This is a genomic window from Frateuria flava, from assembly GCF_017837635.1.
GTDB lineage: Bacteria > Pseudomonadota > Gammaproteobacteria > Xanthomonadales > Rhodanobacteraceae > Frateuria_A > Frateuria_A flava.
The window spans coordinates 287,147-336,763 of sequence record NZ_JAGJRS010000013.1 but is presented as its reverse complement, the minus strand read 5'-3'; the positions used below and the strand labels follow the sequence as shown (position 1 = coordinate 336,763).

Here is a 49,617-nt window from a genome sequence, read left to right as displayed (position 1 = left end):
CTCCACCAACTGGCGTCGGCGGGCCAACTGGTCGGCCAGGGCCTGGGTATCGGGCTCAGGCAGCGCCGGGCGAATGCGCTCGCCGAAGAGCGCCAGGATCCGCGCGTCGAGCGCGTCGGTCTTGGCTAACCGGCCCAGGCTCTTGGCAAACGCGCGCACCTGCCGTGGATTGACCACCACGACCGGCAGTTGTGCCGCCATCAACTGGGCCACCAGCTCCCGCTCCAGGCCGCCGGTGGCTTCCAGCACCACCAGCGAGGGAGCCAGCGGCTCCAGCCTACCGGCCAGCTCGGCCACGCCCGTCTCATCATTGCTGAGGGCCCATACCTGCTCGCCCTCGGTAACAAAGACATCCAATCGGGCCTTGGACACATCCACGCCCACAAAAACGTTCTTGGTCACGCTTGCGTCTCCCATGCACCCAACCTTGCGGAAGCGGGCTTTGAGCCCTGGCAACTGTTCGGGTTCTTGAAGGAAAAACTCACGCCGACCCAAGCTTCCCCACGGTCTGGTGACCTAAGGTGTAACGGTCTGGCGTGAGGGGATTAACTTACAAGGTGCCCGCAGGGCGGATGGGGGAGACCTTGCGAAAGGCTGGACGGTGCATCCGGGCAAGCGTCCCTGTCCGCCTGTCGGCACCTTCCCCCGCGTTTCGCGGGGGAAGGACTTGATAGCGGGCGCTGCGACTTCGGTCGCGCACAGGCAGGTGGTGCTTACTGCTCGGCGTCATCCAGCGCTTTCTTTTGCGCCGCGGCCTGATCGTCGAGTACCTTCTGCACGTCCTTTGCCTTCTGCTCGTCCTTCTTCAGGTCGTCCCATGGGGTGGCCACGCGCTCGGCCGCGGCGGTGGCCTGCGGTTCGGGTGCCTTGTTCGAGCAGCCGGCCAGCGCGAGCAGGCAGGCGAGTGGCAGCAACAGTTTCATGGCGGTTCCCCTGATCGACCCGGTGGGCAGTGTCCCGCCGCCGCGCGATCGCGGCAAGCGCATCGGCTAAGCTCTGCGCCCATGAACCCGCGCACCGACGCCTGGCAGCTCTCCGGCCACACCGCCCTGATCACTGGCGCCAGCAAGGGCATCGGCCTGGCCGTGGCGCGCGAACTTGGCGGGCTGGGTGCGGACCTGTTGCTGGTGGCGCGCGACGACGTCCATCTGGAGCAGGTCCGCGCCGAGCTGGCCGAGGACCTGCCCGGGCGCGAGGTGCTCGCCTTCGCCGCCGACCTGGCCGAGGACGAGGAGCGGCTGGCGGTGTTCGACTGGATCGCCGACATCGACGCGCCGGTCTCGCTGCTGGTCAACAACGCCGGCGGCAACGCGCCCGATGCCACGCTGGCCTACGACAGCGCTGACTACCGCGCGATCTTCGAGCAGAACCTGTTCAGTGCGTTCGAGATGTGCCGGCTGGCGCACCCGCACCTGGCCGAGCACGGCAACGCGGCGATCGTGAACGTCGGCTCGGTCTCCGGCATGGTGCACGTGCGCACCGGCTCGCCCTACGGCATGAGCAAGGCCGCACTGCACCAGCTCACCCGCAACCTGGCCGTGGAATGGGCGGTGGACGGCATCCGCGTCAACGCGGTGGCGCCCTGGTACATCCGCACGCAGCGCTCGGAAGCGGCGCTGGCCGACGTCGATTACCTGGAAGAGGTGCTCGAGCGCACACCACTCAAACGCATCGGCGAACCGGAGGAAGTGGCCGCCGCGGTGGCCTTCCTGTGCCTGCCGGCCGCCGGCTACATCACCGGGCAGGTGCTGGCGGTGGATGGCGGCTTCCTGAGCTTCGGCTTCTAGCCAGACGCCACGGCAGGAGCCCGCTTGCGGGTGATGCTCCTGCTCCGCTGGATCACCCTCAGAGCATCGCCCGCAAGCGGGCTCCTGCAGGAAGGCGGCGCTCCCGCGAGCTAGTCGCCGCAGTTGGCCAGTTGCGTCTGCAACTGCGCCTCGCGCTTCTCCAGCGGCGGACGCTGGCTTTTGAAGGCGTTGCCGAGCTTGTGCTCGTTCTCGTCGTAGGCGTCCTGCAGGGCCTGGCAGGTTTCCTCCACGTCCAGCTCGCGGCACTGGTCCTGCACCCAGACGTAGTTGTTCGCCACCAGGCCGGAGCTGACGCGCCCGCGGTTGGCCTCGGGGGCGGCGATACCGGCGCCGCCGCGATCGGGCCCGTAGACCTCCGACAGCGGCAGCTGCCCGGCGCCCAGCACGCCGTAGGGCGCCTGGTAGGGCGGTGGGTTGCCGTTGTCGCTGAGGTAGCTCTTGCCGTCGGTGGCGCGCACACAGGTGTACATCAGCGGCAGCGGTGCGGAAGGTACGGAAGGGGCGCGAGTAGGCGGTGGGGCGGCAGGTCGGGGTGCTGAGGCGGGGGCGGGCGGGCTGGGCGGTCGCGGCGCCGCGGGAGCATCGGCGACCTGCATGGTGCGCTGTTGCTGGCCTGCACTACAGGGTGTGTCCTGGTAGATCACCCGGCCATCGGCGGTGGTGCATTCGTAGATGGTGGTGGCCGCCGCCGTACCTGTCAGCGCGGTGGCGAGCAGGCCGAGGCCCAGCAGAGCGGGGAGTGGCGGGCGGCGCATGCGGCGATTGTAGGACCGCGCCGATGACCCGGTGGTGGAAACCGCGTTACCGAGTGGCCTTGAAGGAGCGTGCCGCATTGTCCCCGGTTTCCCGCGAGCCCCGGCCCCTCACCCCAGCCCTCTCCCCGCCGGGGAGAGGGAGCAGGACCGCGGCGGCCCCACCCATACCCCAACCTTCCCCCTCGCGGGGATAGGGAGCAGAACCCGCCCGCCCCTCACGCCAGCCTTTCGCCGAAAGGAGGGCGCAGGGGATCGGCCGCGCGACGGCCTAGAAATCGGGCTCGTGTTCCTCGGCGGCGAAGCCCAGCGTGACCGCGCCTTCGCCGACGTTGACCATGCCGGTGATGCTCATCGGCGCTTCCAGCAATGTCACGCCGGCTTCCTCGCAGGCCTGGCGCAACGTGTCGTAACCCGGCAGCCTGGCCAGCTCGGCCAGGTCGCCGCCGTAGCTGACGCACATCACCGGGACCATCAGGCCGGCGCGCACGCGGCGGACGGCATAGGCAAACAGCATCTCGGCCCCGTGCTCGAAGCCACGCACCTTGCCCACCGGGCCGGTCTCGCCGCGGAAGCAGCGCAACAGCGGCTTGATGTCGAGCGCCGTGCCGACCACTGCGCTGAACAGGCTGACACTGCGATCGCCGCGCTTGCGGGTACGGCTGCGCAGATGGTGCAGGTCGCGCGGCAGCATGTAGGCATAGGTGTGGTTGGCGATGACGCCAAGCCGCTCGCGGATGACCGGCGGCGCCTCGCCGGCGGCGATCAGCCGCGTGGCCTCGAACACCGCCGGACCTTCGCCGGCGAATACGTTGCGGGTGTCGACCACGCGCATCAGGAACGGGCCGGGCACGCCGGCGCGCTCGCGCACCTCGCGGTAGTTCTTCAGGATGGCGAAGCTGGCCTTGAGCACGTTCTCGTGGATCGGGCTGCGCGTGGCGGTGATGGTCAGGCAGAACACGCAGTCCTGCTCCAGCACCAGCTTGTCGAGGAACATCCGCTGCACGTCCTCGACCGAGCAGGGCTCGGTCTCGGCCGCGTGGGTGCCGGCCAGTTCCATGTGGAGGAAGCGGTCGATCTCGTCCTGGTTGCGGTTGTCCTTGAAGACGCTGCCGTCGAGCTTCACGATGACCGGCATCACCGCGATGTTGTGTTGCGCGAGGAACGCCTGCGGCAGGTCGCAGGACGCATCGATTGCCAGCCCCATCCGCATGTGTCATCCCCCTGGTCAATGACGCGCCGAACATAACACGCGCGTCAATACTGCGACTTGGTTCATGCAGCGCGGTTTTCGTCCGGTTTATCGGCTGCTTTCGCGATGGCTTGAGTGACGTCGCGGCGTGTCCGCACGTAGAATGCCGGCACTCGAATGGCTCCTGCCGGCGTGGCGTCGCCGGCGCGCGCGCATCGCGACCGCGATGCGTTCCCTTCGGAAACACCATGAAAGACAAGCAAGCGATCGTCTCCAACTGGCTGCCGCGCTATACCGGCACGCCGCTGGAGCAGTTCGGCCAGCACATCCTGCTGACCAATTTCGGCCTGTACGTGGACCTGTTCGCCCAGTGGCACGGCGTCGAAGTGCAGGGCCGCGACCGGCCGATGCCCAACGCCACCGCCGACGGCATCACGCTGATCAACTTCGGCATGGGCAGCCCCAACGCCGCCACCGTGATGGACCTGCTCAGCGCGGTGCAGCCGCACGCGGCGCTGTTCCTGGGCAAGTGCGGCGGGCTGAAGAAGAAGAACCAGCTCGGCGACCTGGTGCTGCCGATCGCCGCGATCCGCGGCGAGGGCACCTCCGGCGACTACCTGCTGCCGGAAGTGCCGGCGCTGCCGGCGTTCCAGCTGCAGCGCGCGGTCTCGACCATGATCCGCGACCTTGGCCACGACTACTGGACCGGTACCGTCTACACCACCAACCGGCGCGTGTGGGAACACGACGAGGCGTTCAAGGACTACCTGCGCCGCACCCGTTGCATGGCGGTGGACATGGAGACGGCGACGATCTTCGCCGCCGGCTTTGCCAACAAGATTCCCTGCGGCGCGCTGCTGCTGGTGTCCGACCAGCCGATGATCCCCGAGGGCGTCAAGACCGAGGCGAGCGACCGGAGCGTGACCGAGAAGTACGTCGAGGCGCACATCCGCATCGGCATCGAGGCGCTCAAGCTGGTGCGGCGCAACGGGCGCAGCGTCAAGCACCTGCGGTTCGAGGACGAGATGGAAGGCGACTGAGGCGGGGGTGTCCTGGGGGGGGGGCGAGGCAAGGCTTCCCCCATCCGCCCTGCGGGCACCTTCCCCCGTGAACGGGGGAAGGATCGTGCCGACCGCTACGCGTCCGAACCTCCCCATCGAATGCGGGAAGGGATCGTGCCGACTGCCACGTATCCGAGCCTTCCCCCGCGAACGGGGGGGGAGGTGCCGACAGGCGGATGGTGGCGAGCTTGCCGACGGCTACGGACTGACTCCCTCTCGCAGCCCCGCGCCACATCATTGACGCGTGCTCGGCGGGCGTCCATCACGCACCGCAAGAAACTGCGCCAAACGTAGCGTTCGCATCGCGCCTTTTTCACCCGCGGATGACCGCGGGCGCGGCAAGGTATCGGGGTCCAATCCCTTGCGCGTGTCGGCGTTGACGTTCCCCGTTTCGTCGATCCTTGCCAGATTCCCTCGAGCTCTGACAGGCACGCGCTCCCCGCGCGAGGAGAGCCCTTGCGCCCCGTCAGCGGCGCCCCGCGCCCGCAAGGAGCCAGCAGCCCATGAGCGAAACCGTCGGCGACTTCATCCTGCAACGCCTCACCGACTGGGGCATCCGGCGCATCTTCGGGTTCCCGGGCGATGGCATCAACGGAATCATGGGCGCGATGGGGCGCGCAGCGGAGCGCTTCGACTACGTGCGCGTGCGCCACGAGGAAATGGCCGCCTTCATGGCCGGCGCGCATGCCAAGTTCACCGGCGAGATCGGCGTGTGCATGGCCACCTCCGGCCCCGGCGCGATCCATCTGCTCAACGGCCTGTACGACGCGCAGATGGATCACATGCCGGTGCTGGCGATCGTCGGCCAGTCCGCGCGCAGCGCGATCGGCAGCGACTACCAGCAGGAAGTCGATCTGCAGGTGCTGTTCCAGGACGTCTGCGGCTACGTCGAAACGGTGCTCTCGCCGGTGCAGGTGCGCCAGGTGATGGATCGTGCCATCCGCATCGCCGCGGCGCGGCGCACCGTCACCTGCGTGATCGTGCCCAACGACATCCAGGAGCTTCCGGCGGTCAAGCACCCGCCGCGCAAGCACAACGACATCTACACCGGCGTCGGCTACGCCAATCCCTGTCCGGTGCCGAGCGATGCCGACATCAAGCGCGCGGCCGATATTCTCAATGACGGGCGCAAGGTGGCGATCCTGATCGGCGCCGGCGCCATGCACGCGGGCGACCAGGTGGTCGCGGTCGCCAACAAGCTCGACGCGGGCGTGGCCAAGGCGCTGCTCGGCAAGGCCGCGCTGCCGGACGACCTGCCGTTCGTCACCGGCTCGATCGGCCTGCTCGGCACCAAGCCGAGCTGGGACATGATGAACGACTGCGACACGTTGCTGATGGTCGGCACCACCTTCCCGTATTCCGAATTCCTGCCCGAGGAAGGCCAGGCGCGCGCGGTGCAGATCGACATCGATCCGCGCAACGTGTCGATGCGCTACCCGACCGAGGTGAACCTGATCGGCGACAGCGCGCAGGTGCTCGAACGCCTGCTGCCGCTGCTGCGGCCGAAGGAGAACCCCGATTGGCGCGAGCGCATCGAGCTCAACGTGCGCAAGTGGTGGCGGGACCTGGAAGCGAAGGCGATGGAGCCGGCCAACCCGATCAACCCGCAGCGCATCTTCTGGGAACTCTCCCCGCGCCTGCCGGACAACACCATCATCTGCGGCGACTGCGGCTCGCACACCAACTGGTACGCGCGCGACGTGAAGATCCGCAAGGGCATGATGGCCTCGCTCTCGGGCAAGCTCGCCACCATGGGCAGCGGCATGCCCTACGCGATTGCGGCCAAGTTCGCCTACCCGGAACGGCCGGTGCTGGCGATCGTCGGCGACGGCGCCATGCAGATGAACGGCAACGCCGAGATGATCACCGTCAAGCAGTACTGGAAGCAGTGGTCCAACCCCTGCTTCGTGGTGATGGTGCTGCACAACGACGACCTCAACCAGGTCACCTGGGAGCAGCGCGCGCTGGGCGGCGACCCGAAGTTCTCGCAGTCACAGGACGTGGAGGAATTCTCCTACGCCAAGTACGCCGAGCTGCTCGGCTTCAAGGCGATCCGCGTCGACCGCCCCGAGGACCTGGGCACCGCGTGGGAGCAGGCGTTCGCCGCCGACCGCCCGGTACTGCTGGACATCATCAGCGACCCGGACGTGCCGCCGCTGCCGCCGCACATCACCTGGAAGCAGGCCAAGGACTACATGACCGCGCTGGCCAAGGGCGACCCGGACGAGGGCGGCATCATCAAGCAGAGCCTGCGCCAGGTGCTCGCCGGCATCCTGCCGCACAGCCAGCGATGAACGCTGCGCGGCCCTCACCCGCCGCGACCGTTCCGGCAACGCGCCGCATCGCACGCATCGAGGTCGATGCCTACCGCATTCCGACCGATGGCCCGGAAGCCGACGGCACCATCGCCTGGGACGCGACCACGATAGTGCTGGCGCAGGTCTCCGCCGGCGGCCACACCGGATTGGGCTGGACCTACGCGCACGCCGCCGCGGGCGCGGTGATCGCCGACCCGCTGCGCGACGTGCTGCTCAACCAGGATGCCGACGACATCCCCGGCGCGTGGGCTTCGATGAACCGGGCGCTGCGCAACATCGGTCGTCCCGGCGTCGGCCTGATGGCGATCGCCGCCGTCGACGTCGCGCTGTGGGATCTGAAGGCGCGCCTGCACGGTACCTCGGTGGTGCGCCTGCTGGGCCGTGCACGCGAGGCGGTGCCGGTGTACGGCAGCGGCGGCTTCACCTCCTACACCATCGAGCGCCTGCAGGACCAACTCGCCGGCTGGGTCGAACAGGGTATGGCGCGGGTCAAGATGAAGGTCGGCACGCATCCGGACGACGATCCGGCGCGCGTGCATGCCGCGCGCGAGGCGATCGGCGCGGCGCCGGAGCTGATGGTCGACGGCAACGGCGCCTATGAGCGCAAGCAGGCGCTGGCGCTGGCCGAGTGCTACGCGCACGAGGGCGTGGGCTGGTTCGAGGAGCCGGTGTCCTCCGATGACCTCGAAGGGCTGCGCCTGCTGCGCGACCGTGCACCCGCCGGCATGAATGTCGCTGCCGGCGAGTACGGCTGGGATGCCTGGTATTTCCGCCGCATGCTCCAGGCCGGCGCGGTCGACGTGCTGCAGGTCGACGGTACCCGCTGCGGCGGCTTCACCGGCTTCCTGCACGCCGCCGCGGTGGCGCACGGCTTCGGCATCCCGGTCTCGGCGCACTGCGCGCCGCACCTGCACGCGCACGTCTGCAGTGCGGTGGGGCACCTGAAGCACGTGGAGTACTTCCACGACCACGCGCGCATCGAGTCGATGTTCTTCGACGGCCTGCCGGCGCTGCGCGATGGCGCGCTGGTGGTCGATGCGGACGCGCCAGGCCTGGGCCTGACCTTCAGGCAGCGCGACGCGGAACGGTATCGCGTCGCGCCGGAGGCCGATTGATGCACCCTTGCCCGCTCTTCGTGGGAGCCCGCTTGCGGGCGATGTTCCCGGCCAAAAGCATCGCCCGCGAGCGGGCTCCTACAGGAAGGCACCGGAGAGTGACATGACCCAACAGCGAGAACACGGCTCCGTCCCTTCGTTTCCCCGCAAGCCCGACGCCCCCGGCGCCGAGGCGGCCGCATCCTCCACCGACGGCCGCGACCGCCAGGACAGCCACCGCGATGCCGCGGTACTGCCGCTGGCGCCGCCGCGCGTGCGCCATTCGCACAGCGACCGCCTCGCCTTCTCCAGCGCCGCCGCCGCCGTGCTGGCGCAGGACCTGGCCGCGGCGCTTGAAGGGGAGGTGTGTTTCGACGACGGCAGCCGCGCGCTGTACGCCACCGACGGCTCGATCTACCGCCAGGTGCCGATCGGCGTGGTCAAGCCGCGCCATGCCAGGGACGTGGAGGAAGTGCTGCGCATCTGCCGCGAGCACGACGCGCCGGTGCTCTCGCGCGGCGGCGGCACCAGCCTGGCCGGCCAGTGCTGCAACACCGCGGTAGTGATGGATTTCTCCTACCACCTCAACCAGATCGTCGCGATCGACCCGGAGCAGCGGCGTGCGCGTATCGAGCCCGGCTGCGTGCTGGACGACCTGCGCGACGAAGCGGAGAAGCACCACCTCACCTTCGGCCCGGATCCCTCCACCCACGCGCACAACACGCTGGGCGGCATGATCGGCAACAACTCCTGCGGCGTGCATTCGGTGATGGCCGGGCGCACCGCCGACAACGTCCATGCGCTGGAGATCGTCACCTACGACGGCCTGCGCATGCGCGTGGGACCGACCAGCGAGGAGGAGCTCGAACGGATCATCCGCGAGGGCGGCCGCCGCGGCGAGATCTACGCAGGCCTCAAGTCCATCCGCGACCGCTACGCCGACCTGATCCGCGCGCGCTACCCGAAGATCCCGCGCCGCGTGTCCGGCTACAACCTCGACGAACTGCTGCCGGAGAACGGCTTCAACGTGGCACGCGCGCTGGTCGGCACCGAGGGCACCTGCGTGACGATCCTGGAGGCGGAGGTGCGGCTGGTGCCCAGCCCGCCGGTGCGATCGCTGCTGGTGCTCGGCTACCCGGACGTGTTCGAGGCGGGCGACCACGTGCCGCAGATCCTCGCTTACGGTCCGACCGGCCTGGAGGGCATCGACGATGCGCTGATCGCCGACATGAAGCGCAAGGACATGCATCCGAAGGACCGCGCCCTGCTGCCGCCCGGCGGCGGCTGGCTGATGGTCGAGTTCGGCGGCGACTCCAAGGAGGAGGCCGACGCCAAGGCACGCAAGCTGATGGCGGCGCTGAAGCAGGACGACCACCCGCCGAGCATGAAGCTGTTCGACGACAAGGACGAGGAGGGCATGCTGTGGACCATCCGCGAGTCGGGCCTGGGCGCCACCGCGCGCGTGCCCGGCCAGCCGGACGGCCATCCGGGCTGGGAGGACGCCGCCGTCCCACCGGACAAGGTCGGTCCCTACTTGCGCGACTTCCGCAAGCTGCTGGCCAAGTACACCTACACCTGCGCGCTGTACGGCCACTTCGGCGACGGCTGCATCCACTGCCGCATCGCCTTCGACCTCTCCACCCCCGAGGCGGTGGCGCAGTGGCGCGCGTTCATGGACGAGGCCTCCGACCTGGTGCTGTCCTACGGCGGCTCGCTCTCGGGCGAACACGGCGACGGCCAGGTGCGGGCTTCCTTTCTGCCCAAGATGTTCGGTGACGAGCTGGTCCAGGCGTTCGGCGAGTTCAAGGCGCTGTGGGATCCGCGCGGGCGCATGAACCCGGGCAAGGTGGTCGATCCCAACCCGATGGACGCCGACCTGCGCGATGGCCCCGGCTACCAGCCGCCGAAGCTGAAGACCGCGTTCGCCTATCCGGCCGACGGCATGAGCTTCGCCCAGGCCGCGCGCCGCTGCGTCGGCGTGGGCAACTGCCGCAACAAGCACAAGAACGTGATGTGCCCCAGCTACCGCGCCACCCACGAGGAGAAATGGTGCACGCGCGGGCGCTCGCACCTGCTGTTCGAAATGCTCGAGGGCGACCCGCTCAAGGACGGCTGGCGCAGCGAGGCGGTGCGCGATGCGCTGGACATGTGCCTGGCCTGCAAGGGCTGCAAGAGCGACTGCCCGGTCAACGTGGACATGGCCACCTACAAGGCCGAGTTCATGCACCACCATTACAAGGGTCGGCTGCGCCCGCGCGCGGCCTACGCGATGGGGCGCATCTTCGATGTGGCGCGCGTGGCCTCGCACGTGCCCTGGCTGGCCAACGCGGTGCTGCAGACGCCCGGGCTTTCGCACCTGGCCAAGGCGATCGGCGGCATCGCCCAGCGACGCACGATGCCGCGTTTCGTCAGCGAGACCTTCCGCGACTGGTTCGCAGCACGCCAGGCCCCGCGCACGCGCGGGTCCGACGTGCTGCTGTGGCCCGACACCTTCAACAACTACCTGCATCCGGATCCGCTCAAGGATGCCGTCGGCGTGCTGGAAGCGGCCGGCTACCGCGTGGTGGTGCCGCAGGCGACGCTGTGCTGCGGCCGGCCGCTGTATGCCGAGGGCATGCTGGACAAGGCGCGCGCGCAACTTTCCGACATCCTCGACGCGCTCTCGCCGCACATCGACCGCAGCGTGCCGGTGGTGGGACTGGAGCCTTCCTGCGTGGCGGCCTTCCGCGACGAATTGCCCAATCTGTTCCCGGGTGACGAGCGCGCGCACTGGCTGGCACGCAACACCTTCCTGTTCAGCGAATACCTCGACCGCGTCGGCTACGCGCCGCCGCAGTTCAGGCGCAAGGCGCTGGTGCACGCGCACTGCCACCACCATGCGGTGATCGGCACCGATGCGGAGAAGCGGCTGCTGGCCAAGGCCGGGCTGGACTTCACCTTCCTCGACGCCGGCTGCTGCGGCATGGCCGGCTCGTTCGGCTTCGACGCGAAGAAGGTCAACGTCTCGCTCGCGATCGGCGAGCTGGAACTGCTCCCGACCATCCGCGCGGCCGATCCGGACACGCTGATCATCACCAACGGTTTCTCCTGCCGGCAGCAGATCCAGCAATGCACCGGGCGCACCGCGCTGGACGTGTCGCAGGTGCTGGCGATGGCGCTGGCGCAGGGCAGCTCCAACCTGGACGCCATTCCGGTGCGCGAACGCGAAGCCTCGCTGCCGTCGGCACGCCCCGAGCCCGGGCGTGGCGGCGAGGCCTGGGGAGGGCAGTAAGCGTGACGGGACTGCCCGCGCCGGTCGCCCCCATCCGCCCTTCGGGCACCTTCCCCCGTGAGACGGGGGAAGGCTCCACCCTGCGGAAGCGCGCGTCCGTGAACCTTCCCCCGTCCCGCAGGGAAAAAACGCCGACAGGCGAATGGGCGCGATTAGAGCGAAAACCCCGGGCCCCCCGATCCCGCTCTCGCCTGCGAGCAACAACGCAGGCGCGCCTTTTTGCAGGAGCCAGCGCTGGTGAGCCTTTCCCCGTCTCGCGGGGGAAGGTACCGACAGGCGGATGGGGGTGACCGGAACAAAAACGCCCACCCCACCGACGCCGCTCTTCACAGGATCCAGCACCGCAGGAGCTCACACCGATGCACTACCAACTGATCCACCAGGACGACACGCGCACCTGGGCCGTCGTGCTCGAGACCGGCGACGAGGCCAATGCCTGCCTGCTCGCCTTCGCCCGGGATCAGCAGCTGTCGGCCGCGCACCTGACCGCCATTGGCGCGTTCGAGCGCGCGGTGCTGGGCTACTTCGCCTGGGACAGCAAGCAGTACAAGCGCAATGCCGTCGACGAGCAGGTCGAAGTGGTGTCGCTGATCGGCGACGTGGCGCTCAAGGACGACGAGCCGAAACTGCACATGCATGCCGTGCTCGGCCAGTCCGACGGGCGCGCACTCGGCGGCCACCTGCTCGAAGGCCACGTACGGCCCACGCTGGAAGTGATTCTCACCGAGGCGCCCGCGCACCTGCGCCGTCGCCACGACCCGTCCTCGGGCCTCGCCCTGATCCACCTCGACAAGGAGCTGCCATGACCACGCCAGAACCGATCGGCGAACGCCGCTGGGCCATCGCCGAAGGCTACATCCCGCCCGGGGGCACGCACGCGGACGACCCGCGCTTCCTCAGCCACGAAACCGCCTGCCTGCTCAACACCAACGCGCAGGACGCGCAGGTCACCATCACCATCTATTTCAAGGACCGCGAGCCGGCCGGGCCCTACCGCGTCACCGTCCCGGCGCGGCGCACGCTGCACCTGCGCTTCAACGACCTGAAGGATCCGGAACCGATCCCGACCGACACCGACTACTCCAGCGTTATCGAGTCGGACGTCCCGATCGTGGTGCAGCACACGCGGCTGGATTCGCGCCAGGCCGCGCTCGCGCTGCTCTCCACCATCGCCTACAGCTAGCCCCATCCCTTGCGGGCGCCCCGTTGCGGGCGATGCTCCCGCGCCCAGGCGCGCTGGAAAAAGGCATTGCCCACGACGGCGCATCTGCAGGAGCGTTCCAGGAGTCGCACATGCACAACAAGAAACCCGAAGTCGTCGTCATCACCGGCGCCTCCGCCGGCGTCGGCCGAGCCACCGCGCATCGCTTCGCACGCGACGGCGCGCGCATCGCGCTGATCGCGCGCAGCAGCGAGGGCCTGGAACGGGCCGCCGAGGAGGTGCGCACACTGGGTGGCGAAGCCCTGCCGATCCCGCTGGACGTGTCCGATGCCGACGCCGTGGAGGCGGCCGCGGAGCGTGTGGAGCAGGAGTTCGGTCCGATCGACATCTGGGTCAACGATGCGATGGCGACCATCTTCTCGCCCGTGCACGACATCAGCCCCGCCGAATTCAAGCGCGCCACCGAGGTCACCTACCTGGGCACCGTGTACGGCACGATGGCGGCGCTCAAGCGCATGCGCGAGCGCAACCGCGGCACCATCGTGCAGGTGGGTTCGGCGCTCGCCTACCGGGCAATCCCGCTGCAATCGGCCTACTGCGGCGCGAAGTTCGCCATCCGCGGCTTCACCGACGCGCTGCGCGTGGAACTGATGCACGACCAGAGCGACATCCACATCACGATGGTGCAGCTGTCCGCGTTCAACACGCCGCAATTCCAGTGGGGCCGCACCAAGCTGCCCCGCCGGCCGCAGCCGGTGCCGCCGATCTTCCAGCCCGAGGTCGCGGCCAAGGGCATCCATTGGGCGGCGCACCATCGTCGGCGCGAGCTCAACGTCGGCTTCCCGGCGGTCAAGGCGATCCTGGGCAACAAGCTGTTCCCGAAACTGGCGGACCGCCGTCTGGTCAAACTCGGCTACGCCGGCCAGATGGGCAAGCTGCCGCTGCCGGAGGACCGGCCGGACAACCTGTACGAGGCGGTGCCGGAGGATTACGGCACGCACGGGCGCTTCGATACGCGTTCGAAGGGCTACAGCCTGCAGCTGTGGGCGACGACGCATCGCGGCGTGGTCGCGGCGGGGGCGCTGGCGGCCGGGGCGTTGTTGTGGGCCGGTCGCCGCGGCATGCGGGCGGGCTTGCGGCGCTAGGGCGGTCCTGGGCAGCGGCATGATGGAACCGCCCGCTCCGGCCGCCCCCATCCGCCCTTCGGGCACCTTCCCCCGCGCAGCGCGGGAAGGATCGGATCGCGTCAAAGTGCGGGAAAGCCCGTTCGTGAGCCTTCCCCCGTTGCACGGGGGAAGGTGCCGACAGGCGGAAGGGGGCGGTTCGCCAGAACGCTCAGTAACGCGGCACCGACGGATCGATCTCGCGCGCCCACGCGTCCATGCCGCCCTCGACGTTGAACACGTTGCTGAAGCCGTGCGCTGCAAAACGCTCGGCCACGCCGCGGCTGGAGTTGCCGTGATGGCAGATGAAGGCGATCGCGGTGTCCTTCGGCAGCGCGGCCAGCGCGTCGTAGCCTTCGTCCTCCAGCACGCGCGCCAGCGCCAGCGGCGCCGCCTGGGCGCGGCCGGCGGCCGGACGCACGTCGACCAGCAGCACGCTGCCCTCGGCCAGGCGCTCCTTGAGCTGCTGCACGCTGAGCGAGCCGATCTCCTGCGCGCCGGGGAACTTCAGGCTCAGGCCCTCGCCCTGCACGGTGGAGACCCAGTCGATCACGATCCCCTTGGCGCGCTGCGCGCTGCCCGGATCGAAATGCACCTCGATGCCGTTCGCGGTCACCACGATGTCGTGGTCGCCCGCGGGCGCGAGCTGGAAGCCGGCGCTGTGGTCCGGCCCGATCTCCAGGTGCAGCGCCAGCCCCTGTGCGTTGGCGATGCCGTTGCGGATCGCTTCGGCCGCCTTGTCGGTGATGGTGATTTCCGGCGGCGTGCGGTCCGGCGGCGTCGCGCCGAAGAGCGAATGCAGCTCGCCGCTGGCATACATCTGGCGGATGATGTCGGCGCCGCCGACCAGCTCGCCCTCGACATACAGCTGCGGGATGGTCGGCCAGTCGCCGAACACTTTGATGCCCTCGCGAATCTCCGGGTCGTCCAGCACGTTGACCGTGTGGTAGTCGGGCAGCAGCTCATTGAGCGTGTTGGTCGCCGCGGCGGAGAAGCCGCACATCGGCTGGCGACGGTCGCCCTTCATGAACAGCACCACGCGGTGGTCCTTGAGCAGGGTTTCGATGCGTTCGCGGGTGGCAGGATCGAGGGACATGGGGAAAAGCTCCGGCAAAGAGGGCCAATGATACGCCCGCAGGTTGGGGGCGTTTCGCATGATCGCAACCGGCGCGACGCAACCGGCGCGCTACTTCACCGCAGCGGCGGCGACCGGCAGGATCGCGTCCGTCCACAGTGCGTACTGCTCCGCGCTCGGGTGCAGGCCGTCCGCCGCCACCATGTCCGGATGGCGCCGCGAAAGCGGCGTGATGTCCACCCAGCGCGCGCCCGCGCGGCCCGCCTCGTCGCGGGCGATCGCGTTGTAGACGTCCAGTGCGTGGGCGATCGGCGCAGGGTCGCGGCCCTGCTCGCGGGCAAAGCGGGTGACGCCCCAGTCGGGGATCGACACCACGACCACGCGCGAGGGCCGCCCGCCGGCCAGGCCGACCGCGCGGCGCAGGAGGCCGCTGAACTGCGTGCGGTACGTTCCGGCCGAGCGCCCGCGGTACTGGTTGTTGACCCCGATCAGCAGCGTGACCAGGTCGTAGGGCGGCGTGAGCGTGGCCGCGTCCATGCCCGCGCAGAGCTCGTCGGTGGTCCAGCCGGTCACGGCGATGATCTGCGGATCGTCGATGGCCACGCCACGCGCGCGCAGCTGCCGCACCAGTTGCGCGGGCCAGCGGCCGGTGGCGGGGACGGCTTCGCCGATGGTGTAGGAATCACCCAGGGCGAGGTAGTGCAGGGGCATGGCGGTACGTCCTTCGGCGTGCGTATGGTCAAGCGTAGCCCGCCACTCTTGGTAGGAGGTGCGTGACCCCTGTCCCCGCCGCACGGGGGCCTCAGGCGACGGCCGGCTCGTGCGCCTGCTCCTGCGCCATCCGCGACAGCACCCGTTCGATCCGCACGAACACGTCCGCCAGTTCCACCGGCGGCGGCAGCAGGGTCAGGCGGAAATGCCGGCTCGCCGGTATGTTGAAACTCGAGCCGGGCACGACCAGCACCGCTTCCTCTTCCAGCAGGCGCAGGGCAAACGTGTTGTCGTCGAAACGCGGCAGCTGTTCGGCGCGCACGTGCGGGAACGCATATAGCGCGCCCGCGGGGGCGGCCAGGTCGAGAAAGCCGCTCGCCGCCACGCCGTCCATCACGGCGCGGCGGGCCTCGTGCAGGCGCCCGCCCGGCGCGGTGAGCGCGGCGATGGTGGCACGCCCGTTCAGCGCCGGCTCGACCGCCCACTGCGCCGGCATGTTGGCGCACAGCCGCAACGCCGCCAGCAACTGCAGCGCATCACGGTAGGTGCCGGTGCGCGCCGGATCGCCGGACAGGCTCAGCCAGCCCACGCGGTAACCGCAGGCGCGGTACACCTTCGACAGGCCGCCGAAGCTCAGGCACGGGTGCGCGCCGGCGACCTCGGCCAGCGGCTGGAGCGGCGCCTCGTCGTAGAGGATCTCGTCGTAGATCTCGTCGGCGAACAGCAGCAGGTCATGCCGCTGCGCGATCGCCACCAGCCGTTCCAGCAGCGCGCGGGGGTACACCGCGCCGGTCGGATTGTTGGGGTTGATCAGCACCAGCGCGCGGGTGCGCGGGGTGATGAGCGCTTCCAGTTCGTCCGGATCGGGCAGGTGTGCGTTCTGCGCCAGGCAGCGGTAGTAGCGCGGGCGCCCGCCGTTGAGGATGGTGGCGGCGCTCCACAGCGGATAGTCCGGACTGGGCAGCAGCACCTCGTCGCCGGGCTGCAGCAGTGCGCGCAGCGACAGGTCGATCAACTCGCTGACACCGTTGCCGACGAAGATGCGCTCCACCGCCACGCCCTGTGCGCCGCGCGCGCGTTGCTGCGCGGCGATCGCCTCGCGCGCCTCGTCCAGGCCCTGCTCGTGGCCGTAGCCTTCGCTGTCGGCCAGGTGCGCGGCGACCGCCTGGCGCAGGTGCGCGGGCGTCTCGAAGCCGTAGCGGGCCGGATTGCCGATGTTGAGCTTGACGATGGCGCGGCCGGCCGACTCCAGCTCGCGGGCGCGGCGGGTGAGCGCGCCGCGGATCTCGTAACGCACGTCGGCAAGGTGGGGGCTGGGGGTGATCGGCGCGGAAGGGGGTGAAGCCTGCACGGGGTCCTCTGCGGGGCCTTGTAAAGCCGCCGATGCTAGCAGCGCAGGGTGCCCGCGGGGCAGACGGCGAACGCCGCCGCGGCAAGGCATAATCGGGCACCTATGAGCGATGCCGCGACCCTCGAACGCCTGCGCCACATCGGTTGGCGCGGTGACCTGCCGCCCGGCGGACGCCGCATCGCGCGCGTGGTGGCGCAGCATCGCGCCGGCTACGAACTGCATGACGGCGTGGCACTGTCCGGCGCGCAGCCGGCCGGGCATTTCCTCAAGCGCACGCTCGATCCGGCCGACCGGCCGGCGGTCGGCGACTTCGTCGAAGTGGAGGAGGGCCGCCCGCCGCACATCCTCACCGTGCTGCCGCGGCGCAGCGTGCTCTCGCGCGCCGCCGCGGGCGAGCGCTATGAACGGCAGATCATCGCCACCAACATCGACTACGTGCTGGTGTTGACCGGGCTGGACAACGACTTCAACCCGGCGCGCATCGAGCGCTATCTGTCGCTGATCGAGGATTCCAACGCACAGCCGGTGGTGCTGCTGAGCAAGCTCGATCTCCACGCCGATGGCGGCGCACGCCTGGGCGCGCTGCGCCAGCGCCTGCCGGACACCACCCCGATCCACGCCATCAACGGCAAGGATCCGGCCAGCGCCGCGCTGCTCGCGCGCTACCTCGGCCCCGGCGACAGCGCGGTGCTGGTCGGTTCGTCGGGGGCCGGCAAGTCCACCCTGACCAACACGCTGCTGGGCACCGAGCGCATGGCCACCGGCGAGGTGCGCGCGCACGACAGCCGCGGCCGCCACACCACCACCCATCGCGCGCTGCTGATGCTGCCCTCGGGCGGCTGCCTGATCGACACGCCGGGCATGCGCGAGCTCAAGCTGACCGGCGAGGAAAATCTCGACCTGTTCGCCGACATCGAGACGCTGGCCGAAACCTGCCGCTTCGCCGACTGCGGGCACGGCAGCGAACCGGGCTGCGCGGTACAGGCGGCGCTGGATTCAGGCGAGCTGACCGCCGAGCGCTGGCGCAACTACCTCAAGCTGCGCGACGAGCGCGAAGAGCAGGCGGCCACGCTGGAAGCGCGCCTGCGCCGCCAGCGCGGCGGTCGTCCGGCGGACCGCCCGCACGGGCAGCGCGGCCGGCGCGAGCGGGAGTAGGCGCGGCATGCGCGGCACCTGTGCGAGTCCGGGCGCCGCGTGCCCGCCGGTGTCGCGATGAACATCGACGCCTCCACCCACCGGCTTTACGCCGCGCTCGACCAGCGCCTGCTGGTCGCCACGCGCACGATCAACATCCTGCCCACGGTGAGCTGGCCGGCCTCGCTGGAGCGGCGCATGATCGAGGCCTACGACAAGGGCGACTTCGCGCTGCCGCAGGTGGACTACCTGCGCCCGGACCTGGCGGCAGTGCGCGCCGAGCTGGCGGCGATCGAACGCGAGGCCGAGGTGCTGCTGGTCGGCGACCCGATCGGCGAATTTCTCTGCCGCACGGCCACCTCCTGGCGGGTTGCCGCCGAGATGCTCGAAGCGGTGGGCAGCGCCGGCGTCACCGCACCGTCGATCGCCCTGTACGGGCGACCCGGCGATGCGATTCCCGGCAGCGACAAGAGCAACCTGGACGCGGCGCGCTACTTCGTCGAGCTCTCCGACGAGCTGGGTGCCGACCTGCTCGCCGACACGGTGAGCATGGATCTTTCCGCGGAGGAACTGCGCGCGGACCTGAGCCGCGTGCTGGACGAATTCTTCGGCCCCGGGCGCATCGTCATCGAGGTCGATCCCGAGCTCACTGCCAAGGCCGCCGCCGGCGCCACCCGCATCCGCCTGCGCGGCGGCGCGCACTTCAGCGAGTACGACCGCCACCAGTTGCTGGCGCACGAGGCGTTCGTGCATTCGCTCACCGCGCTCAACGGGCGTGAGCAGCCGCTGCTGGGCTCGCTGGCGCGGACCTCGCCGCGCGTGACCGCTACCCAGGAGGGCCTGGCGGTGTTCGCCGAACTGATCTCCGGCGCCATCGACATCGCGCGCCTGAAGCGCATAAGCCTGCGCATCCTGGCGATCGACATGGCGCTCAACGGCGCCGACTTCGTCGAGGTCTACAAGTACTTCCGCCACTGCGGGCAGGGCGCGGCCGACAGCTTCCACTCCGCACAGCGGGTGTTCCGCGGCGTGCCGCTGACCGGCGGCGCGGCGTTCGCCAAGGACAACGTGTACCTCTCCGGCCTGCTCACCGTGCACACCTTCTTCCGCTGGGCGTTCAAGCAGCAGCGCATGGACCTGTTGCGCTACCTGTTCGCCGGCAAGCTGGCCCTGCACGACGTGATCACCCTGCAGCCGCACTTCGAGGCCGGCACCCTGCTGCCGCCGCGCTGGCTGCCGCCGTGGATGCAGCGCGTGCATGGCCTGGCCGGCAAGCTCGCGTTCTCGTTGTTCGTCAACGGCATCCACATGGGGCAGGTGCAGGCCGACGAGCTGAACCTGCAGCTCTGACGGCCATCGGCAGGCGTAGGGTGGGCTTCAGCCCACCGTTCTCGCTAGCTGGCGGTGGGCTGAAGCCCACCCAGAGCGTTGCGGCGCACTTGCGAAAGATCGCCTTTGCGGCCGCGAAAGGACATCGGCAACACACGTTGCAAACCGGTATCGTTATCGCCTGATCCGCCGAAGGGACTCGTCATGCGCCTGTTTTCGCACCGCCTGCTACTCACTCGCCGACAGCTGGCGCTTGCCGCGCTGGCCTTCTTCCTGACCGGCCTGGCCGCTGGGTTGGAGGCGATCCACCTGGCCGGCTGAGCCCGGCGTGGGGCCTGACCGACGGGTGCGCCTGCTACCATGTAAGACCGCTTCCCCTCGCAGAAAAGCCGCCACCCATGGCCCATCCCGACGACTTGCGCCACGCCGCGCTCGAGTACCACCGCCATCCCCGCCCCGGCAAGATCAAGGTCACCGCGACCAAGGCGATGGTGACCCAGCGCGACCTGGCGCTGGCCTACTCGCCCGGCGTGGCCTATGCCTGCGAGGCGATCGTCGAGAACCCGCAGGCGGCCAGCCAGATGACCGCGCGTGGCAACCTGGTCGCGGTGATCACCAACGGCACCGCGGTGCTCGGCCTGGGTGACATCGGCCCGCTCGCCGGCAAGCCGGTGATGGAAGGCAAGGGCGTGCTGTTCCAGAAGTTCGCCGGCATCGACGTGTTCGACATCGAGCTGAACGAGCGCGACCCGGACAAGCTGGTCGACATCATCGCCGCGATGGAGCCGACCTTCGGCGGCATCAACCTGGAAGACATCAAGGCGCCGGAGTGCTTCATCGTCGAGCGCAAGCTGCGCGAGCGGATGAACATCCCGGTGTTCCACGACGACCAGCACGGCACCGCGATCATCGTCGGCGCGGCCGTGCTCAACGCATTGGCGGTGGTCGGCAAGGACATCGGCGACATCCGGCTGGCCACCACCGGCGCCGGCGCGGCGGGCATCGCCTGCCTGGACATGCTGGTGGCGCTCGGCGTGAAGCCGCAGAACATCCTGGCGTTCGACCGCGAAGGCGTGATCCACACCGGCCGCCAGGGCCTGGACCCGGACAAGGCGCGTTACGCGCGCGACACCGACAAGCGCGAGCTGGCGCAGATCGTGGCCGGCGCGGACGTGTTCCTTGGCCTCTCCGCCGGCGGCATTCTCAAGCCGGAGATGGTTGCGACCATGGCCGACAAGCCGGTCATCCTGGCGCTGGCGAACCCCCATCCCGAGATCCTGCCCGAAGACGCCAGGCGCGTGCGACCGGACTGCATCGTCGCCACCGGCCGCTCGGACTACCCGAACCAGGTCAACAACGCGCTGTGCTTCCCGTACATCTTCCGCGGCGCGCTGGACGTGGGCGCCACTGGCATCAACGAGGCGATGAAGCTCGCCTGCGTGCGCGCGATCGCGGAACTGGCCCGGATGGAAGCCTCCGATCTGGCTGGCGCCTACAGCGGCGAGGTGCCCTCGTTCGGCGCCGAGTACCTGATCCCGCGTCCGTTCGATCCGCGCCTGCTGGTGATGCTGGCGCCGGCGGTGGCGCAGGCGGCGATGGACTCGGGCGTGGCCGCCCGGCCGATCGAGGACATGGACGCCTACCGCGAGAAGCTCGGCCAGTTCATCTACCGCACCAGCCTGCTGATGAAGCCGGTGTACGAGCGCGCCCGCACCGACCTCAAGCGCGTGGTCTACGCCGAGGGCGAGGAAGAGACCGTGCTGCGCGCGGTGCAGACGGTGATCGACGAAAAGCTCGCCTTCCCGATCCTGATCGGCCGCCCGGACGTGATCGCCCAGCGCATCGAACGCCTCGGCCTGCGCATCCGCGAGGGCGTGGATTTCGAGCTCACCAACATCAACGACGACCCGCGCTTCAACGACTACTGGCAGCAGTACCACGCGCTGACCGAGCGTCGCGGCGTGACTCCGGCGGCGGCCAAGAACCTGCTGCGCTCGCGGCCGACGCTGATCGCCGCGCTGATGGTCGAGCGTGGCGAGGCCGACGCGATGATCTGCGGCCTGGTCGGGCGCTACCACAAGAAACTCGGCTACCTGCGCAGCGTGTTCGGGCTGGACCCGGGCGTGCAGTGCACCTCGGCCATGTCCGGCGTGATCAACGACCTGGGCGCCTGGTTCTTCGTCGACACCCACGTGCAGGTCGACCCCACCGCCGAGCAGATCGCCGAGGCCACGCTGCAGGCGAGCTACCGCCTGAAGCTGTTCGGCATCGAGCCGAAGGTGGCGCTGCTGTCGCACTCGAATTTCGGCAGCCACGACAATCCCAGCGCGGCCAAGATGCGCCACGCCTACCAGTTGATCCGCGAGCGCGCGCCGCGGCTGGAGATCGACGGCGAGATGCAGGCCGACACCGCCTGGGACGAGGCGTTGCGCCAGAGGATCTTCCCCAACAGTACGCTCGCCGGGCGCGCCAACCTGTTCGTGCTGCCGAATCTGGATGCCGCCAACATCGTCTACAACATGGTCAAGGTGATGACCGGCGGCGTGGCGATCGGCCCGATCCTGATGGGCGTGGACAAGAGCGCGCACATCCTCACCCCGGCCTCGACCGTGCGCCGCGTGGTCAACATGACCGCGCTCGCGGCGGTGGATGCGCAGATCCGTGCCGCCGGCCGCATGCCCGGCGCGGAAGCCTGGCGGAGCATGCGCTAGGCGCTGCACCGGGGGTGCACCACGCCCCGCCCGCGTTGCCCGGCAGCAGCGAAGAACGCGGCCGATCCACCGTCCGCGCCCGCCATGTGCGCCGCGGCATACCCGCGGACGGTGGTCCGGGCGCTGCCGCGGGCCTCATATGGCGGCACCGCACCCCGAAAGCTAGAATCGGGGGCTCCCCACGTCGAATACATCAGGCGCCCGGCGCCGCGGAGAAGCTTCATGGATCAGTTCGATGACATCCTGAACCAGGATATCGACCCCACCGAAACCCGCGAGTGGGTCGACTCGCTCAACGCGGTCATCCAGCACGACGGCACCGAGCGCGCGCATTACCTGCTCGAGCGCATGGTCGATTCCACGCGACGCTCCGGCGGCTACCTGCCGTTCGACCCGACCACCGAGTACGTCAACACCGTCGCGCCCAGCCAGGAGGCCAAGAGCCCGGGCGACGCGGCGATGGAATGGCGTATCCGCTCGCTGATCCGCTGGAACGCGATGGCGATGGTGGTGCGTGCCAACCGCAAACCCGGCGAGCTCGGCGGCCACATCGCCAGCTTCGCCTCATCTGCCACGCTCTACGACGTGGGCTTCAACCACTTCTGGCGCGCCCCCAGCGCCGAGCACCCGGGCGACCTGGTGTTCCACCAGGGCCATTCCAGCCCGGGCATCTACGCGCGCTCGTTCCTCGAAGGGCGCCTGGCCGAGGACCAGCTCGACCTGTTCCGCATGGAGGTGGTCGGCAAGGGCCGCGCGCTGTCGTCCTACCCGCATCCGTGGCTGATGCCGGACTACTGGCAGGTGCCGACGGTGTCGATGGGCTTAGGTCCCATCCAGGCGATCTACCAGGCGCAGTTCTGGAAGTACCTCGAACACCGCGGTCTGATGCCCAAGACCGACCGCAAGATCTGGTGCTTCATGGGTGACGGCGAGTGCGACGAGCCCGAGTCGCTCGGCGCGATCTCGCTGGCCGGCCGGGAAGGGCTGGACAACCTGGTGTTCGTGATCAACTGCAACCTGCAGCGCCTGGACGGCCCGGTGCGCGGCAACGGCAAGATCATCCAGGAACTGGAGGGCGTCTTCCGTGGCGCCGGCTGGAACGCGATCAAGGTGATCTGGGGCTCCTACTGGGATCCGCTCCTGGCGCGCGACAACGACGGCGTGCTGCGCAAGCTGATGATGGAAACGCTCGACGGCGAGTACCAGGCCTGCAAGGCCTTCGGCGGCGCCTACACGCGCGAGCATTTCTTCGGCAAGTACCCGCAGACCCGCGAGATGGTCGCCAACCTGTCCGACGACGACATCTGGCGCCTCAACCGCGGCGGCCACGATCCGCACAAGGTCTACGCCGCCTACCACGCGGCGGTGAACACCAAGGGCATGCCCACGGTGATCCTGGCCAAGACGGTCAAGGGCTACGGCATGGGCCTGGGCTCGGGCGAGTCGCAGAACCCGACCCACCAGCAGAAGAAGCTCGACACCGACTCGATCCGCGCCTTCCGCGACCGCTTCAACGTGCCGGTGCCGGACGACAAGCTGGACGAGGTGCCGTACTACCACCCGGGCAAGGACTCGCCGGAAGTGGAGTACATGCTCGAGCGCCGTCGTGCGCTGGGCGGGTTCCTGCCGCAGCGCCGGCGCAAGACCGACGTGGCGCTGAAGGCGCCGGAACTGCCGGCGTTCGAACAGATCACCAAGGGCACCGGCGATCGCGAGATCTCCACCACCATGGCGCTGGTGCGCGGCATGAACCTGTTGCTGCGCGACAAGGCGATCGGCCCGCGCGTGGTGCCGATCGTCGCCGACGAGGCGCGCACCTTCGGCATGGAGGGCATGTTCCGGCAGATCGGCATCTATGCGCCGTTCGGCCAGAAGTACCGCCCGCAGGACGCCGACCAGCTGCTGTACTACCGCGAGGACCAGAAGGGCCAGGTGCTGCAGCAGGGCATCAGCGAGGCCGGCGGCATGGCCTCGTGGATGGCCGCGGCCAGCAGCTACTCGATCAGCAACCAGCCGATGCTGCCGTTCTTCATCTATTACTCGATGTTCGGCTTCCAGCGCATCGGCGATCTGGCCTGGGCCGCCGGTGACATGCGCGCGCGCGGCTTCCTGGTCGGCGGCACCTCCGGGCGCACCACGCTGAACGGCGAAGGCCTGCAGCACGAGGACGGCCAGTCGCACCTGATGGCCGGCGTGATCCCCAACGTCAAGGCGTACGACCCGACCTTCTCCTACGAGGTCGCGGTGATCCTGCAGGACGGCACCCGCCGCATGCTGCAGGAGCAGGAGGACGTGTACTACTACGTCACCGTGATGAACGAGAACTACGAGCACCCGGACATGCCCAAGGGTTGCGAGGAGGGCGTCATCAAGGGGATGTATCTGTTCCGCGATTCGGGCGTCGGGATTCGGGATTCGGGTAAAGGCAAGGGCAAGGGCAAGGCGCCGTGCGTGCAGTTGCTCGGTTCGGGAACGATCCTGCGCGAGGTGATCGCGGCGGCCGAGCTGCTGGAGAAGGATTTCGGGGTCAAGGCCGACATCTGGTCCTGCCCGAGCTTCAGCGAGCTGCGCCGCGACGGCTTCGATGCCGAGCGCTGGAACCGCCTGCATCCGGAAGCCGAGCAGCGCCTGCCGTACGTCACGCAACTGCTGCAGGGGCGCTCCGGCCCCGCGGTGGCGGCGACCGACTACGTGCGCGAATACGCCGACCAGATCCGTGCCTTCATGCCCGACGGGATGCGCTACACCGTGCTGGGCACCGACGGCTACGGCCGTTCGGACACCCGTGCGCACCTGCGCGAGTTCTTCGAGGTCGACCGCTACTGGATCGCCCACGCCGCACTCGCCGCGCTGGCGAAGGACGGCCTGGTCAACGCCAAGGACGTGGCGCGCGCGATCAAGGAGTACAAGCTCGACCCCGAGAAGCCGAACCCGCTGACGGTCTGATTGCCTCGAAGCCCCCGTTGCCCTCTCCCCTGCGGCCGCTTTAGCGCGGACGCCCGGGAGGCGGCACGAGTCGCGCGGGTTGGTATGTGTACGCCGCGCTCTGCTCCCTCTCCCCGCCGGGGAGAGGGTTGGGGTGAGGGGACGGGCTCGCGGGGAGGCTCCTGCGTTGGCTTGCCCTGGCGGCCGTTCCCGCGCCCCTCTTCGCAGTCACTCGCGGAAGCCCGCGGCTGCCGAGCCCGGTCGCGAAAGGCCCGCGCCTGACCCAATCGACTACTCCGACAACACCTGCTGGATCGCCTCCAGCCCATGCCCGCGCGTCTCGATACCGCGGCGCATCAACAGCCATGCTGCCAGCCCCATCGGCAAGGCGATCAGCAGCGCCGACAGCATGAAATGCTCGAACAAGCCGAGCACGCCCAGCAGTGCGCCCAGAATGCCGCCCAGCTTCGAGCCCCCGGCGATCAGGCCCGAGCCGGTGCTGCGCAGGTGCACGGGGTAGATCTCCGCCGCATAGGGGATCAGCGTCGCGATCACCCCGCTGATGCTCAGCAGCAGCGCCACCGTGGCGGCCGTGGTCAGCGCGTTCGAGCGCAACCCCGCCGCCCCGATCGCGAAGAACAACAACAGTGACGCCGCGGTCAACCCGATGAACAGCACCAGCGTACGGATGCTGCTCCAGCGCTGGTAACAGGCGACCACGATGGCGATGCCCGGCAAGGCCAGCACCGCCGACCGTGCCAGCAACGCGGCGCTCGCCTGCGCGTCGATGCCCAGTTTGACCAAGTTGGCCGGCAGCCACAGCAGGAAGCCGAAGTTGGCCAGTCCCCAGGCGACCGCACAGACCATCAGGCCCCAGGTGATCGCCGCATGCCGCCCGCGCAGCAGCTGGCGCATGCCGATCCGCTCGGCCGCGTGCGTGTGGGTTTGCGCCGGCTGTGGCGCGCTCCCGCGCACCGGCGGCTGGTCGCCGGAAAATTTGAGCAGCACCGCGCGCGCCTGGTCTTCCAGTCCGGCCAGCGCGAGGAACCGCGGTGACTCGGGGATGTAGCGGTTGAGCAGCACGATCAGCGCGCCGGTGGGCAGGTTGAGCAGCCACAAGGCCCGCCAGCTGTAGGCCGGCTCGAACAGCGTCGCCGCACCTGAAGCCAGCAGGTAGCCGGCCGAGGTGCCCACGCCGCCCAGCGCCACCAGCAGCCAGCCGCGGTGCGCGGTGGGAATGGTCTCGGCCATCAGCGTGAAGGTGATCGGCAGCATGCCGCCGGCCGCGGCACCCATCATGAAGCACATCACCAGGTTCCAGCCGAACGAAGGCATCGCGCCGCAGATCGAGGTGCCCATGAACATCAGCGCCGAGAGCAGGATCGTGGCGCGCCGGCCGAACAGGTCGCCCAGGCGCCCCCACACGATCGAGCCGACGGTGGTGCCGATCAGCGCCGACAGGGCCAGCAGGCCGGCGGTGGCGCCGCTGATGCCGTACTCGGCCGACATGCCCGGCATCACGAAACCGATCGTGGCCGGTTTCATCACGTCCACCGCCAGCGCCAGGGTCAACACGCCCACCAGCTTCCAGTGCTCGCGATTGAGCGGCACGTGATCGGCGACGTGGAACGGCAGCGGGTCGAGGTTCCCGTGCAGCGTGCGCCGCATCTGCGCCAGCCGCGGCATCAGCCCGTAGCCCGACAGCAGCACGCCCAGCGGCACCAGCGCCATGCCGGTGAGCATCAGGTTGTCCATCGGCATGCCGGCCAGCCGGTAGTGCATCGGCGCGGCCATCGCGAGCATCGGCAGGTGCGCCAGCACGCCGGCGATCACGCACAGGCAGCCGGCCCAGAAGGCCACCGGGTGGTGGAAGGTGATGCTCTTGTGGGACATGCAGGCACGCCGGGCGGGAGAAGACCAAGCTTACCCGCAGCGCACGGGGTCGGCCGCGTGGCCTCGCACGGCCCCATCGGCATCGGGCGACGGCTGCAGCCGGACCGCGTGCTGCAGCGGGCTGCGGGTGCGCCCCACCGACAGCTCCCCGCTCGCGCCCAGTGCCAGCGTCACGTAACGCTTGGCCGCCTCGATGGCCATGGGCACCGGGCGCGAGGGCAGCAGCGCGGCGATGGCGGACGCCAGGGTGCAGCCGGTGCCGCGATCGCCGCGGGCGGCGAGCCGCGGTGCGTCGAATACGCGCATGCCATCGGCGCCCAGCAGTACGTCCGGGCTGCGCGGCCCGGCCAGATGACCGCCCTTGAGCAACACCCACGCCGGTCCCTGCGCGCGCAACCGGGCGGCACCGGCGAGCATCGTGGCCAGGTCGGTGGCGGGCGCCTCGCCGAGCAGTGCGGCCGCCTCGGCGAGGTTGGGGGTGAGTACGCTGGCCAGCGGCAGCAGCTCGTCGCGCAGCACGGCGAGGGCGTCATGCGCGAGCAGTCGCGCGCCCACGCTGGCGCCCAGCACCGGGTCGAGCACGATTCGGGGCGCGCGATGACCCCGAAGGCGAGCCGCGACGGTACGGGCGATCGGTGCGGTGGCGAGCATGCCGATCTTCACCGCATCCACGCGTACGTCCTCGAATACGGCATCGAGCTGGGCGGCGACCAGCGCCGGCGAAAGCGGTTGCACGCGATGCACGGCCTGGCCGTTCTGCGCGACCACCGCGGTAGTCACCGCCATGCCATAGACACCCAGCGCGGCGAAGGTCTTGAGGTCGGCACACAGGCCGGCCGCCCCGCTCGGGTCGGTGCCGCCGATGGCGAGCACGTTCGCGCTCACGCGGGCCACTGCGGTTCGCCGAACGCCAGCAATGCCAGCGTTTCGTGGCCGTGGTGCGACAGCAGCGCCGCCGCGCGCGCCGCGCGCAGGCCGGTGCGACAGCCGAGCACGATGCGGGGTCCGCGTGGCAAGGTCGGCACGCGTGCGGGCAGCTCGTCCATCGTCAGGCGCAAGGCCTGCGGTAGCGGCGAGGGCGGCCCTTCGCCGCCGCGCAGGTCGAGCACAAGATCGGTATCGTGCACTTGCGAGACGGCGATGAACGGCAGCGCCTGCGCGGGCTCGGCGGCACCGTCGAAGCCGCAGCCGCCGAAGCGCAGGCGGCGGGCATCCCAACTGAACAACCGGCCCCGCGGCGAGGGCGAGAGGTCGAGCAGCAGGGCCAGCGCGAACTGCGCCTGCAGTGCGCCCAGCAACGCGACCACCGGCCCGAGCACGCCGGCGCTGTCGCAGTCGCCGCCGTGCGTAGGCAGCTGCGGAAACACCGCGCGGTAGCTCGGCGCGCCGTCGCAGAACACGCCGACGTAGCCGCCCAGGCCCACTGCCGAGGCGCTCACCAGCGGCCGGCCGAGGCGCAGGCAGGCGTCGCTCAGGGTGTAGGTGACGGCGAGGGTGTCGGCCGCGTCGAGCACCACGTCGGCGGCGGCCACCCGCTCCGGCGCATTGGCCGGCGTGAGCGGCTCGATGCGTGCGCGCAGGCGGGTCTCCGGGTTGAGCTCGCCCAGCGCGAGGCAGGCCGCGCGGGCCTTCGGCCGACCGATGTCGGCCATGCGGTAGAGCGGCTGGCGATGGAGGTTGTGCAGCTCCACCGTGTCCGGGTCCATCACCGTGACGCGGCCCACGCCGGCCCCCACCAGCCAGGGCAGCAGTGCGCAGCCGAGTCCGCCGGCGCCGACCACCAGCACGTGTGCGCCGGCCAGCCGCGCCTGGCCCTGCTCGCCGACCTGCGGCAGGCGCATCTGGGTCCGGTAGCGCGCGTTCATGCGAGGCTCCCCAGTGCGTCGAGCCAGGCCCGCGCGCGGGCGGGCGGGTCGGCGTGGCGGACCACGTCGCCGACCATCGCCACGGCGTCCGCCCCCGCGGCCAGGCAGGCCGGCGCGCGTTCGAGCGTTATGCCGCCGATGGCCACCAGCGGCAGCGTGCCGATGGCCCGCTTCCACTCGCCGATCCGCCCCACGCCCTGCGGCGCCCAGGGCATCGCCTTGAGCGCGGTCGGCCAGATCGGCCCGAGCGCGACGTAGTCCGGGCGCACGCCGCGTGCGCGCGCCAGTTCGTGGCGATCGTGCGTGCTCACGCCCAGGCGCAATCCGTGGCGGCGCAACGCGGGAAGGTCGGCGCCGTCCAGATCCTCCTGGCCCAGGTGCACGAAATCCGCGCCCTGCTCGATCGCCAGCTCCCAGTGATCGTTGACCACCAGCTGCGCGCCGTGGCGCCGGCAGGCAGCGAGCGCATCGGCGATCTCCCGCCGCAGCCGGTCGTCGTCCGCCTGCTTGATGCGCAGCTGCACCAGCCGCGCGCCGGCGGCGGCCAGGTCGCGTACCAGCGCGGCGCTGTCGACCACCGGATAGAAACGCGGCAACCGGTTCATGCCAGCACCGCCATGCCGAGCACCGGCGTGGAAGGCGCGGCCATGTCGCGCGGCGCGATCGGGTCGGCCAGGTAGGCGGTGCGTCCGGCACTCACCGCCTGCGCGAAGGCGCGGGCCATCGCCTCCGGATCGCCGGCCTGCGCCACGGCGGTGTTGAGCAGCACCGCGTCATAGCCCAGCTCCATGACCGCCGCCGCGTGCGAGGGCAGGCCGAGGCCGGCGTCGACGATCAGCGGCACGTCCGGAAAGTGGGCGCGCAACGCCCGCAGCCCGCACGGATGGGACAGGCCGCGGGCGCTGCCGATCGGCGCGGCCAGGGGCATCAGCACGCGGCAACCGGCATCGAGCAGCCGCGCGGCCACGCCGAGGTCGTCGGTGGTGTAGGGGAACACCTCGAAGCCCTCGGCCACCAGCACGCGGGCGGCCTCCACCAGGCCGACCACGTCGGGGCACAGGGTATCGTCGTCCGCGATCACTTCCAGCTTGATCCAGCGCGTGCCGAACAGTTCGCGCGCCATCTGCGCGGTGGTCACCGCCTCGCGCACGCCGTGGCAACCGGCGGTGTTGGGCAGCACCTGCGTGCCGAGTCCGCGCACCTGGTCCCAGAACGCCTCGCCGCCGACCGCGGTGCGGCGCAGCGAGACGGTAAGGATCTGCGCCTGCGCCGCATGCACCGCAGCGGTCATCCGCTCCGGCGATGGAAAGTTTGCGGTGCCCAGCAGCAGCCGCGAGTGGAAGCGCCGGCCGTAGAGTTCGAGCGGGTTCATCTCAGCCTCCCTGCATCGGTGCGAGCACTTCGACGCGGTCGCCTTCGGCCAGCGGCGTGGCGGCGCGCGCCGCCACGGGAACGAAGCGACCGTTGAGCGCGGTGGCGACCGCCGTGCCGGCCAGCCCCAGCTGCTCGACCAGGGTGGCGAGGTCGGGCGCCGGCGCGTGCGGTTCGCCGTTCACGATGAGCTTCATGCGCGGGCCTCCTGGGTCGGGAACAATTGCCGGGCCAGCGCCTGCGCGTACCAGGGCGCCAGCAGGAAGCCGTGCCGGTACAGGCCGTTGAAACGCGTGATGCGGCCCTGGGTGAGCAGGCACGGCAGGTGGTCCGGCAGCGCCGGGCGCACGCCCACGCCCAGTTCGACGATCGCCGCCTCGGCCAGCGCCGGGTGCAGCGCCCAGGCGGCGTTGAGCAGTTCCATCGCGGCGCGGGCGGTGACCGGCCCGGCGTGGCCGCTTTCTACCACGGTGGCGCCCAGCAGCAGCCGCCCGTCCGCGCGCGGCACCAGGTAGAGCGGGTGGCGCGGGTGCAGCAACCGCAGCGGCCGCCGGAACGCGACCTCGGCGGTGCGCAACACCAGCGTTTCGCCGCGCACGCCGCGCAGGTCCGGCAAGGCATCGCGCGCGGCCAGGCCACGGCAGTCGATCACGGCGTCGGCGACCAGTTCCGCGGCGTCCACCTCGGCGTGGAACTGGATCGGGACGCCGCGCGCGCCCAGCGCCGCGGCGAGCGAGTGCAGGGCCTCGCGCGGATCCAGGTGCGCTTCGCGCGCGAACCACAGCCCGTGCTCGAAGCGGCCGGCGAGCGCCGGCTCCAGCGCGGCGATGCCCTCGCCATCGAGCCACTGGCCCGCGCCGCTGCGCCGGGCCAGCTTTTCCAGCTCGCCGCGGTCGCGGGCGTGCGCCACCGCCAGGGTGCCACGTTGCACCGTGGCCGGATGATGGCGTGGCCACCAGGCGAGCGCCTCCTCGCCTTGCGCGGTGAGTTCCGGGCCAGCGCCGTCGCGTTCACACCATGGCGCGAGCATGCCGCCGGCCTGCCAGGAGCAGGCGCCTTCGCCCAGCGCCGCGGCGCGCTCGTACACGCGCACCCGCGCGCCGCGTTCGGTCAGCGCCAGCGCCGCGGCAAGCCCGGCCACGCCGGCGCCGATCACCGCCACGCTGGCGTGCCCCACGCTGGTCCGTTCACGGCTGCCGGACATACAGCGCACCTCCGCCGACGGTGAACTCGCGCGACTTCTGCGCCATGCCTTCGAGCGCCCGGGCATCCTCGCGCAGGTCCTGCGAGATCTTCATCGAACAGAACTTCGGCCCGCACATCGAACAGAAGTGGGCCAGCTTGTGCGCCTCCTTCGGCAGCGTGCGGTCGTGGTAGGCGCGCGCGGTATCCGGGTCCAGCGCCAGCGCGAACTGGTCTTCCCAGCGGAAGGCGAAGCGCGCGCGCGACAGCGCGTCGTCGCGCAGCCGCGCGGCCGGGTGGCCCTTGGCCAGGTCCGCCGCGTGCGCGGCGATGCGGTAGGCGATCACCCCGGCCTTGACGTCGTCGCGGTCGGGCAGGCCCAGGTGCTCCTTCGGCGTGACGTAGCAGAGCATCGCGGTGCCCAGCCAGCCGATCATCGCCGCGCCGATGGCCGAGGTGATGTGGTCGTGGCCGGGCGCGATGTCGGTGGTGAGCGGACCGAGCGTGTAGAACGGCGCTTCGCTGCAGGCGGCCAGTTGCCGGTCCATGTTCTCGGCAATGCGGTCCATCGGCACGTGCCCGGGCCCCTCGACCATCACCTGGCAGCCATGCGACCAGGCGATGCGGGTCAGCTCGCCCAGCGTGTTTAGTTCGGCGAACTGCGCGGCATCGTTGGCGTCGGCGATCGAACCCGGGCGTAGGCCATCGCCGAGCGACAGCGAGACGTCGTAGGCGCGGCAGATCGCGCAGATCTCCGCGAAGCGCTCGTACAGGAAGTTCTCGCGATGGTGGGCCAGGCACCAGCGCGCCATGATCGAGCCGCCGCGGCTGACGATGCCGGTGACGCGTCGTGCGGTCAGCGGCACGTGGGCCAGGCGCACGCCGGCGTGGATGGTGAAGTAGTCCACGCCCTGCTGCGCCTGCTCGATCAATGTCTCGCGGAACACCTCCCAGCTGAGGGCGAGCGGATCGCCGTCGACCTTCTCCAGCGCCTGGTAGATCGGCACCGTGCCCACCGGCACCGGTGCGTTGCGCAGGATCCAGGAGCGGATCGCGTGGATGTGGCGGCCGGTGGAAAGATCCATCACCGTGTCGGCGCCCCAGCGGATCGCCCACACCAGCTTCTCCACTTCCTCGGCCGCGCCCGAGCCGACCGCGGAGTTGCCGATGTTGGCGTTGACCTTCACCAGGAAGCGGCGACCGATCACCATCGGCTCCAGTTCCGTGTGGTTGATGTTGGCCGGGAGGATCGCGCGGCCGCGGGCGATCTCGTCGCGCACGAGCTCGGGCGTGATCTGTCCGGATACATCACCCGCGGTCGCTGCCTCGCGGCCGAGGTTTTCGCGCCAGGCGGCGTAGGCCATTTCTTCGGTGATCTTCCCGGCGCGGGCATGTTCCAGTTGCGTGACCACACAGTCCGCACGTCCGCGGCGCACGCGATGCGGCGCGGGACAGGGCGCCAGGGTGTCGCGCGGGGCAGCGATGGCGGCTTCCTCGTCCAGCCCGCGCCACACCAGCCACGGCGCGCGCACCGCCGGCAGGCCGGTGGCCAGATCGATGCGCGCGTGCGGGTCGGTGTAGGGGCCGGACGTGTCGTACAGATCCAGCGGCGGCTCGGCCGGATCGGACAGCACCACGCGCCGGAATGGCACGCGCAGCTGTGGCTGCGTGGATGGGGAACGGTAGACCTTGTGCGAGCCGCGGATGGGCCCGGTGGTGACCTCGACCGGTGTGGTCGCGTATGGCGTGCTGGATGGCATGGGATCTCCTCCTTCGGTGACGGGGAGATCCGGGGCGACGACAAGCGTGGGCTGCGCGCGAGCGCGTTGGTTGTGATTCCCGTCCCTTCGCCGGCATGACCCGGATCAGGTTCAAAGGGTCCGGCTGCCGCCATCTCAGCCCTGCCTGCGCAGGACACCCCTCGGAACCACGCTAGGCTAATGGCGCCTGACTGCCATTGTCCATCGAGCCGCCGTGAGGCGGGCGCGGAACCGGTTTTTCGCGCGCCGCGCACGCAGCGTTGCCGATACTCGGGGCACTCCAGCCACGCGCAGGTTCCCATGATCCGCTTCATGCCCAGTGCCGCCGAAGCGGCGGTCGCCAGTCATCCCCAGGCAGGAATCGCGATGGGCGGTCCGCCCGGGCCGCCGGAACATCCGCAGCAGGATCCGCCGCCGGAGCGGCCGCGCGATCCGGTCAATCCGGGGCCGCAGCAACCGGAGCTGCCACCGGTCGATCCGCACTCGCCCACCTTGCCGGAACCGCGCATGCGAGTGCGCGCCGCCGGCTGATATCCCCCATGCCGGGGACCCGATCAGCCCCAGGGGGGCGCTCGCCCCATCCACCTTTCAACTGACGTCCTTCCCGCGTTGCGGGAACGACGCCGGTGGAATCGAGGACTCCAGGTCCTTCTGCTCGGACGGGTGCCAATCAGGCTGCGGGGAGTGGTTGGGATGGGGGCTGAGCTCGCGGAGGTCCCGCGCGGAAGGGGCTTTGCTTGGCGCCCTAGCGTTGTCTCTCCGCGACCTGGCTCGCCTGCGGCGGGCTTCCGAGCGCCTTGCAAGGGCATTTTTGTGCGCGCGCGCCGCACTCGGCTCCGTCTTTCGGGGTGAGGGGCCGGGCTCGCGGAGGCATTTCCGCAAGCCTCGGCGTCAGCCTGGTTAGCGTCGATCCCGGCAAGGGAAAGCCAGAATAGATTCCCGCTTGCCCGGAGAGCACCGCCCGCAGCAGACGGTCGAGCTCCCGGCCGAGTCAGCCGCGAGGAAAGGACTGGCGGGATGACAGACCTCCCGCTCGCGGCGGCACGGTTCGCGAGTGAGGTCCGCTCGAAGGCCGCCCCCTGAGAAAAAGGCCAGCCTTCGAAGCGCGTTCCGCCAGGAACTCAGTCCTCGTCGCTGCGCAACAGCTTGCGCAGCAGGAAGAACGCGCCGATGGTGCCGGCGACCACGGCGACGGTCGCCACCGGGTGGCGGCTGGCGTGGCGGCGCACGCGGCGGTACTGGTAGCTCGCCTCGTCGGCCAGGTCCTCGGCCATGTGCGACATCTGCTTGCCGTAACCGGAGCCACGGCGCCCCAGGCGCGTGGTCAGGCGACGGCCACGTTCGATCAGGCCATTGGCCGTGTCGGCGGTGCCGCTGGCGTACTGGCGCACGCGGTCGCGTACGCGTTCGCTGGCGCCGTCGAAGCGCTGTTCGAGATCACGGGTTCGGTTCATGGGGGCCTCCTGTGCGTCGAGGCCCCAGCCTGACCAGCACGGCGTGAGAGGGGCGTCGAAGAGGCACCGCCGGTTCAGGTGCGCCTTAGCCGAGCCGGTACGCGCCACCGCGCTCGAGCGCACGCCAGTAAGCCGGCCGCGCGTGGATGCGCTCCAGCCACGCCCACAGCCGGGGGCGACCGGCGTCCAGGCCACCGCGTGCGCTGGCGGCTTCGACCGGAAAGCTCATGGCGATGTCGGCGACGCTGAAGTCCTCGCCGGCGAACCAGGCGCTTTTGCCCAGTTCGCCTTCCATGTAGTCCAGGTGGAGCGCGATCTGCGGATCGACGAACGTGCGCTGCACCTTCGCCGCGATGGCGCGCGCCACCGGCCGCACGAAGAACGGCGCCGGCCCCTTCGCGACGCGGGAGAATACCAGCTTGAGCAGCAACGGCGGCATCGCCGAGCCTTCCGCGTAGTGCAGCCAGTAGCTGCAGCGCCGGCGGGCCTCGGTGCCGGGTGGCGGCATCAGGGTGCCGGCGGCGTAGGTATCGCCCAGGTACTCGATGATCGCGCCGGACTCGGCCAGCACCCGCTCGCCGTCGGTGAGCACCGGCGCCTTGCCCAGCGGGTGGATCGCGCGCAACGCGGACGGGGCGAGCATCGTTTTCGGGTCGCGCCTGTAGTGCTCGACGCGGTAGTCCAGGCCCAGCTCTTCCAGCAGCCAGAGGATGCGCTGGGAGCGCGAGTTGTCGAGGTGGTGGACGGTGATCATCCGGCCATCACAGCCGATCGCTGCTGGTGGCGCAAGCGCGCCAGCAGCAGCCGTGGACTCAGTAACGCCAGCTTGTGCGATCCGCGTCGGCCGGCGCGTGGCCGTCGATGTAGCGCGTCACGGTCTCGATCAGTTCCTGGCCGCGCGGGCCCCAGCAGTGCGGCGCCATCGGCTGGTAGGTCACGCTGCCGCGAAAGGACGGGTTGCGCGCGCGCTTGAGGAACGCGTCCATCGCGCGCACGCCCATGTTGAGGTTGTAGGTGTCCGCATCGCCCACGTAGATGTGGATCTTGTCGGTGACCTTCGGCCCCAGCGTGGCCCAATGGGTTTCCAGCAGGTAGCGCAGGTCGAAGTGCTGCTTCCAGTAGTGCGCGACGTCGTGGTCGATCACGCCGGTGCGCTTGTCCCACAGCCGCCTGGGATAGCCGTCCGCGCCGACCGGGCCGAACGCCGCTTCCCAGATGTCCCACTGGCCGCCGGAGCGGCTGTGGTCGCCCACGGCCAGTTCGTACCGGTTCTCGTCCTTCATCATGGCCTCGACGTTGCCGTCCGGCTGACGCGTGTCCACGCGCTCGACCTTCATCCAGCCCTTGTCCAGCCAGTAGGCGTTGGCGTCGTCGTAGATGTTCACCACCTGGTGATGGCGGAAGTCCAGCGCGTCCGGACAGGAGGCGAACGTGCCGCCGTAGTAGTCCGGATGGAACAGCATCTGCGCCATGGCGATCCAGCCACCGGTCGAGCCGCCTTCGAGGATGCGCGCCCACGGCTGGTCGATGAGGCGGAAGCGCTTCTGGATTTCCGGCAGCAGCTCCTGGTGGATTGCGTCGTCGTACGGGCCCTCGTTGGCCGAGTTCACCGCATAGGAGTCGTCGTAGTAGGGCGACGGATGCTGCAGGCTCACCATGACGTAGCGCGGCGTGCCGTCGGCCAGCCAGTAGTCCCGGAAGTGCGACTTGGGATAGTCAAATCCGCCCGGTGCGCGGGTGGAGAAGTGGCCCTGCTCGTAGATCACCGGGTAGCGCACGTCCGGATGTTCGTCGTAATCCTTCGGCAGCAGCACCGTGGCGCCGAGGTAGATCGGCTGGCCCCACCAGTCGCTCAGCAGCTTGCTCTTGATGCGGAAGCGCTTGACGTAGGGCGTGTCCTTCGGGAACGGGATCGGCGCGATCACCTGGTCGGCCACCAGCGTCACCGGCGTGGGCGCGGCGGGGTCGTAGTGCACCTTCACCGGCTTGCCGTAGAGGTTGCCGGGCGAGTGCTTGAAGTCCTGGCCTTCCCACTGGTCCATGTGCAGCCACACGGTGTGGCCGTCGGCGCGCCTGAACTCGGTGTAGACGTTGACGAACGGCTGCATCCAGTAGTCGCCGGCCGGCAGCTGGGCGAGGCTGGTCAGCGGCGCGCCGTTGTCGTCGGCATCGATGGTCGCCACCTGCCCCGGCGCGAGCGCGCTGACGTCGTGGCCGAACAGCGGCACGCCGGTGATGTCGGTCTGCTCGATCGGTGGCGTCTCGTTGCTGCGGCTGATCGCCACGTAGACGCGCCCGGTGATCGGCTGCGCGTGCGCCTTCGCGCTGAAACTGACCTGGATGCGCGGGCCCTCTGCCGCATGCGCGGCGGGCAGGGTGGCCAGGGCGAGGAGCGCGGCGCCGGCAAGGCGCAGGAGAGGCAGGGGCGTGGTCATGGCGGCGATCGTAGCGGTTGGGCCGGGGCACTTCATACTGCCGCCCACCGTGGCCTGCCGGGCCCTACAGCAACCCGCTTGCGGGCGATGCTCCCGCGCGGCCGGGGAACATGAAAGATCAGCGCAACGCCCGCGAGCGGGTTCCTGCGGGGGCGGATCGCGCGTTCAGAAAATCTCCGCCACGCAGCAACGCAGGCTGCCGCCGGCCTTCTCGATCTCGTCCAGCTCGACCGCGCCGATACGAAAACCCCAGCCGGCCAGCGCCTGGCGCTGGGCATCGGTGAGCGCGCGTGCGGCGCTCGCACTCATCCACACGCGCTGGTCGGACAGCGCGATCGCGTTGCCTGCGAAGGCCTGCTTCTGCGCCGGCGTCAGCCACAGCGCACGATCGCCATAGGCGCGGGCGATCGCCGCGGGCACGGCCGCGTCGGCGAAGCCGTCCGGCGCCACGATCGCGGCGCGGCCGGCCAGCAGCGCCAGCACCACGTTGGTGTGGTACTCGCCGGCGGCCAGCGGGAAGCAGAAGGTCAGGCGCAAGCCGAAAGCCTCGTGCATGGCCTGCGCGCCGGCCTCGTCGCAGCGCTCGGACAGGCCGCAGTAGCCCACGCCGCGGGCGCGGTCGATCACCAGCGCGCCGGTGAGCTCGGCCACGCAGTCGTGGCGGCAGGACAGGTCGACTTCCTCGTAGCCGAGCACTTGGGCGAAGAAATCCCGTACGTCGCGCCGCCCGGCTTCGCGTTGACGTACCGCGTGGCGCATGCGCCCGACGATCAGCCGCCCCGGCGCGGTGGCGAACACGTTGTTGGGAAACACCGCATCCGGCGTGCTGGCGTCGCCCGGGAAGGTGATCACCGGGCAATCCGCGCGCAGCGCCTGTGCCAGTGCCGCGTGCTGGGCCAGCGCACGCAGCGGATCGACCGCCAGCGCCATATCCATGTAGCGGTTGTCGCTGGCCGATTCGGCGGCCAGGGCGAACTCCGCCGGCGCGAGCAGGAAGGCCGCGCGTGCGGTGGCCTGGACGTCGCGCAGTGGCGGCAGGGCGGCGAAGGCCTCGAGGAAGGCGGTGGGCGAGGTGACGATCACGACGTGGGCTCCTGGAGGGCGCGCCATGGTAAGCGCGCTCAGAGCGTCTTGGCGCCGGCCTCCTCGGCCGCCTCGATCGCCTCTGCGTCCAGCTGCAGCTTCTGCCGTCGGCGCAGCGTCGGGAACATTGCCATCCACAGCCCCACCACCACCAGCGTGCCGACACCGCCGAGCACGGCCGCGCCGACCGCGCCCAGCCACGCGGCAACCAGGCCCGACTCGAACTCGCCGAGCTGGTTGGAGGTGTTGATGAAGATGGAGTTGACCGCGTTGACCCGTCCGCGCATGGCGTCCGGCGTGTCCAGCTGCACCATCGAGCCGCGGATCACCATGCTCACCATGTCGAACGCACCGCCGGCGAACAACGCAATCAGCGACAGCCACATCCACGAGGAGAGCGCGAACACCAGCGTGGCGACGCCGAAACCGGCCACCGAGCCGAACATGATCATGCCCACGCGCCGCGTCAGGTCGTGCCGCGCCAGAGCGAAGGACATCAGCAGCGCGCCCACCGCCGGCGCCGCGCGCAGCAGGCCCAGGCCCCACGGACCGGTGTGCAGGATGTCCTTGGCGAAGATCGGCAGCAGCGCGGTGGCGCCGCCGAACAGCACCGCGAACAGGTCCAGCGAGATCACCCCCAGCACGTCCTTGCGCTCGCGGATGAAGTGCACGCCGGCGAACAGCGACTTGAGCGAGGCCGGCTCACGCTTCGGCGGCGCCTGCTCGTAGCGAAGCTGCGCCATCAGCGTGGCGGCGATCAGGTACAGGCCCGCGGCGGTGGCATAGACCACGCCCGGACCCGCCACATAAAGCAGGCCGCCGACCGCCGGCCCCAGCACCATGGCCATCTGGAAGGCCGAGCCGCTGACCGCCACCGCGCGTGGCAGGATCGGCGGCGGCACCAGCGCCGGCAACAGCGAAGACATCGAGGGCGACTCGAACGCCTTGGCGGTGCTGATCACGAACACCAGCGCCAGGATCCCGAACTCATGGATGCGCCCGGTGACACTGAGCACCGCCAGCGCAACGATCGCGCACCATTCGACGACCTGCCCGATCAGCACCACGCGCCGGCGCTCGAACTGGTCGGCGATGTGGCCGGCGGGCAACGCCAGCAGCACCGAGGGAAAGAACTGCACCAGGCCGATCAGGCCCAGGTCCAGCGCGCGGCCGGTGATTGCGTAGATCTGCCAGGCCACCGCCACCGAGAGCATCTGGAAGCCGAAGCCCGAGGCGATGCGGGCGAACCAGAACTGCACGAAGGCACGGTGCTGGAGCAGCGAGTCGGTGGGCATGGGGCGTCTTGGGGGGTGAAGGGCGGGATTATCGCCGCGGGTGGCGCTTCCCGCACGAGCACCCCCATCCGCCCTTGGGGCACCTTCCCCCGTCGAACGGAGGAAGTATCAGTGCGCAGCACGGAAGCCTTCCTCCACTCGACGGGGAAGCTCCCATCGAGTGTTCCCGTTCCACCGGGTCGCTCCGATCGAGCCTTCCCCCGTGCGACGGGGCAAGGTGCCGACAGGCGGATGGGGGCAACCCCGCCGCAGACTTCACGACCACTTGCCCACCCCCGCCCTAGCCTCCGCTCATCGCCGCCGCAGGAGACCGGCCATGGGCCGCCAGGCCGAACACGTCTACACCGACCAGCCCACCATCGCCCGCTTCAACAGCATGGTCGAACACCTGCAGAACGGCGCGCGCGTGCGCCTGCACCTGGCCGACGGCAGCACCTGCGACGGCGTGGTTGCCGCCCGCCCGACCGTGCAGGAGTTCTTCGACGGTGACGGCAACGAAGGCAGTAACGGCGTGGTGCACCTGGAGCAACTGGGCACGTCCGAATGGAAGCGCTACCTGTGGTTCGACCAGATCGAGCGCATCGAGCACCTGGACTCGGACGCCCAGCTGCGCGCCTGAGTCGTGCCCGCGCCGCTGGCGTATTCAGGCCACATCGTCGGACAGCACCGGCACCGCCGGGCGCGTGGGCCGTCGGGCCGGTGCCCCCTCCAGTCCGAACAGCGGGCGCAGCCATCGGTTGGGACGGATCACGACGTGGTGCAGCAGCGCACAGCCGAGCATCGTCGCCAGCAGGACCGACAGCGGCTCCAGCACCGGCCCCAGGCCCAGCGGCATCAGCTGCCAGGCGGCGAACAGCAGCAGGCTCTGGTGCAGCACGTACCACGGATAGACCGCCTCTCGCGCGTACGGCAGCCAGCGGAACGGACGGTTGAGCCAGGCGTGTCCCCAGCCGAGCACGACCACGATCGCCACCCACAGATAGGCATAGCGCGCCGCATGCACCGCCTCCCACAGCAGCGCCGGCGCGGTGTCGGGGAGCAGCCTGATGCCGGCCAGGTAGACCCCGAAGCAGGCGAGCGCGAACGGCAGCGAGGCGCGGCGCAGGCGCGCCAGCTCGTTCCAGAGCCCGGTATCGGTGCCCAGCAGGTAGCCATAGAGGAAGACCGTCGCGTAGATGGCATGGGCGTACCAGTCATCCAGCAACGCCCCGGTCACCGGGTAGCGTGCGGCGAGCAGGCGGTCCCAGGCGAACAGCGGCACGGCCGGCACCAGCAGCAGGGCTGCGCCGCGCAGCTTCAGGCAGGCGGCCCGCAGGCGTTGCCCCACGCGCGACTCCAGCGCCGGCAGCAGCGCGAGCAGCAGCAGGGTGTAGACCCACAGGTAGGGCAGGTACCACAGATGGTTCCAGGTCACGCCGAACTGCCAGCCGGTGAACGCCCCTGGCGGCCACGGACCGCCGCTCCAGTAACGCAGCAGGAAGCGGCCGAAACCGGGCTGGACCAGGTGGTTGGCCAGGCCCTGAACATACGGCTGGATCGGCACCACCACCGCCATGCCGAAGGCCAGCGGCAGCAGCAGGCGCAGGCTGCGCTTGCCCGCCATGCCGGGCAGGCTGCCGCGGCGGCGCATGAAGTTCACGGCCAGGCCGGAGATCAGGAACAGCAGCTCCATCCGCCACCGGTTCAGGAACAGCATCGGGTACTGCAGCCACCCGGCCGTGTGACTGCTTTTCAAGTGGAAGTCCCAGTCGGCCACGTACAGCATGCCGGCGTGGTAGAGGATCAGCAGGCCGAAGGCCAGGACGCGCAGCGCGTCGATGTCGTAGCGTCGGTTCATGGGGCGCTCCCGGACGGAAAGTGGCGCCAGTCTTGAGCTCAGCCGGCGCCCGATCACGCCGGAAGTGACCATCCGCGGGGCGGCGGGGATGAACCGCCGGCCGGCAGGGACGAACCGGGAGGGCCGTTTGCGTAGAATCCGCCCATGATCTCCCCCGCGCCCGGTTCCCGTCTTTCCCAACGCTGGCGACGTGCGCTCGAGGTCGCGGCGTGGATCTTCTTCTTCGTGCTCAATGCCCTGTTCAACAGCCTCAACTCGGGCGTGGACCACCCGGGCGCGGCCGCCTGGGAACCCTGGGTCTGGGAATGGACCAGCGCGCTGGTGCTGCTGGCCCTGCTGCCGGGGGTGATCGCGCTGGAGCGGCGCTGGCCTGTCCGCTTCGATACCTGGCAGCGCAACCTCCCGCTGCATGCACTGGCGAGCGTGCCGTTCAGCCTGGTGCACGTGGCAGGCATGTGGTTGCTGCGCAAGCTGGTGTACGCCGCCCTGGGGTGGCACTACGAGCCGGGCGGCTGGTGGTTCAACCTCGGCTACGAGTACCTCAAGGACATACGGACCTATTTCCTGATCGTCGGTGCGCTGGTGCTCTACCGGCTGTGGCGGCTGCGCCAGCACGGCGAGGCGCGATTGCTGGCGGCCCCCGACGAGGGCCCGCCAGTGGAACCGGTGGAGCGGCCCGAGCGCTTCCTGGTGCGCAAGCTCGGCAAGGAGTTCCTGCTCAACGCGCGCGAAGTCGAGTGGCTGCAGGCGGCCGGCAACTACGTGAACCTGCACGTGCGTGGGCGCGACTATCCGCTGCGCACCACCATGGCGGCGATCGAGGAGCGGCTGGACCCGGCGCGCTTCCTGCGGGTGCACCGCAGCTATGTCGTCAACCTCGATTACCTGGCCGAGATCGAGCCGCTCGATACCGGTGACGCGCGGCTGAAGCTGCACGACGGCGCTGTCGTCCCGTGCAGTCGGCGCTACCGCGCGCAGCTGCGCGAGCGGTTTGGCGAAGCGACACCGGTCCAGCTGGGTTCCGCATAGGAGCGCACCTGTGCGCGACGGTATGCGTGGTCGCGCACGGGCGCTCCTGCAGGGGGCCTGCGCTTGCACCGCCCGCCCGCGCGTTTCACGCTAGGGACTTTCCCGTGCCTGGAGCGCATCCGATGAAGCTGCCCTTCCATTCCTCCGCGGCCCTGCTGTGCGGCATGCTGGCCCTGTCCGGCTGCAATTCGCAGGACCAGGAGCAGGCTGCCCAGGCCCCGGCGGCTTCGGCGCAGAACGACGATGCGGCGCGCAAGCTCGACACCTACCGCCAGCTCATACGCATCCACAACGACGAAATGACCGTGACCATGGGCCACGACATTCTCGACCGTTACCCGGACAGTGCCGCGGCGAAGGAAGTGCAGCAGACCCTGCCCGACATCGAGAAGCGCTGGAAGGAAGAGAGCGAGAAGCGTCGCCTCGACGCCTTGTGGCTGTACCAGGTTTCGCCGATGCAGGGCGGCACGCAGTCCACCGCCACCCTTTATTCCAGCCAGCCGTCCGGCAACGACCGCGTGCGGCTGGTGCTGCGCCGGCACACCGACTGGGGCCAGAACGTGTTTCTGTACGGCGGCGGCCACGGCTTTGTCTGCCGCGGCAATTGCACCCTCCACGCCACCTTCGACGGCAAGGAGCACGGTATCAAGTCGTTTGCGCCTTCCACCGGCGAGCCGGCGCTGATGATTCGCGACGATGACGACTTCATCGCGCGGATGAAGAAGGCGAAGAAGATCACCATGGATGTGACCCTGGTCGATGGCGAGAAGAAGGAAACCCTGGTCTACGAGGTGGGCGGCTTCGATCCGGCCAAGTGGAAGGCGCTGCCGAAGAAGAAATGATGGCGGTGCACCGATCGGGCACGTCCGCGTTAACGGTCGAGCGAGTCGACTCCAGGAGAAACGCCATGTCGTTGAAACGTGCCCTGCTGGCCGGTGTCGCCACGATGGTGCTCGCCGGTTGTTCCAGTGTGCCCTCCGCGCAGCGCATGGCCGAGCGCCAGGCGGCCTACGCCCAGGCGGCCGGTGCGCCGGTCAACCACTTCAGCTTCTTTGTGCCGATGTGGTCGTGGGAACCGTTGGGCAGCGACCAGGTGGCCGTCTACACCAAGCCGAAGGAAGCCTGGTTGCTGGACGTGCCCGGTTGCACCGAACTGCCCTACGCCAACTCGATCGGCGTGACCTCGAACCTCCACCAGGTGTCGATCAATTTCGACAAGGTCGTGACCGGGCGCAGCCAGCTCGCCTGCACGATCCGTCGGATCCGCCCGGTCGATCTGGACAAGCTCAAGGCGTTGCAGCAGGCGCAGCGGCCGGTGACCACGGAGCCGCGGCAGGGCTGATTCGCGCGCGAACCCTTCCTGCAGGAGCGCGCCCTGCGCGCGACCGTGAGGTCCGCGGTCGCGCACAGGGTGCGCTCCTACGGGAACCCGGCCGGCAGGGGGGCGCACTCAGTTGAGGAACAGCCGTTCGGCCAGCTTCGCCAGCGGCTTCTCCAGCGCACCTTGCAGTCGCGGCGGGAAGTCCAGCGGCTTGAGCAGCATCTTCACCGTCATCTCGGCCGGGATGTGCCGGCGCAACAGGTCCTGCGCCTTGCCGGCGACGCGGCGGAAGGCCTCGCGGTCACCCTTGTGCTGCGGATAGCACTGCTCGAACACGTGGCGCAGCGCGATGTCGCTGTCTTCGCTGCGGATCTCGTTGACCCGCTTCAACACCGCGCGGAACACCTTGTAGCGGCCCAGCCCCTCGTTCTGGCGGTAACGCCGGAAGTGCTGGTAGAAATACTTGAAGTGCCGCACCTCGTCGCTCTTGATGTGGCCGGTCAGCTGCTTGAGCACCGGCTCGTCGGTGATCTCGTGCAGCGCGCGGTACAGGCTGGCGGTGCCGGTCTCGACCACGCAGCGGGCGGCCAGCTCCAGTCCGCGGCTGTCCTCCAGCTGCTCGGCCGTGCACACCGCCCCGTATTCGGTCCAGAACGCGGCGAAACCCTTGTCCCAGTCGAACTCCGGCCATACCGCACGCACGTAGGCGGCCAATGCGCGACCGTGCTGCAGTTCCTCATGCTCCCAGTGCTGGCTGAGCCAGGTCTGCAGCTCCTCGTCGCCGTTGAAGTGGGCAACCAGGTTGTGGGTGTAGAGATCCGAACCGCTTTCGACGAAGGAAGAACTGCACAGCAGGAAGAACAACTCCTCGTTGTGGCGCACGCGCGCACGGTCGATGCACGACAGGTCGAGGGTTTCCAGCGTCCAGGGCAGGGCGGGGACGTAGCTCACGCGGGTGTCCTGTAGAGGCGCGGCACAAGGCGCGCGTGTGACGGGCGAATGACGGACAGCATACGGTGTCGTGACGCGTGCGGATTAACCCAGCCCGACCCTGTGAACATCGGAGGCTACGGCACGACCGTCACCGGCACGTGCGCGCGCGCCAGCACGTCGCTGGAGACCGAGCCGAGCAGCCAGCGCGCCAGCGTGCCGCGTTCGGTGTGGCCGATCACGATGTGGTCCGCGCCGCGCTGCTCGACCTGGCCGAGCAGGACGTCGCCCGGGCTGCCGTGCGTGACTTCCACGTCGATCATGTCGCGCGCGTCCGGCTCCATCGCCGCCAGTTCGTCGAGCAGCTCCTGTGCGCGCTGGGCGCTGGAGTCGGCCATCATCAACGCGCAGGCGTCGGCACCGCCCTCGGTCACCTGCAGCACCGACACCACGCGCACCCGGCCCTGGCCGCAGCGCGCCAGCGCGACGGCGGTCTGGAAGGCACGTTGCGAGGAAGGTGAACCGTCGTAGCCGACCAGCGAATACTTGAACATGGCGCGTCTCCGTGCGTGTGGTTCCGATTATGCCGCGCCCGTCACTTGTCGCACGGGGCCTCCACCTCGGCGTGCGCGTTGGGCCGGATCGGCACCCCGCGGACCTCCGCTACGTTCTGCGTGAGCTCGGCGCCAAGCAGCAGGATCACCACCGAGTAATACACCCACACCAGCAGCACCACCACGCTGCCGGCCGGGCCGTAGGCGCCGCCCACGTCGCTGTGCGAGAGGTAAAGGCTGATGCCGAACTTGCCGACGGCAAAGAGGATCGCGGTGAAGGCGCCGCCCAGCAGCGTATCGCGCCAGTCGATCTGCGCATCGGGCAGGACCTTGTAGATGGAGGCGAACACCAGGCCGAAAAGCAGCAACGCCACGATCGCCTCCAGCGCGTCCCACACCGCGGTGTCGCTGCGTGCGAACACCGCGATCGCGGTGCTCGCCACCAGCGACACGATCAGCAGGAAGGCCAGCGTCAGCAGCAGCCCGAAGGCGTGCATGCGCGTGAGCAGCCAGCTGAAGAGCGCATTGCGCGGCGCTGCGCGCAGGTTCCACACGCGGTTGATCGCCAGTTGCAGTTGGGCGAACACCGTGGAGGCGCCGATCAGGGTGATCGCCAGGCCGATGATGCCGGCCCAGTGGCCCAGCTCGGGCCGGTCCTCCGCGTTGTTGATCACCAGCTTCACCGCGTCCGACGCGCGCGTCCCGACCAGGTGGTTGATCGAGCTGACCAGCTGGTCCTGCCAGGCCGGCTGCAGCGACGCGACCAGCCACAACAAGAGCACCAGCATCGGCGCGAACGACAGCGCCGAGTAGAACGCCACCGCCGCGGCGTGCGTCATCAGGTCGTCCTCGGCCGCGCCCTTGGCGGTGCGCTTGACGACCTCCACGGTCGATTGCCACAGCGAATGCATGGAGCCCTCCGGAGCCCGCGTACGAGCCCAAGCATGGCGAGGAACCTGCGCGGCGATCGTGAACGTGCACCGCCACTGCCGCTGGCGATTCCTTCACCGGCGCGGGGCCAGACTCGACCGCAGCTCACAGTGCCCCGCACGGGGAAGGAGACCTGCGATGACTCTGCGCACCACGGCATGGGCGAGTGTCCTGCTCGCCGGCACGATGGCGCTGGCCGCCTGGCCGGCCGCACCGGCGCGCGCCGCCGAAACGATGGTCAAGTGCGAGCTCAGCTACAACCTGCAGGGCTGGTCGATCATCTACAAGCACGCCGAAGGGGCCGGCACGGTCACCTGCGACAACGGCCAGAGCGCGCCGGTGAAGATCAGCGTGGTCGGCGGAGGCCTCACCGCCGGCAAGTTCCGCGTCACCGACGGCAAGGGCGAGATCACCCGGGTGCACGGCATCGCCGAGGTGTTCGGCGACTACGTGCAGGCCGGCGCCGAGGCCGGTGTGGGCAAGAGCGCCCACGCGCAGGTGCTGACCAAGGGCACCACGTCGCTGGCGCTGACCGGTACCGGCCAGGGTATCGACCTGGGCGTGTCGGTGGGCAAGTTCACCATCGCGCGCCCGTAGGCCACATCACGCGCAGGGTGGGCTCCAACCCACCGGCACGCCGCAGAGCGGTGGCCGGAGCCCACCCTGCGCCGGCCAGCGCGTAGACTTTGGCGGATCTTTCCATGGAGTCCGCCATGCGCCGCCAGTCGATCACGTCCGTACGCCACGCGGTGGTTTTTTCCTGATGGCCACGGATGCCGCACCCGCGCGTCGCTTCGGCCTCTGGCGGGTCGCCACCTGGATCGTGCTGCTGCTGGCGGCCTTCGGCGGCGTGCTGTACCTGCGCCACGGCGACTGGCCTTACCTGGTTGGCACCTTCGCGGTGATCGTGGTGTGCGCTGGCGGCATCCTGCGCCAGCCCTGGGCCCGCCCGGCGTTGCGCGTGGTGGCCTTGCTGCTGGCGCTGTGGGCGCTGGCCACTGGCGGCCTGATGCTGGCGCAGTGGGGCCAGTTCGAGATGGCCCGCACGCGCGCCATGACGCAGCCGCAGCCGCAGCTGCTGTTGCTGGTGATCGAGCAGGCGCGCCGCAGCTTCCTGCTGGGCCTGGTCTTCAAGGCGCTGCTCGTGCCGCTGCTGCTATGGCTGGCCTGGCAACTGGGCCGGTCGCCGGTGCGCGCACAGTTCGTTGCGCGCCGCGGAGGCTATTCGGCCGCGGATGGGGCGCGGCGGAAGCAACGCTAGGCCGCGAATACCTGTCGCCGGATCAGTCGAAGCGCCTCTGATTCAGCCGCCGTTGACGCACGCGCGGGTATCGCTGAGGTCTCTTTTCGCGACGAAAACCCCAATGCGCCTGCGGCTCCTGTTCGCCAGCCTGATCCTGTCCGCCGCCCTGCCGGCTCTGCACGCGCAGGACCTGGCAGGCACCTGCCATGCCAGCAGCAGTTACGACCTGACGGTGAAGCCGGACAGCCTGCTGTTCGACCGCCCGCAGCCGGCCCCCTTCCACGTGCAGGTCGCCGACGGAGCGCTGCGCACCGACGGTCAACCGGTGCGACTGAACGCCGAGGCCCAGGATCGACTGGCGCTGTTCGAGCGCGAACTGCGCGCACTGGTCCCGCGCGTGCGGGCGGTGGCCGATGCCGGCGTGGCGATGGCGGTGCGCGCAATACACGACGAGGCCGCCGGCATGCAGCTGGCGCCCGCGACGCTGGCCGAGCTCGACCGTCGCCTGGCCACGCATGCCGCGCAGCTTGAGCGGCGCATCGCGCAGAGCAACAGCACGCACGACTGGCAAGGTGACGCCGCCCAGCAACTGGCCGACCGCATCGTGGGTGATCTGGCCCCGCTGGTGGCCGCCGATCTCGGTCAGCAGGCGCTGGCCGCCGCGATGAACGGCGACCTGGCCGAAGCGGCCCGCCTGCGCGACCAGGCGGCGGACCTGGCCACCCAGCTCCAGCCACGGCTGCAACGCCGCATGCAGGCGTTGCGGCCGCAGGTCCAGGCGCTGTGCCCGTCGATCCAGCGGCTGGCGGAACTGCAGCAGGGCGTCCGCGGGGCGGATGGCCAGCTGTTGAAGCTGGTGCAGGTCGGCCAGTAATCGCGCGCGTCCCGTAGGTTTGCGGGCAGGCTGGCAGGCGCGAACCCGAATGCCGCCTGACGGAGGGTGCGCCGCACGCAGCGCCGGACGCCACGAGTTAATCCCCGGCTAAGTGCGCGGGACCGACCATGGCCGCTCCATGTCGATTCCCCAGGAGCCGCCCGCCGTGGCGCCACGCCCGCAAACGCTGTTCAACGCGCTGATCCGCCAGGGCATCGACCTGCGCGCGATGTACCGCGACGCCTCGGCACAGGCGAACGAGCCGGGCCTGCGTGTGGTGCTGGGCGAAAACGCGAGCGCGCTGGACCAAATGATTGCCGACCTGCAGGGTCAGGTCAGCCACCTGGGCGGTACGCCGGCGCGGCGTGGACGGCTGGGCGGCTCGGCGCGACGGCAGTTGATCGAGTGGTTGCTGCCGGACACGCCGCGCCGCGACACCGCGTGGATCGCCCGGCTGGCGCACGGCGAAGCCGCCCTGGTACACGCCTTCGAAGAAGGCCTGCAGCGCGCCACGCCAGAGGCTGCGCTGGTGCTGCGCCGCCAGCTGCCACGGCTGCAGGGCATTCACCTGGACATGCATAGCCTGGCCCGCGCCCGGCGCTGCTAAGCTCCGCCCACCCGGGCCGGCCCAGGGGGAAACGGCATGAGCACAACCGCACAGGATGTACTTGATTTCTGGTTCGCCGACGAGAACGCGGTGCGCTGGTTCGTACGCGATCCCCAGTTCGACGAAGTCATCCGGAACCGCTTCAGTGCCACCCTGGAGGCGGCCATCGCGGGCGCGCTGGACCCATGGGCGCTGACGCCGCATGGCTGGCTCGCCCTGCTGATCGTGCTCGACCAGTTCAGCCGCAACGTCTATCGCGGCGACGCGCGTGCCTTTGCCCAGGACAACCGGGCGCAGGCGCTGGTGCTGGAAGGGCTTGAGCGGCGCGACGACGAGGCGCTGGCGCCATTGCAGCGCGTGTTCGCCTACCTGCCGCTGGAACACGCCGAGGACCTCGGCTTGCAGTGGCGTTCGGTGACGCTGTTCCGCGCGCTCGCCCTACAGGCTTCGCCCCAGGCGCGCGGGCAATATGAGAATTTCCTCGACTACGCGCGCAAGCACTGCGAAGTGATCACGCGTTATGGCCGCTTTCCGCATCGCAACGCCGCGCTGGGTCGGCCGAGCACGCCGGACGAGCTGGAGTACCTGCAGGAAGGCGGCGGATTCTAGTTCCCTTGCCGGTGGGCCTGTCGTCCAAACGGGCCCCCGCAAGGAGAAGGGCGATGCGCAACGTATTGCTACTGGCCGCAGGCTTGCGGCGTCGCTTTCGGTGAGCCCGGGCGTGCGGGACGGCGATGCCTTCCGCGTGCCCGCGGTCGGCCACAGCGCGGTATCCACGCGGAGCCTGCCCGGCGGGCCGCCATACAAGGAAGCGATCGAGGGTCACGAAGGCGCGCGGCGTGGCGAGCGCCGGCCGTACGAGATCGACGGCCCGATGGTCGCGGTGACCATCGTCTA

At 69.8% G+C, this 49,617-nt stretch carries 47 protein-coding genes and 1 riboswitch (1 of these 48 running past the window's edge); of the genes, 23 read left to right on the top strand and 24 right to left on the bottom strand.

Annotation, left to right across the window (positions count from 1 at the left end; translation table 11 throughout):
- Positions 1–402: IS110 family transposase (locus J7I44_RS06805; protein ID WP_209617878.1), on the bottom strand; the 402-nt coding region annotated here is incomplete at its 3' end.
- Between the two features lie 311 nt (positions 403–713).
- On the bottom strand, positions 714–923 hold the full coding sequence (locus J7I44_RS06800) for a hypothetical protein (protein ID WP_209617874.1): 210 nt from the start codon (positions 921–923) through the stop codon (positions 714–716).
- An 81-nt stretch (positions 924–1,004) separates the two neighbouring features.
- Here J7I44_RS06800 and J7I44_RS06795 point away from each other — a divergent pair, with 81 nt between their 5' ends.
- Entirely contained in the window at positions 1,005–1,787 is a 783-nt protein-coding gene (locus J7I44_RS06795; protein ID WP_209617871.1) for an SDR family oxidoreductase, read from the top strand.
- A 110-nt stretch (positions 1,788–1,897) separates the two neighbouring features.
- Here J7I44_RS06795 and J7I44_RS06790 read toward each other — a convergent pair whose 3' ends face one another.
- Together J7I44_RS06790 and J7I44_RS06785 are read right to left on the bottom strand one after the other, a co-directional pair.
- Entirely contained in the window at positions 1,898–2,563 is a 666-nt protein-coding gene (locus J7I44_RS06790; protein ID WP_209617868.1) for a DUF4124 domain-containing protein, read from the bottom strand.
- A gap of 268 nt (positions 2,564–2,831) precedes the next feature.
- The gene (locus J7I44_RS06785; protein WP_209617865.1) at positions 2,832–3,767 is read right to left on the bottom strand and encodes a DegV family protein; all 936 of its coding nucleotides are present in this window, start codon (positions 3,765–3,767) and stop codon (positions 2,832–2,834) included.
- A gap of 233 nt (positions 3,768–4,000) precedes the next feature.
- Here J7I44_RS06785 and J7I44_RS06780 point away from each other — a divergent pair, with 233 nt between their 5' ends.
- From J7I44_RS06780 to J7I44_RS06750, 7 genes are all read left to right on the top strand, one after another.
- The gene (locus J7I44_RS06780) at positions 4,001–4,792 is read left to right on the top strand and encodes an AMP nucleosidase (protein WP_209617862.1); all 792 of its coding nucleotides are present in this window, start codon (positions 4,001–4,003) and stop codon (positions 4,790–4,792) included.
- Positions 4,793–5,316: 524 nt separating this feature from the next.
- The gene (locus J7I44_RS06775; protein WP_209617859.1) at positions 5,317–7,107 is read left to right on the top strand and encodes a thiamine pyrophosphate-requiring protein; all 1,791 of its coding nucleotides are present in this window, start codon (positions 5,317–5,319) and stop codon (positions 7,105–7,107) included.
- Complete coding sequence (locus J7I44_RS06770; protein ID WP_209617856.1) at positions 7,104–8,246, top strand: enolase C-terminal domain-like protein; 1,143 nt, start codon at positions 7,104–7,106, stop codon at positions 8,244–8,246. Before J7I44_RS06775 ends, J7I44_RS06770 begins: the two co-directional genes overlap by 4 nt.
- Positions 8,247–8,349: 103 nt before the next feature.
- Positions 8,350–11,496 carry an FAD-binding and (Fe-S)-binding domain-containing protein gene (locus J7I44_RS06765; RefSeq protein ID WP_209617852.1) on the top strand — a complete coding sequence of 1,049 codons (3,147 nt, stop codon included), beginning with the start codon at positions 8,350–8,352 and terminating at the stop codon, positions 11,494–11,496.
- A 359-nt stretch (positions 11,497–11,855) separates the two neighbouring features.
- Positions 11,856–12,302, top strand: coding sequence for a PPC domain-containing DNA-binding protein (locus tag J7I44_RS06760; protein WP_209617848.1), 447 nt, complete (start codon positions 11,856–11,858; stop codon positions 12,300–12,302).
- Positions 12,299–12,679 carry a sensory rhodopsin transducer gene (locus tag J7I44_RS06755; protein ID WP_209617845.1) on the top strand — a complete coding sequence of 127 codons (381 nt, stop codon included), beginning with the start codon at positions 12,299–12,301 and terminating at the stop codon, positions 12,677–12,679. The genes J7I44_RS06760 and J7I44_RS06755 overlap by 4 nt, the downstream gene beginning before the upstream one ends.
- 110 nt (positions 12,680–12,789) lie before the next feature.
- Positions 12,790–13,803: an SDR family oxidoreductase gene (locus J7I44_RS06750; RefSeq protein ID WP_209617842.1), complete on the top strand. Its 1,014-nt coding sequence runs from the start codon at positions 12,790–12,792 to the stop codon at positions 13,801–13,803.
- A gap of 190 nt (positions 13,804–13,993) precedes the next feature.
- Here J7I44_RS06750 and grxD read toward each other — a convergent pair whose 3' ends face one another.
- The 3 genes from grxD to J7I44_RS06735 all read right to left on the bottom strand — a co-directional run bounded on the left by grxD (position 13,994) and on the right by J7I44_RS06735 (position 16,958).
- Entirely contained in the window at positions 13,994–14,917 is a 924-nt protein-coding gene (gene grxD, locus J7I44_RS06745; RefSeq protein WP_209617839.1) for a Grx4 family monothiol glutaredoxin, read from the bottom strand.
- Positions 14,918–15,007: 90 nt separating this feature from the next.
- Positions 15,008–15,607, bottom strand: coding sequence for an SGNH/GDSL hydrolase family protein (locus J7I44_RS06740; RefSeq protein ID WP_209617836.1), 600 nt, complete (start codon positions 15,605–15,607; stop codon positions 15,008–15,010).
- 91 nt (positions 15,608–15,698) lie between these two features.
- Positions 15,699–16,958 (bottom strand): aminotransferase class I/II-fold pyridoxal phosphate-dependent enzyme, encoded by a 1,260-nt coding sequence (locus tag J7I44_RS06735; RefSeq protein ID WP_209617831.1) that lies wholly within the window; start codon positions 16,956–16,958, stop codon positions 15,699–15,701.
- A 102-nt stretch (positions 16,959–17,060) separates the two neighbouring features.
- Here J7I44_RS06735 and rsgA point away from each other — a divergent pair, with 102 nt between their 5' ends.
- The 4 genes from rsgA to aceE all read left to right on the top strand — a co-directional run bounded on the left by rsgA (position 17,061) and on the right by aceE (position 25,078).
- The gene (rsgA, locus tag J7I44_RS06730; RefSeq protein WP_209617829.1) at positions 17,061–18,113 is read left to right on the top strand and encodes a ribosome small subunit-dependent GTPase A; all 1,053 of its coding nucleotides are present in this window, start codon (positions 17,061–17,063) and stop codon (positions 18,111–18,113) included.
- Positions 18,114–18,170: 57 nt separating this feature from the next.
- The gene (locus tag J7I44_RS06725; RefSeq protein WP_209617826.1) at positions 18,171–19,442 is read left to right on the top strand and encodes a peptidase MATCAP family protein; all 1,272 of its coding nucleotides are present in this window, start codon (positions 18,171–18,173) and stop codon (positions 19,440–19,442) included.
- 377 nt (positions 19,443–19,819) lie between these two features.
- Entirely contained in the window at positions 19,820–22,132 is a 2,313-nt protein-coding gene (locus J7I44_RS06720; protein ID WP_209617822.1) for an NADP-dependent malic enzyme, read from the top strand.
- A gap of 222 nt (positions 22,133–22,354) precedes the next feature.
- Positions 22,355–25,078: a pyruvate dehydrogenase (acetyl-transferring), homodimeric type gene (gene aceE, locus J7I44_RS06715; RefSeq protein ID WP_209617818.1), complete on the top strand. Its 2,724-nt coding sequence runs from the start codon at positions 22,355–22,357 to the stop codon at positions 25,076–25,078.
- A gap of 270 nt (positions 25,079–25,348) precedes the next feature.
- Here aceE and J7I44_RS06710 read toward each other — a convergent pair whose 3' ends face one another.
- From J7I44_RS06710 to thiC, 8 genes are read right to left on the bottom strand one after another with little or no spacing between them, the layout of a single operon-like run.
- The gene (locus J7I44_RS06710) at positions 25,349–26,950 is read right to left on the bottom strand and encodes an MFS transporter (protein WP_209617815.1); all 1,602 of its coding nucleotides are present in this window, start codon (positions 26,948–26,950) and stop codon (positions 25,349–25,351) included.
- A gap of 30 nt (positions 26,951–26,980) precedes the next feature.
- A complete protein-coding gene (thiD, locus tag J7I44_RS06705; protein ID WP_209617812.1) occupies positions 26,981–27,835 on the bottom strand; it encodes a bifunctional hydroxymethylpyrimidine kinase/phosphomethylpyrimidine kinase in 855 nt (284 codons plus the stop codon).
- Entirely contained in the window at positions 27,832–28,815 is a 984-nt protein-coding gene (locus tag J7I44_RS06700) for a HesA/MoeB/ThiF family protein (protein ID WP_209617809.1), read from the bottom strand. Before J7I44_RS06700 ends, thiD begins: the two co-directional genes overlap by 4 nt.
- Entirely contained in the window at positions 28,812–29,420 is a 609-nt protein-coding gene (locus tag J7I44_RS06695) for a thiamine phosphate synthase (protein WP_209617806.1), read from the bottom strand. The genes J7I44_RS06700 and J7I44_RS06695 overlap by 4 nt, the downstream gene beginning before the upstream one ends.
- Positions 29,417–30,187, bottom strand: coding sequence for a thiazole synthase (locus J7I44_RS06690; RefSeq protein WP_209617803.1), 771 nt, complete (start codon positions 30,185–30,187; stop codon positions 29,417–29,419). Before J7I44_RS06690 ends, J7I44_RS06695 begins: the two co-directional genes overlap by 4 nt.
- Before the next feature lies 1 nt (position 30,188).
- Positions 30,189–30,383, bottom strand: a complete 195-nt coding sequence (thiS, locus tag J7I44_RS06685; protein ID WP_209617800.1) for a sulfur carrier protein ThiS — start codon at positions 30,381–30,383, stop codon at positions 30,189–30,191.
- Entirely contained in the window at positions 30,380–31,390 is a 1,011-nt protein-coding gene (locus J7I44_RS06680; protein WP_209617797.1) for an FAD-dependent oxidoreductase, read from the bottom strand. The genes thiS and J7I44_RS06680 overlap by 4 nt, the downstream gene beginning before the upstream one ends.
- Entirely contained in the window at positions 31,374–33,128 is a 1,755-nt protein-coding gene (thiC, locus tag J7I44_RS06675) for a phosphomethylpyrimidine synthase ThiC (RefSeq protein ID WP_209617794.1), read from the bottom strand. Before thiC ends, J7I44_RS06680 begins: the two co-directional genes overlap by 17 nt.
- A gap of 65 nt (positions 33,129–33,193) precedes the next feature.
- Positions 33,194–33,300: riboswitch (TPP riboswitch) on the bottom strand.
- A 128-nt stretch (positions 33,301–33,428) separates the two neighbouring features.
- Between thiC and J7I44_RS06670 the strand changes: the two genes are divergently transcribed.
- Entirely contained in the window at positions 33,429–33,659 is a 231-nt protein-coding gene (locus J7I44_RS06670; RefSeq protein ID WP_209617792.1) for a hypothetical protein, read from the top strand.
- A 590-nt stretch (positions 33,660–34,249) separates the two neighbouring features.
- On the opposite strand, the gene J7I44_RS06665 is transcribed toward J7I44_RS06670, so the two are convergent.
- The 5 genes from J7I44_RS06665 to J7I44_RS06645 form a co-directional block, all read right to left on the bottom strand.
- Entirely contained in the window at positions 34,250–34,582 is a 333-nt protein-coding gene (locus J7I44_RS06665) for a hypothetical protein (protein ID WP_209617788.1), read from the bottom strand.
- A gap of 85 nt (positions 34,583–34,667) precedes the next feature.
- Positions 34,668–35,336 carry a glutathione S-transferase gene (locus tag J7I44_RS06660; protein WP_209617784.1) on the bottom strand — a complete coding sequence of 223 codons (669 nt, stop codon included), beginning with the start codon at positions 35,334–35,336 and terminating at the stop codon, positions 34,668–34,670.
- A 58-nt stretch (positions 35,337–35,394) separates the two neighbouring features.
- Complete coding sequence (locus tag J7I44_RS06655) at positions 35,395–37,017, bottom strand: alpha/beta hydrolase-fold protein (protein ID WP_209617781.1); 1,623 nt, start codon at positions 37,015–37,017, stop codon at positions 35,395–35,397.
- A 165-nt stretch (positions 37,018–37,182) separates the two neighbouring features.
- On the bottom strand, positions 37,183–38,100 hold the full coding sequence (locus J7I44_RS06650) for an arginine deiminase-related protein (RefSeq protein ID WP_209617778.1): 918 nt from the start codon (positions 38,098–38,100) through the stop codon (positions 37,183–37,185).
- 38 nt (positions 38,101–38,138) lie between these two features.
- Positions 38,139–39,395 (bottom strand): MFS transporter, encoded by a 1,257-nt coding sequence (locus J7I44_RS06645; protein WP_209617775.1) that lies wholly within the window; start codon positions 39,393–39,395, stop codon positions 38,139–38,141.
- Positions 39,396–39,711: 316 nt separating this feature from the next.
- On the opposite strand from J7I44_RS06645, the gene J7I44_RS06640 reads away from it, so the two are divergent.
- Entirely contained in the window at positions 39,712–40,014 is a 303-nt protein-coding gene (locus J7I44_RS06640) for a DUF3247 family protein (RefSeq protein ID WP_209617772.1), read from the top strand.
- A 24-nt stretch (positions 40,015–40,038) separates the two neighbouring features.
- Here J7I44_RS06640 and J7I44_RS06635 read toward each other — a convergent pair whose 3' ends face one another.
- Positions 40,039–41,232: an acyltransferase family protein gene (locus tag J7I44_RS06635; RefSeq protein WP_209617769.1), complete on the bottom strand. Its 1,194-nt coding sequence runs from the start codon at positions 41,230–41,232 to the stop codon at positions 40,039–40,041.
- A 144-nt stretch (positions 41,233–41,376) separates the two neighbouring features.
- Between J7I44_RS06635 and J7I44_RS06630 the strand changes: the two genes are divergently transcribed.
- From J7I44_RS06630 to J7I44_RS06620, 3 genes are all read left to right on the top strand, one after another.
- Positions 41,377–42,261 carry a LytTR family DNA-binding domain-containing protein gene (locus J7I44_RS06630; RefSeq protein WP_209617766.1) on the top strand — a complete coding sequence of 295 codons (885 nt, stop codon included), beginning with the start codon at positions 41,377–41,379 and terminating at the stop codon, positions 42,259–42,261.
- 122 nt (positions 42,262–42,383) lie between these two features.
- Entirely contained in the window at positions 42,384–43,103 is a 720-nt protein-coding gene (locus J7I44_RS06625; RefSeq protein WP_209617763.1) for a hypothetical protein, read from the top strand.
- A gap of 65 nt (positions 43,104–43,168) precedes the next feature.
- Positions 43,169–43,603, top strand: a complete 435-nt coding sequence (locus tag J7I44_RS06620) for a DUF6491 family protein (RefSeq protein WP_209617761.1) — start codon at positions 43,169–43,171, stop codon at positions 43,601–43,603.
- Between the two features lie 108 nt (positions 43,604–43,711).
- Here J7I44_RS06620 and J7I44_RS06615 read toward each other — a convergent pair whose 3' ends face one another.
- The 3 genes from J7I44_RS06615 to J7I44_RS06605 form a co-directional block, all read right to left on the bottom strand.
- Positions 43,712–44,533 carry a ferritin-like domain-containing protein gene (locus J7I44_RS06615; protein WP_209617758.1) on the bottom strand — a complete coding sequence of 274 codons (822 nt, stop codon included), beginning with the start codon at positions 44,531–44,533 and terminating at the stop codon, positions 43,712–43,714.
- A gap of 116 nt (positions 44,534–44,649) precedes the next feature.
- On the bottom strand, positions 44,650–45,066 hold the full coding sequence (locus tag J7I44_RS06610; protein WP_209617755.1) for a universal stress protein: 417 nt from the start codon (positions 45,064–45,066) through the stop codon (positions 44,650–44,652).
- A gap of 41 nt (positions 45,067–45,107) precedes the next feature.
- Positions 45,108–45,977 (bottom strand): YihY/virulence factor BrkB family protein, encoded by an 870-nt coding sequence (locus J7I44_RS06605; RefSeq protein ID WP_209617752.1) that lies wholly within the window; start codon positions 45,975–45,977, stop codon positions 45,108–45,110.
- A 157-nt stretch (positions 45,978–46,134) separates the two neighbouring features.
- Between J7I44_RS06605 and J7I44_RS06600 the strand changes: the two genes are divergently transcribed.
- From J7I44_RS06600 to J7I44_RS06575, 6 genes are all read left to right on the top strand, one after another.
- The gene (locus J7I44_RS06600) at positions 46,135–46,593 is read left to right on the top strand and encodes a hypothetical protein (protein ID WP_209617749.1); all 459 of its coding nucleotides are present in this window, start codon (positions 46,135–46,137) and stop codon (positions 46,591–46,593) included.
- Positions 46,594–46,759: 166 nt separating this feature from the next.
- A complete protein-coding gene (locus J7I44_RS06595; RefSeq protein ID WP_209617746.1) occupies positions 46,760–47,257 on the top strand; it encodes a hypothetical protein in 498 nt (165 codons plus the stop codon).
- A 103-nt stretch (positions 47,258–47,360) separates the two neighbouring features.
- The gene (locus J7I44_RS06590) at positions 47,361–48,113 is read left to right on the top strand and encodes a DUF2884 family protein (protein WP_209617744.1); all 753 of its coding nucleotides are present in this window, start codon (positions 47,361–47,363) and stop codon (positions 48,111–48,113) included.
- 139 nt (positions 48,114–48,252) lie between these two features.
- Entirely contained in the window at positions 48,253–48,720 is a 468-nt protein-coding gene (locus J7I44_RS06585) for a PA2169 family four-helix-bundle protein (protein WP_209617740.1), read from the top strand.
- A 36-nt stretch (positions 48,721–48,756) separates the two neighbouring features.
- Entirely contained in the window at positions 48,757–49,329 is a 573-nt protein-coding gene (locus tag J7I44_RS06580; protein WP_209617737.1) for a DUF924 family protein, read from the top strand.
- A gap of 112 nt (positions 49,330–49,441) precedes the next feature.
- Positions 49,442–49,617, top strand: the 5' portion of a protein-coding gene (locus J7I44_RS06575; protein WP_209617734.1) for a hypothetical protein. Its footprint extends 37 nt past the window's final position; the window shows 176 of its 213 coding nt (coding positions 1–176); it begins with the start codon at positions 49,442–49,444; its stop codon lies beyond the right edge, outside the window.

Coding starts and splice junctions, on each gene's coding strand:
- J7I44_RS06800 (WP_209617874.1), bottom strand. CDS start 923: ATGAAACTGTTGCTGCCACTCGCCTGCCTGCTCGCGCTGGCCGGCTGC.
- J7I44_RS06795 (WP_209617871.1), top strand. CDS start 1,005: ATGAACCCGCGCACCGACGCCTGGCAGCTCTCCGGCCACACCGCCCTG.
- J7I44_RS06790 (WP_209617868.1), bottom strand. CDS start 2,563: ATGCGCCGCCCGCCACTCCCCGCTCTGCTGGGCCTCGGCCTGCTCGCC.
- J7I44_RS06785 (WP_209617865.1), bottom strand. CDS start 3,767: ATGGGGCTGGCAATCGATGCGTCCTGCGACCTGCCGCAGGCGTTCCTC.
- J7I44_RS06780 (WP_209617862.1), top strand. CDS start 4,001: ATGAAAGACAAGCAAGCGATCGTCTCCAACTGGCTGCCGCGCTATACC.
- J7I44_RS06775 (WP_209617859.1), top strand. CDS start 5,317: ATGAGCGAAACCGTCGGCGACTTCATCCTGCAACGCCTCACCGACTGG.
- J7I44_RS06770 (WP_209617856.1), top strand. CDS start 7,104: ATGAACGCTGCGCGGCCCTCACCCGCCGCGACCGTTCCGGCAACGCGC.
- J7I44_RS06765 (WP_209617852.1), top strand. CDS start 8,350: ATGACCCAACAGCGAGAACACGGCTCCGTCCCTTCGTTTCCCCGCAAG.
- J7I44_RS06760 (WP_209617848.1), top strand. CDS start 11,856: ATGCACTACCAACTGATCCACCAGGACGACACGCGCACCTGGGCCGTC.
- J7I44_RS06755 (WP_209617845.1), top strand. CDS start 12,299: ATGACCACGCCAGAACCGATCGGCGAACGCCGCTGGGCCATCGCCGAA.
- J7I44_RS06750 (WP_209617842.1), top strand. CDS start 12,790: ATGCACAACAAGAAACCCGAAGTCGTCGTCATCACCGGCGCCTCCGCC.
- grxD (WP_209617839.1), bottom strand. CDS start 14,917: ATGTCCCTCGATCCTGCCACCCGCGAACGCATCGAAACCCTGCTCAAG.
- J7I44_RS06740 (WP_209617836.1), bottom strand. CDS start 15,607: ATGCCCCTGCACTACCTCGCCCTGGGTGATTCCTACACCATCGGCGAA.
- rsgA (WP_209617829.1), top strand. CDS start 17,061: ATGAGCGATGCCGCGACCCTCGAACGCCTGCGCCACATCGGTTGGCGC.
- J7I44_RS06725 (WP_209617826.1), top strand. CDS start 18,171: ATGAACATCGACGCCTCCACCCACCGGCTTTACGCCGCGCTCGACCAG.
- J7I44_RS06720 (WP_209617822.1), top strand. CDS start 19,820: ATGGCCCATCCCGACGACTTGCGCCACGCCGCGCTCGAGTACCACCGC.
- aceE (WP_209617818.1), top strand. CDS start 22,355: ATGGATCAGTTCGATGACATCCTGAACCAGGATATCGACCCCACCGAA.
- J7I44_RS06710 (WP_209617815.1), bottom strand. CDS start 26,950: ATGTCCCACAAGAGCATCACCTTCCACCACCCGGTGGCCTTCTGGGCC.
- J7I44_RS06700 (WP_209617809.1), bottom strand. CDS start 28,815: ATGAACGCGCGCTACCGGACCCAGATGCGCCTGCCGCAGGTCGGCGAG.
- J7I44_RS06695 (WP_209617806.1), bottom strand. CDS start 29,420: ATGAACCGGTTGCCGCGTTTCTATCCGGTGGTCGACAGCGCCGCGCTG.
- J7I44_RS06690 (WP_209617803.1), bottom strand. CDS start 30,187: ATGAACCCGCTCGAACTCTACGGCCGGCGCTTCCACTCGCGGCTGCTG.
- thiS (WP_209617800.1), bottom strand. CDS start 30,383: ATGAAGCTCATCGTGAACGGCGAACCGCACGCGCCGGCGCCCGACCTC.
- J7I44_RS06680 (WP_209617797.1), bottom strand. CDS start 31,390: ATGTCCGGCAGCCGTGAACGGACCAGCGTGGGGCACGCCAGCGTGGCG.
- thiC (WP_209617794.1), bottom strand. CDS start 33,128: ATGCCATCCAGCACGCCATACGCGACCACACCGGTCGAGGTCACCACC.
- J7I44_RS06670 (WP_209617792.1), top strand. CDS start 33,429: ATGATCCGCTTCATGCCCAGTGCCGCCGAAGCGGCGGTCGCCAGTCAT.
- J7I44_RS06665 (WP_209617788.1), bottom strand. CDS start 34,582: ATGAACCGAACCCGTGATCTCGAACAGCGCTTCGACGGCGCCAGCGAA.
- J7I44_RS06660 (WP_209617784.1), bottom strand. CDS start 35,336: ATGATCACCGTCCACCACCTCGACAACTCGCGCTCCCAGCGCATCCTC.
- J7I44_RS06655 (WP_209617781.1), bottom strand. CDS start 37,017: ATGACCACGCCCCTGCCTCTCCTGCGCCTTGCCGGCGCCGCGCTCCTC.
- J7I44_RS06645 (WP_209617775.1), bottom strand. CDS start 39,395: ATGCCCACCGACTCGCTGCTCCAGCACCGTGCCTTCGTGCAGTTCTGG.
- J7I44_RS06640 (WP_209617772.1), top strand. CDS start 39,712: ATGGGCCGCCAGGCCGAACACGTCTACACCGACCAGCCCACCATCGCC.
- J7I44_RS06635 (WP_209617769.1), bottom strand. CDS start 41,232: ATGAACCGACGCTACGACATCGACGCGCTGCGCGTCCTGGCCTTCGGC.
- J7I44_RS06630 (WP_209617766.1), top strand. CDS start 41,377: ATGATCTCCCCCGCGCCCGGTTCCCGTCTTTCCCAACGCTGGCGACGT.
- J7I44_RS06625 (WP_209617763.1), top strand. CDS start 42,384: ATGAAGCTGCCCTTCCATTCCTCCGCGGCCCTGCTGTGCGGCATGCTG.
- J7I44_RS06620 (WP_209617761.1), top strand. CDS start 43,169: ATGTCGTTGAAACGTGCCCTGCTGGCCGGTGTCGCCACGATGGTGCTC.
- J7I44_RS06610 (WP_209617755.1), bottom strand. CDS start 45,066: ATGTTCAAGTATTCGCTGGTCGGCTACGACGGTTCACCTTCCTCGCAA.
- J7I44_RS06605 (WP_209617752.1), bottom strand. CDS start 45,977: ATGCATTCGCTGTGGCAATCGACCGTGGAGGTCGTCAAGCGCACCGCC.
- J7I44_RS06600 (WP_209617749.1), top strand. CDS start 46,135: ATGACTCTGCGCACCACGGCATGGGCGAGTGTCCTGCTCGCCGGCACG.
- J7I44_RS06595 (WP_209617746.1), top strand. CDS start 46,760: ATGGCCACGGATGCCGCACCCGCGCGTCGCTTCGGCCTCTGGCGGGTC.
- J7I44_RS06590 (WP_209617744.1), top strand. CDS start 47,361: ATGCGCCTGCGGCTCCTGTTCGCCAGCCTGATCCTGTCCGCCGCCCTG.
- J7I44_RS06585 (WP_209617740.1), top strand. CDS start 48,253: ATGTCGATTCCCCAGGAGCCGCCCGCCGTGGCGCCACGCCCGCAAACG.
- J7I44_RS06580 (WP_209617737.1), top strand. CDS start 48,757: ATGAGCACAACCGCACAGGATGTACTTGATTTCTGGTTCGCCGACGAG.